The following is a 48,078-nucleotide window of genomic DNA, read 5'->3' as shown; positions in this document are numbered from 1 at the left end:
AACATCATCGACGGCCTGTGCTGGGTCCCCGGCTGCGACCGCGTGCACCTCCCGGACCTCGTCGTGTGCTCCCAGGATCTCGACGCCGAGGTGGGACCGCCCGACGCGCCCAAAGGTCGGGCCGCGCGCATCGCCCAATGGCGCGAGTACGTCGAGCTGGAGCTGAACCTGGCGCAGCAGGAGGTTGCCGCGCTGGACGAGTTCGACGCGCGCTGATCACCGCCGCTATCACCGTGCCCGCCGCGCCGACCAGCGCGGACAGCAGATCCCACATCACGCCTCCCTCGTGGGCCGGGCGGCCCGCGAGGAGAGCGTGGCGGGCGGGCGGGGCTGGGACTTGGGCGGTGGCGGGTCTGTGGACAACCGGGCGGGTTGTGGACAGACGACGAACGCCCCACCCGCGCGAGGCGGATGGGGCGTTTCGTGTACCCCCACTCGCGCGGGGAGTCGTGGTCGTTCGACATCGCGGGCCCGAATTGCGCGGCTCACCCCCACCTGCGTGGGGACATCGGCCGCAACCGATGTCGGGAGGATAGCCGGTCGTCTCTCCACCTCCAACCAGCGGTCAATGCTTGACCGGTCAGGCGTTGACCGCTAGAGTGGTCAACAGTTGACCACCTGCCGAGGGGGAACAGTGACCGCCACCACCGCCACCACCCGCGAAGCCGCCGACCTGGCCGGCGTCCACATCTCCACCGTCGGCACCTGGTGCCGCGTCGGCGCCGTCGCCGCCGTCAAGGTCGGCCGCCGCTGGGCTGTCGACACCGCCTCCCTCGCCCGCCGCATCGCCCTCGGCATCCGCCGCACCAAGCCCGCCGCACCCGCCAAGCCCGCACGGCCGACCCTCACCGTCGAGAACGTCCGCGCCATCGGTGGCCGCGAGTGGAGTCGCGGTTCGGAGCACCGCGTCTACCTCAACGAGGACGTGTGGACCGACCTGATCGGCCTCACCAAGCACGGTCTCGCCGGCCGCGGCCTCGCCACCGATCGCGCCGCCGCCCTCCGCTACAAGATCAACAACGTGTGGTTCGACGCCAACACCGGCGACCTGGTTGTCGACCACTGCGCCGCCCGCAACGTCGTCGTCCGCTACAAGGGCGGCGACTACGACGAAATCGACCTCGTCGCCCTCATCCGCACCGCCGTCCGCGACGCCGTCGCCGAACTCTGAACCCGGAGCCCACAACATGCCCGAACTCCTCTACGACCGCGACGTCCCCGACTCTTACAAGGACCGGCGCGAACACCCCGAGAACTGGTACCTGTTCCGCATCCCGGGGGACGAGGGCATCGCGAGCGGCCACGTCAAACGCACCGCCCACGCCCACGCGATCGGCCGCCTCGTCCTCGCCTCCCGAAGCGACCCCTTCCCCGTCGAGATCCACCTCGCGAACGCCATCCACGGCGTCGGAGTGAACCCGGCACCCCTCGCCGTGGTCACCGAAACCCGCGAACCCGGACCCCTGTGGATCGCCGTCGAGGAAGCCGTCGAGGAGGCCCGCCTCGACTGGTACACCCGCGAGAACACCCGCTTCCGCATGATCCGCGCGCTCGACGCCGCCGTCGGCGAACCCGACCACCCCGACGGCAGCTACCACTCCGCGAACGCCTGCGCCCGCCTCGCCGCGGGCGTCGTCTCCCGCCCCACCCTGCTGAAGGCGTTCTCGATCCCCGACTACCCCGAAGAGGTCGAGGACTCCGAAGTCCCGCCCGACGAGACCTGCCCAATCTGGCGCGCCGCCGAGACCGCCGTCGACCAGGCCCGCGCCGCACAGGACGCGCTCGACACCCACCTCGACACGCTCCGCTCCGCGCTGACCCGGGCGTGGAGCGAGGACCGCGACCGCAGCGCCAACGCCGCCGCCCGCCTGGTCGACGGCCTCATCAGCCGCCCGCCCGTCCTGCGACTGCTTCGCGAGGCCGCGTCGTGATCGTCGTCGAGCACCGCCGGGGCGGCTGCCGCACCCAGGAACTGCGCGCCGCGATCGTCCACGCGGGCTACCCCCTCGCGCCGCTCGTCCTCACCGTCACCCCACGCCAACGCAGCACCGGCTACGGACGGCGCGGCGTCGCCGTCGGGGACCCCTGGTACCGGGCAGTCGCCCGCGACGTCCTCACCGGCCGGGCCGCGATCGAACGCGACCTGCCCGCGCCCGAATTGCTGCCGACCCCGGACGCCCCGTCCTACACCGCCGGCGAGATCGCCGCGGCCGGGGGCGTCTCCGCGATCGGGGAACTGTGGGACTGGCGCGTCGCGACCAACCGGCACCGCCTCCGGACGCTCACCCGCTCCGCAGACCGCGACTGGGAAGCCCTCGCCGACCTCGTCCTCGACCTGTACAACGCGCACGTCCCCACCGCACCGACACGCTGGCACGACGTCGCGACCGCGGCCCGCCGACTGACCCTGGCCACGCGTCACCGCGACCGCGAAACGGGCCAGCTGCACGACCTGCGACGGAGGAGCGACCGCAGGCCCGGCGACGCGATCCTGCGCGAACGGCTGCACGGACAGGCCGCAGTCGCCGAGGATGCGCAGGAGACGGCGGCCATCGCCGCCGCCCGCCTGCACGCCGCAGTCCTCCTGGCCGACGACGGACGCTCCCGGCTCAGCCCCACCGCCCGGCGCCGCATCGCCCGATACGCCGAGACGACACCCGACCTGATCGACGCGTGGCTCGACCACGCCACCACGTGAGGACCACCGTCATGACCATCACCAGCCGCGACGTCACCAACCAGGTCACCCGCAGCCTCGACGGACGCGAAGACGACTACGACGTCGACGCCATCGTCGCCGACATCATCGAAGCCCACGGCGCCGTCGACATCGACACCATCGACTCGGACGCCTACTGGGCGACCGTCGCCGAACACCACACCTGCGGTAACCCGGCCGAACAACAGGCGCTCGCCGCCGAATGCACCGCCAAGCACATCGCCGCGATGAGGCTCCGCGACCGCCTCATGGCCGAGGCCAAGCCCCGCACCGGTTGGAGGCGCTCCGCCCACGCACCCGCCATCAAGGCCCTCAACCTCGCGGCCTCGACATGGGCGCGCGCCGCCACCTACTACGCCGGCACCGACCCCGTGACCCGCTGCCAGGCCCCGGCCGAGTACGAAGCGGCGATCGAACACCAGGCCAAGGCCGACGCGCTCCTCGCCGAAACCCCCGCCTGACCCACGCGTATGAACACCCCCGCATCGACCGACACACCCCCGGACAGGAGCCAAGACATGAGCGACACCCGCTGGAACTTCATGCAAACCGAACTCGTCCCCGACGACCTGATGGTCAAGCCGATGATCGGCCCCGGCGGCCTCACCCGCGAACAGGCCCGAGCCGAGATTCAATCCCTGCTCGACCGCACCGCCGCCCTCGCGCCCATTGCCGCAAAGTGGCGCCAGGGCGCCGCGGACGACACCGTCTACGCCGGCGCCTTCACCTGGACCATCTACTCGCACCCCGCCGGCGAGGACCCCAGGCGGGCAGCCCTGGAGTGGCTGGAGGACTTCGCACGCATTCTGCGCGACGCCGGCATGAAGAACGTGGCGGTCGCCAAAATGCCGGAAGCCTGACCCCGGACAGCACGAAGCCGCCCCCGCCGCAGCCCGAAGGCGCGACGGGGGCGACGGTCGTTCACACTCCAGTTCGGTGGTACTCCTCCACCAGGGGATCAGGCGGCTCCGGGTCGATCCCCGCACGCCGCATCTGCGCACACCACCGATCCGCAGACCGCGAGAACGCCCGCAGAACCGCCTCCAGCCGCGACAACCGCTGCCGCAACTCGCCGTTCTCCCGGTCGACCCGCTCCGTCGTCTCCTTCAGGATCGACAGACTCGCCTGATCCCGAGCCGGCTCCGTCGTGATCTGAGCCACCGCACGCTGAGCCTCGTTGTTCGCCTGCGTCGCCCGCGCCGTCGCCCGCAACGTGAACCAGCCACCCGCAGCCGTGACCCCCGCGCTCCCGATGATCCCCGCCAGGCTCCATATCTCACTCACGAGTCACTCGCTCTCACCTGGTCCGCAGGCGGGACCGAGTGCTCAGGCACCGTGCTCGCCCACAAGATCACCCACACATGGCCGCACATCAGCCACCCCCACAACGCCAGACCGCGAGGGTAGTTGCCGGTCCACCACCCCCACAGCAGCGTCCCCGCCCACGCGACCGGCGGTACCAGCGCCACGAGAAACGCGGGACCATCACGGCCGACAGGCATCCACGCACCCGCGAACACCAACGCCCCCACAACGATCCACAGCCACGCCCACGCCCACACGGGCATCACCGACGTCAGCGGACTCACGGTCGTCAGCGGACCCGTCAGATAGCTGACGCCGAGACACACCTTCCCCAGGCCCGCGCCCAGCAGGTAGATGCCGCGGCGGCCCAGACGCTGCCGCAGCCGGGCCGCCGCCAGCCTCACCGCGTCGCCGCCAGAGCCGGTACCGGAGCCGCCGGATCCAGCGCCCCCGGCAACGTCGCCGCCGACCCCGGATCACCGATCCGACGAGCAACAGCCGCCTTGATCACCGCGAGCGCCGCCGGAATCGCCCCATACAGAGCCACCTGCACCGTCGACAGGTCATAGCGCGCCGACAACATCCAGGCGCCACCCGCAGCCAGGGCATACGTTGCCGCCGTCCGCTGCAGCAGGTCGACGAACCAGGCCGGGCCACTGCGGACCGTCCGGTCGAGCGCGCGGTTGTCCGACCACCCGCGCACCGCGTTGAGCAACACACTCAGCCCGGCCGGGACAGCAGCCAGGGCAGCAGTCTGGGCAACCGACAGATCGAGCGCGTTGGCCGTGGTCAGGCCGCCCAGGAACACCTGCAGGAACGTCCAACCGGCCCGCTCCAGGAGAGCGGCGAGCGCCGCCCGGGTGGTCAGGGTCATGATCAGTCCTTCAGTCGGGCCGCGGCGACATCCGTCATGGCCGTGGCGAGAGCCTTGAGCACAGCGCCGTCATTGGCCTGCAGCGCGGCCGCCAGCGTCGCCGCGTCCACCTGCAGGGAGGCCAGCGTCTTGATCTCCTGGGCCAGGGCGGCCACTTGCTCGGTGAGCGCGCCCACCGCTTCCTTCGCCGCCGCCGCATCCAGGAGGAGCTGGTACGCGTCCTCCGGCGTCAGGTCCGGGTTGTTGTACGACCAGATGTCGAGAGCGGACACATCGTCCTCCAGGGTGGTGGGTCGTGGAGCCCCGGCCTGCACCCACGCGTACAGCGCGGGCCCGGGGCAGTCGGTGCTGTAGCCGTCGCGGTGCCCGCGGATCTCGTCCCCCGCCGGGCCGCGCGCCCGGCAGTACTCGATTGCGTCCCGCAGGCCGTTGAGCTGGTCGCTTGTGGGGGTCGTCGACCCGGACGAGCCGACCAGACCGCAGACGGCGTAGTGGGCTTCGTTCAGCGCGGTGTTGCCGTTCGCCGAGTTGCGTCGTCGCAAGCCACGGCCCTCGAACACGTAGCCGTGCTCACAGACGACGAACGAGTAGCCGATGTCCGACCAGCCGTCGCCGTCCATGTGCGACGCCTGAAGCCGGCGCACGTAGGCCGCGCATCCGGCGTGGTCGCCGAAGGAGTAGGGCGTCCCGAGATAGTGGATCTTCACGCCGCGTGGCGTGCCCGCGTAGGGCGTCGCGCCGTTCGGCGTGAGATACGCCCGAGCACCCCAATCTGCGCGAGACACGAGCTTGAGCCCCGGCCAGGCGGAACCGCCGGACGACGGCTGCGGGCTCGGGGCGTCCGCCCCACCAGCCCAGGCGCGCATCTCCGCGATCGACCCGGCAAACACGTTCGTGTCCAGCGGCGACTCGGTGTACTGGTGCACCCGCCACGCAGCCTGCACCGCCGGCGACCCGGCCGCGCGCTGGTAGTCCGCGATCCACAGGAAATCACCGCAGTTGTCATCCGTGCGATGCCACCAGTCGAGGTTCGCGTACATCCCCACCAGGCGGTCCGGGTAGCGCGCCTTGACCTTGGCCAGCCAGGTGTTCTTCCACCGCGTGCAGGCCGCGTCGCTCTGCCCCTGGTTGTACGGCTCGAAGTCCAGGACCAGGAACTCGCCTGCGGGGACGTCGCCTACGGTGTCGCAGAAGAAGTCGACCTCGGCCTGGACCGGGTTCTCTGCGTGCATGAAGTGGTAGTGGCCCAGGACGAGTCCGCGCCGGCGGGCCTCGGCGACCTTCGCGCGGTAGCCCTTCTGGCTGGTGCGCTGCCCCTCCGTTGCCTTGACGATCACGAACTCGGCGTCGTTGGGGATGCTGCTCTGGTAGTCGGAGACGTCATATCCCCTGGCCAGCGCCATGGTTCGGCCCTCCTCGGGGCATGGAGAAGCGCCCGCCACCGTGCTGGTGAGGGCGCGTCAGATTAGTTGATCATGGTGGATCAGAGCGCGATTCTGACGCCGTCCAGGGAGACCCAGTTCGGGCCGGTGCTGCCGAACGTGATCAGCACGGTGAGGTTGCCGGACGGGTCCACCTCGAGGCGGCCGGTGATGCCGAACGTCCAGGCCGTTGCCACCGGGTAGTACCGGTAGTAGGGCGGCCGGTATCCGGACGGCAGTGTGGCCAGCAGCGTCGTCCCGGACGAGTCGAAGGGTGACGCGTCCGTGTGCGCCAGGGTTCCGCGTAGTTCGACGGCGCTGTTGACCAGTCGATATGCCGGAGAGCCTGAGTTCGCCGTGATGTTCGCGGCATACGGCAGCGAGATCCACGGGCCCGGGGTGACCGGGATCCACGCCGACCCGGACCAGTAGTCGATACGGTCCTCGGCCGTCAGGTAGGTGACCATGCCGACCGTCGGCGCGGACCCGCCGGTGAGGACGGCGCCGCGGTTGCTGGCGTTCGCGAAGACCTTCACGCCGTACTTGGCGGCGCCGTCCGCGAGCGCCTTCGCCAACGCCTGTGCGTCGGGCTTGTCGGAGAGCAGCGCCGCGGCGATGCCCTGCCCGTAGATGTCGGTACCAGGCACAGGGTTCCTCCGGAATCAGGCCCACTTGCCGTGGACGACCTTGTCGCCGTTGGCCATGTACGTGAGCATCACGACGTCGCCGACGGTCGGTGTGAACGGGTCGAGGAATCTCACCCGCGGGTAGTTGCCGGTGGGGACCGACACCGCGAGGGTGCCGTCGCCGTTGTCGGCGGTGATCGTCGCCCACTCGGAGCGGTCACCGACAGGGCCGTCCTGGACAGCGCGGGCGATCGCGCGCGACAGCCTCATGTCGCCTCCTTCGAGTACGTCGTGATCGTGTAGTCGCCGGCCGCCGTCAGCGACATGCTGATCGACTGGACGATGTGGAGTTCGGCGTACCCGTCGGCGTACACCACCCGGATGCAATCCCCCGGCTCCAGCGCCGGGTTGGGTACCGACTTGAGCTCCGGTGACAAGGTCACGCGCAGGCTGTCCCGCAGCAGGGACTCGGCGATCACCAGGCACTGGCCGGACGTCGTCCACAAGGCATCCGACTTGACGCCGAGGACATGCCCGAACGGCCCACCCCACCTGGTGGGACTTGTTGGGTCCGAGTCGACCGCGATCGCGGTGATCGGCGGCACACCGTCCGCGGCGTTGCCCCCGGACACACGCCAACCGTTGCGGACGCGGGCCCGGGACATACCCGTCGTGGCCGACACCATCGACCCGCGCTCGCCCGCGGCGACGTCCCACACGGAGGTCGCCGTGTCCAGGTTCGGCAGATCCTTGATCTTGAACTGGCCTGCGCCGTCGGCATAGACCTCGGCGCCCATCATCGCCGCCAGGCTCTCGATCGCGTCCCAGCGGTTGTCGTCGAGCTGCCACGACCTGGTGCCCGGCGTCGGGTTGTTCGTCGCGGTGTTCGTGACGACCGCCCCCGGGATGGCGTCGGTGATCAGCGTCGTGATGATCGCCGCGCACGGCCCGAGGCCGGTCGTGCTGAACGGCGTCAGGAACGGTTCGTCGGCGACCACCGCCTCGAGACCCTTGGCGGTCAGGGTGATCGGCCCCAGGTCGCGGTCGCCCTGCAGGTCGTCGATGCGGCATACCCCACACGGCACGACCTCCTGCGTGCCGTCCGTGAATTGCACGCCGCGGAACGCCTGGATCGTGTTACCGAACACGGCCAGGGGGTCGTTCTCCGCCTTCGGCATCAGGGCGATATCGGAGACCGTCACCGACATCGACCACCTGACCTTGTTGCCGCGGTCGGCGGTGACCGTCCCGGCGGTGATCGGCAGGTTGCCGCGCAGCAGGGTGGTGCCGAGGAACGCGTCGACGCGTTTGGCCAGGGTGTACGGGCCGTTGAGGGCTGCGACGAAGTTGCTGCTGACGGTTCGCATCAGGTGCCCTCCACTCCGGTGAGCACGCCGAGCCAGGTCTCGTAGGCGTCGAACACGGCCTGCCAGGTGGCGTAGTTGTTGTAGATGTTCTGCCAGGTGCGGCCCGCCGTGCCCTGGATGCCGCCGATGGGGCGGTCCAGTTCGGTGATCGGGAGCGTCCACACCCGCCACGGGTCGGAGCCGTCCGCGTCGACCGGGGCATCCTCGGAGTCGCCGACGCTCACGTACACGGACCCCAAGTTGAGCCCCTGCAACAGGAGAGTCGAGCCGGTGTCGAGGAGCCAGTCGAGCGCGGCTTCCTCGTCGGCGGACCGGGTGTACACCTGCACCGAACCCTCGCGCGAGGTGCGGGTATCCGAGATGATCACCGGCATCCGCGCGCCGCGGACCGGATAGACGCCGCGGTCGACCTTGCGGGACCAGGCGCCCGTCGACCGCGCCATCAGGCAGACGTTGCGGGCCGGCTGGCCGGGATCCTTGAGCCACAGCATGTACGGCTGACTCGGCGGCGGGATCGTCACGGACGTGGTCGAGGTCGAGCTGCCGGGCCACGAGTACTCGTAGTGGACCCCCACGTTCAGCGGGACCTCGTAGTCCTCGAAGATCATCGTCGTGCCAGTGGTGGCGAGGCCGGCGGCATCCCCGCCCATCGCCCGCACCGGGTGACGCGTGCCGTCGGGGTCGACCCGGCTGAGGGTGATCGTCGTCGGATGCGGGATGCTGCCGATCTGGATCGTCACCGACGCCGTCGACGGCACGACCGTCAGGATGTACGGCGGGGCGGTCTGCACCAAGCTGACCTGATCGATAAAGAAGATCTGCCCGGGGGTGGCGGCCTGCGGCAGCAGCACCATCCGGGCGAAGGCGGCGCCGGTCGGGGCCTGCCGGCCGATGAAGTTCGACCGCCACACACCCGCCGTGCCAGCGGCGTCCGTGTCTGGGAACGCGCGCCCCAGATACGTCGTGCCGTCGGCCGCGTACCAGTCGATGTCCGTCCATGCCTGGTGAGCGGCCACACCGTAATGCCACTGCCGGGCCACGTAATACAGCCCGGCAGTCACCGGGACGAGGGCGGCAGCCTGCACGCGAGCCTGGCCCGCGGCCGTGACCGTGACCTTGAGCGAACGACCGCCGTCGAACACCGGGTCCGCCGGCACCGACTGGGCCACCGTGCAGTTCGACGACGCCGTCCAGTTCGAGGCATCGACCTCGAAGGACTGCGCGGCGAAGGACAGCAGGTTCCCGGCGACCAGGCCGGCGGACGTCGGCCGGATTACCATCTGGTCGAAGTACCAGTTCTCGGAAGCCCCGGTCGCCGTCGGCCGCAGCCGCATCTCGACGTGTGTGGCTGTCGCCGGCGCGGTCGCGATCGTCGTCCACCGCTCCCACGACGCCGGATCCTGCGTCGTCACCGTGCGGGTCGTCGTCGACAGCAGCGTTCCGCCGGTGATCGCCGTGTACCAGCGCGCCTCGAACACCAGCGTCCGTCCGGCGGCCGGGCACACCACCCGCGTGGCGATCTCGTACTCCACGCCCGCAGTGACCGGCCACCGGGCGGCGGTCGTCGCCGTGGTCGAACCCGACGCCGTCGACGTCAGGCCCAGGCAGTACGAGCCCTCGGCGGCACCGGCCGCCCGCGCGACGGTGCAGTTCGTCGTGGCCGACCAGCCGGACGCGTCCATCTCGACGGACTCGACCACGTAGGGCAGGACGTTGCCGGTCAGCCCCGCGGGCAGGCCCAGGCCCATCGAGTCGAACACGACCTGCTGGCCGCTGCCGGTGATGCCCGCCGTGACCATGACCGTGAGGGCCGCCTGCGTGGCGGTGGCCGGCGCCGCGCCGATCACCACCACGGTGTTCGACCACGACGTGTTCGCACCCAGCGCCCAAGTGGACGTCGTCGTGGTCGACGAGACGAGCGCGTTCGCCGCCGTGTACCAGTCGATCCTCACGGACAAAACACGGCCAGCCGTGGACGTGGTGTTCGCGCCGAAGCAGAACCCCATGTAGGTCACACCGGTCGTGACCGGCACCTTGCCCGTGCTGGCGGACATGGCGCCCGCGGCGGACGACGTCAGCCGCAGCGATGCCGTACCGGTCAGGGCCTGGGTGGTGACCCGGGCAACGGTCGTGTTGCTGCCCGCCGTCCACGACCCGATCGACCCCTCCAGGCCCGCGTCATCCGCAGGCAGGAGATTGCTGATGATGCCCACGCGTCACCATCCCCTCGGCCCGAGATCCAGGTGACGGGCCGCCCGGTCCTGCCCGGCGTCGACCCGGCCGTCGACATAGGCCCGCACGGTGACGCCGTCCTCGATGACGAGGTTGAGCGAGTCGCCCGACCGGAGCCCACCGCCGGTCATGCCGGCCTCGGCGGCGCGCTGCATCGTTGCCCACTGACCCGATGTCAGCACCGGCTCGGGGGCACCCGTGCGGTTCATCGCCAGGGTGTCGCCGGGCTGGAGCCAGCCGCCCGAGTCGTAGCCCCGCGGCGGCAGGTTCGGGTTGGCCTGCTGGACGCCGCTGATGTTCCCGTACTGAGCCTTGATGTAGTTGATGCTCGCGGCGATGTTCGCCACCGGGTCGAGGATGTCGTTCGCCAGCGATGCCACGCGGTAGGCGGCGAACGTCGGCGGGATGACCTGAGCGAGGCCCTGGCTGGGGATCCCAGCGCGGGCGTTGCTGTCGGTCGTGTTGATTGCCCGCGGGTTGCCGCCGGACTCGCGGCCGATGAGCGTGGCCATGCCCGACCGCCACTGGTCGAGCGTCCCCGGCGGAGGCGTTCCCGTCGCGGACAGGGCGGCGTCGATCCACGCCAGGAGCTGGCCGGTCGGGACCGGGCCACCCGCGCTCTGGAGCGAGGGCATGAAGCCGTAGTTCGCCGTGAACAGGGGGTCGTTCCACCCGCGCGCCCGACTGCCGACCACGATGCCGTCGCCGCCGCGCGACTCGACGTTGACGCCAGCCAGGGTTCCGGCCATGTGGCCGACACCGGCGTTCGTGACGCCCACCCGGAACGGGGCATCCAGGTTCTGCTTCCAGCCCTCCGGCGCCCGGGAGCCCTGGAAGTCGAACGTCGTGAACAGCCGGCTGGGCGCCTTGTTGAGGATGACCTGCTCAATCGCGGCCATGAACCCGGAGCAGTCCCACGACGGATTGCCGCCGCCACCCCACTGGTACGGCTTGCCGTCCTGTGTCTTCGCCCAGTCGAGTGCCTTCGCGACCTGGGCGCCGCCCGTCGCTGCGGCGTCCTCGCCCTTCAGCTTGTCGATCAGGGCGTCGATCCCGGCGAGCGGCAACTTCTTGATCGCGTCGACCCAGTCGGAGCCACCCGGCATCGAGTTGATGAGCGCGCGGATCGGCGACATTCCGATCTCGGCGGCCTTCGCGAGCCCGCCCCGGATGACTTCGCCGATCTTGTCGATGACGCTGCCGACACCCGGGATTGACTTGATGCCGCCCGTGACCTTGTCGACGACCGACCCGACGATGCCGCCGAACCCGAACGCCGGCAGGCTGCCGGTCCGGGCGCGGTAGTTGATCTCGTCCACGCCGTCGCGACCCAGCCACCGGGCCGCCTCCGGCCGCAACCACGCCTCACCCGGCGACACCGCCGCGAGCATCGTGTCCCGGCCCGGCGCATACCCGGGCAGCACACCGTAGGCGCCCGCCGGCACCACACCGCCGAGCGCGAAACCGAGCTGAACAGCGTCGAGTTGCGGCAGGCCCACCTTGCCGGCCACGAAGTTCCAGACCGACCTGATACCGCTGTTGTAGACCTTGTCCACGACGAACCGCACCGGAGCGGCGGCGACCTCCTGGAGGCCGACCCAGATCCGGCCCACCGCGTCCACGGTCGACTGGAACCCCGTCTCGATCCCGTGCAGCGTGTCGGCAACCTTGTTGCCGATCCAGCTGAAAACGGGCCAAATCTTCTCGTCCCACAGCGCTCGCACGCCCGACCCGAACGAGGCGAGCCCGCCCAGGATCGAGCTGATCGCGGGCTGGATCTTGTCCGTCCACAGGCTCGACGCAGCCGCGCCGATCCACTGAAACACCTGCGAGATCGTCCACCACAGGTCGCTCGCCGTCGTGCCCAGGGTCGCGAACCAGTTGACGATCTCCGCAACCGCCGAGATGGCCACACCGACAGCCCACGCCAGGCCCTCGACCAGCCACCCGGCCAGGGTCACCAGCGGCGGCAGGACCGTCGCCAGCACCGTGACCGCGAGGGTGACCGCCAGGCTGATGATCGTCGCCAGCGGCGGGATCAGCGGCAGCAGAGCGACGACCAGGGTCACCGCCGCGTCAATCAGCTGCACCAGCGACGGCATCAACTGAGCAAGGACCTCACCGCCGAGCTGCACCAGCATCCCGGCGAGTTGGCCCACCACCGGCAGAATCGGAATCGCCGCCGTGACCAACTGGACGAACGCCTCCGCCAGGGTCGGCAGGATCTTCGCCAGCCCGGACGCAACCACGCGCGCGACCTCGGTCAGCGTCGGCGTCAAATCCTTGATGATCGGCACCAGGTCGCCAGCGAGCTGCCCGACGATGTCAACCACCGGCGGCAGCAGCGCGATCAGCGCCTGCGCGAGGATGCCCACGGTCTGCGCAACCGTCGGCAGGATCGGCAACAGAGCACCGAGCACCGACGTGACGAGCTGCACCCCCACAGGGATCAGCGGCACGATCGCCTTGACGATCCCAACCAGGGCCTCGGCAATCGCTGTGAACAGCGGGGCAATCGCCGGGAGGATCGGCAAGAGCGCCTGGAGCAGGCCTACTTCGAGCTGCACCAACTGAGGGATCAGCGGCAGCAGTGCGGTCAGCACCGACACGAAGGCGTCGGCGAGCATGCTGACGACCGGCACCACGGTCGGGAGCAGGTCGACCAGGGCGCCGACCACCGAGGTGGCCAGCGTTACCAGCACCGGGATCAGCGGCGTCAGTGCCGCCATGACCTGCTGAAGCGCGCCGATGAAGTGGATCGCGAGCACCGTCACGATCTGGCCCAGCCCCGCAATCAACGGCTGGAGTGACGGCGCCAGGGCCGCAAAGATCTGCCCGAACGCACTACCCAGGAGCTGGATGACCGGGACGACCGCCGTGAGCGCGGTCGTAAGCGGGCCAGCGAACGCCTGGACCAACTGCACGATCACCGTCTGGAGCGGGATGATCAGCGCGCTCGCTGCCTGGACGATCGCCGTAATGATCTGGCCGATCGGGGCAAGCAGAGGCGTCAGGGCCACGAACACCTGGGTGATCGCTGTGCCGAAGCTCAGGAGCACCGGCAGCGCCGCCTGAAGGATCGGCATCAGCGCCTGCCCCAGAGCGGTCGCCACCTGCGCCAGGACCGGGCCCAGGGTCGCGGCGATCTGGCCGATCACCGGGGCGATCGCCGCGAGCAGTGGCAGTACGGCCTGGATGACCGAGCCGATGACCTGAACCGTCGCCGTGGCGACTTGGCCCATCGCCTGGAAGATCTTGGTGAGCGCGGCCTGGACCTGCGGCAGTGCGGTAATCCGCGCAAGCTCCGCGATCCCCTTGCCGATTGCTCCGAGCAGGGAGTTGCCCGTGGCCTGGGCGGCGGAGAAGACGTTGAGGACGACTTTGCCGAGGTCGCCGATGACACCGATGAACTGGCCGATGACCTGGATGCCGGACTCGATGCCGCGCTGCATCGCACCGCTGGCGAACGCCCGGTCCATCGTCTGGGACAACCGGGTCGACGCCTCGCCCGCCTGGGCTGTCAGTCGGCTGAACGCCGGACCGGCCGCCACCGTGAGCTGGGCGAACCCTCGCGTGGCCTCTGCCGGCCACCTCGCGAAGTCGGCCAGCGACTTGTTGGCGTTGTCGAAGATTTGGGTGAGCAGCCCGACCCTGGAGATCTCGGCGACGGCCGACATCCAGTTGCGGGCCATCAGGTTCAGCTCGCCCGCAGCCCCGGCGAGACCGGCCCGGATGTCCGGGATGATCTGGCCCGACATCTCCTTGAACGAAGCGCCGAGCCCGGCGAACAGCGGCTCCTGGGTGGCCTTGCGCACCTCGCCCCAGGCGGGGGCCATCTCCTTGACAGCGAGAACGAACTCCCGCGCCGACGGGGTGAGCTTGGCCATGGCCGTCTCGACCGCGCTCGTCTGCGCGGCAGCCGCAGCCTGGGCGTCGGCGAGCGCGCGAGCAGCGTCCGCGACCGCCTGCTGGGCGTCGCGGATCTGCTTGCTGCCGTCGACCTGAGCATCGGTCAGGCCCTGCTGTGCTGCGGCGACCCGGCGGTCGGCGGCGGACAACCGCTCCTTCGCGGCAAGGACCGTGTCCGAACCCTCGACGCCAGCCCGGTTGGCCTTCTCCGCGTCGACCTGGAGCCGCTGATAGGCGGTCGACTGCTCCGACGCCGACTGCACCGCCCGGTCGGCGGCGAGCTGGGCCCGCTCAATCGCCAACCTGTCGCCGCTCGCCCGCGCGGTCTCCAACTCCCGACGGGTCTCCTCGACCCGCAGCGCCGCCTCGCGCTGGTCCAAGGCGCCGTCCGCAAGGCGGTCGTTCATGTCCTGCAACTGACGGGTCGCATCCCGCCGGGCGGTCGTCAGGTCCTGCTGTGCGGTCAGCTCGTCGCGCTGCGCGTCCCGCAGGGACTGCTCGGCGTCGCGCACCCGGCGGGCAGCGGAAGCCCGCGCGTCGGCCACGCCCTCCTGGGCCTTGGCCAGGGAACGCTGCGCGGACTCCACCGCGCGGGTCGCCGCCGCGGCCTTACCGGCGTCGGCCGCGGCAGAGTCGAATGCCTTGAACGCGGCGCCGACGCCTTTCAGGCCGACGCCGATCGCCGCCCCGGCGGTGCCGATGGTGGCCAGTGCCGGGGCGGCGACGGCGGACGCCGCGACCAGCGCGGTCCCGAGCTGCTGGGCGCCCGCCGCCGCCGTGGCCAAGCCGGCACCAGCGAGCGACGTCTTGACGATGGCGCCCAGCCCGGCCATCCCTTTGCCGAACGCCTTGCTGAAGGCACTCGACGCGTTGGCCCCGGACCGCCCGACCTGGTTGTTGAGGTTGCGGTCCCAGTCGCCCGTGAACTCCGGGCGGATCTCGATGTATCCGCGACCCACAAGCACGCCGGCACCCGGCATCAGGACACCCCCTGACGCCTAGAGATTGGTGATGGTCAATCACTTGACTGGTCAATGCTTTGACTACTACATTGGTGGTCAAGCGGTTGACCACTACTTAGGGGTTGTCATGCAGCACCGATTCGAGATCCGCGTCCCCGCCGTCGCCAACGCAACCGAGAACGGGTGGGCCACTCCGGCGGACTCCGGAAGCGTCGAATGGGCCGGCACCATCCACGACTTCGGACGGATCCTCCTGAGCGAGTGGCTCGAAGGCGCCCACGGCGACTACGCCGGGCTCCCCGCCATCGTCGAGGTCATCCGCGAGGACGGCGTCAGCATCACCATCGACGACCCCACGCCCGCCCCGAACGAGGTGGTCGCGGCCTTGGAGGTTGCCATCGAGGCGAGCGCGGCAGCGGACATTGCCGCAGACCGCGCCCGCGACGAACTCTCCGAGGCCATGCGAGACGCTCACAAGTTCGGCGGCATCAGCGCCAACAACATTGCCCACAGGGTGCGCGGCAACATGTCCCGCCCGCCGGCCCTGAAGATCCTGAAGTCGGTCAAGCCTCGGGCGGCCTAGCCGCCAGCAGGACCGCCGAACACGGCAGCCAACTCCTTGGCCCCGGAACCGTGTCGACCACCGAACCGGATCACGCCGCTCCGCCCCGTATCGGCCTCGGCCTCGGGTCCGATCGGCTTCGGCGGCCGGATCCGCTTGACCTTTTTCGGATCGCCGTTGAGCAGGATCGTGGCGTAGGTGTTCTCACGCACGGCGTTGACCAGCCAAGCCGCCATACGCCGGTCCATCGGGTCGGCCCAGAACTCGTCCTTCGGATCCCGCGGCTGCATGGCGCGTGACGTGGCGGACTCGACCGGCAGGTACCGGATCAGCACCCGCAGCCGGCGCCACGACATCTCGCCGCGGTACAGGTCCAGCAGGTCCACCTGGTAGTAGCGCAGGAGGTCGGCCTCGATGGCCTCGCCGTGCTCCCTCAGGAGGTGGGCGAGGCCTGCGATTCCCCCGGCTCCAGGCCGGACCGGGCCTGCCACTCCTCGTGGATCAGTTCGAGGTCATCGAACGTGTAACCGGCCTTGAACATTTCCTTGATCTTCTCCGCGCCGAGCACGTCCTTCAGGACCGCGTAGCCGTCCTGCATATTGCCGACACGCTCCTGCATCTCGATCGGCAGAAGCTTCATCGGCGGCAGCGTGAACTGCACGCCGGACAGCTCGAAGTCCGACGGCTCGGGCATCGCATCGCGGCGTTGCTTCGCGAGCGCATCGAGCGAAGTGACCTTTCGGGGGGCGTCTTTGGCAGCCATGCTGATCTCCTTACGGGTATGCGGGTTGTGGTCCGCCCGGCGCGGACCCGCGGCCGGGCCGGGCGGACGATCAGGGGTTACGCCCAGGACGGGTCGTTGCTCAGCCAGGTGGCGATCTCCGGCGCCGAGGTGGCGTAGGCCGATGCCGTCATCTGGAGGCCGACGGCGCCGCCGCGGGAGGTGGTGATCGAGCCGCGGTCGGTGATCTCGCAGCGCGCGACGACCAGGCGGTTCGTCACCGCGCCGTCGGTCCACTCCAGGCCGAGCGCGCGCTCGTCCGGGTCCGGCGCCGACGGGATCGCCAGCGTCGACACACCACCCGACGTCGAGATCGACGCCGAGGGGAAGTACAAGGTCACGACGTCCTTCTTCAACTCAAGCGCGGTGAACTGAAGCGTCAGGTCGATGCCGGTCAGGATCTTGCGGACCGGGGACAGCGACTGCCACGCCTTGATGTCATCGGTGCTCGTCGAGTACTGCATTTCGCAGCCGTCGTCCGACAGGTAGCCGAGGTCGACCCAGCCCGCCGCCCACGAGGAGACGAGATCGACGGGCGCGGTCGTGCCCTTGGGAGCAATCAGGATCTTGCCGTCGAGACCAACCCTGACGTTGTCGCCGTTGTTCGCCATTGCGCTGCCTCCTGGGCATGCCGAATGCCCGCTCGACAACCGCCGGCGGGAGAGGAATTGGGGGGTTAGGCGGGGCGGACCCGCAGCGTGCAAGTGAGGACGTACCGCGGCAGCTCGGTCACCGGATCCGGCACCCACACGAGGGCGTCATCGGTGACCAAGTAGATGCGCGCGCCCGGCGTCGGATTCGATGGCGCCGTCAGCAGCAGCGCGCGAACGGACTGCACCAGATCTTGGGCGCCGGCTTTGCTGGCGGCCAGGACGTCGAGGTCAATGGCTACGTCCTCGAGGACGTACCGCAGTTCGGTGGCGCCGCCAACGCGCGAGACGGCCACGACCGGCAGGTGCTCGGCCAGATCCTCCGGCCACTCGGACGCCACCGTCACGCCGGGCAGTCGTGGCGTCAGGAACGCGACGACCAGGGCCTCAACGTCGGGGAACGGGACGATGGGCAGCGGGTCGGTCACTCGGTGGTCTCCGCCTTGCGGCCCCGCTTCGGCGCGGTCACCACTGGCTCAGGAGCGCCTGTCTCGTTGACCGCCTCGACCACCCCTGGTGGCAGGACGCCACCTTCGTCGTACGCTGGCAGCACCTCAGCAACTCGACCGTCCCGCTGCAATGCGCGCAACTGGTCGCTGTCCACTTCGATTTCGTCACCGGGTGCGTGGCCGTCGTGCCAATGTGCCAGTCGGATCCGGGTCATCTCGTCCTCACTCTCATGGACATCAGCGATTTGTAGAGGACGCGGGTCTTGAGGTTGTAGCCGCCCTGGGGCGTGCGGGTCCGCCGCGACGTCGTGATGTAGGTGACGATCCGGCGAGGCCCGCCACCACCGCCCCCGCCTCCACCGCCGCCCGGGCCGCCGGGTCCACCACCGGAGCCGCCGCGCCCTCCGCGGCTCTTGGTCAGGCTGATGCCCTTGGTGAGGTTCACCCGCGACCTCTTCGACAAATCCACGCGGTGGCGCTTGCGCATGTCCAGCCGAGGGCGCTTGCTGAGGTCGATCGTCTCGGTGACAACCCGGCGCCTGGTTCTCTTGATCTTGCCCGTGCCGTACTCGACCTGGAGCGTCCACGGCGCATCCGACCCGTACTGGGCCCGCCAGCCGGTGGCCCCCATGACCGTGTGGCTGAACGACATCGCCGCATACTCGCCCGCTCTCACGTGAGCCGGTGAGAACGTCGGCCCCGTGTAGGTCGGCGCGGTCGCGAGCAGCCGCGTGTGGCCCGTGTCCGCCTTGTCCTTGAGGGCGTCGCGAACGTCGTCCGACCGCGCAAGCTCCAGGAACAGGGCCGGATTTCTGATGAACTGCTGAGGCATCAGTCCACCTCCATCAACTCGGCCTCGACGTGATGCACCCCACCGCCCGGCCGGGGCCATCGGCCCACCTTGCCGTCGACCTCCAGCGTCATCCCGTCGAACTCGACCCGGTCCGTCTCCCGCAGGTCCAGGTCCATCCCGCGCTGCGTGTACAGCCGCCACCCGGTTGCGGTCGTTTGCCGATCGGCGATGTACTCCGTCGACTGCGCCGGCGCCCCGGCCGGCTGCACGTTGACGCCGTCCACGGGCGTGCGGGTCGCCGCGTCCCAGTCACGCTGCTCGGACCCGTACCGGTCCGCCACCAGCGGCGCCCGCACGATCACGATCGACTGCACGTACATGAGGCTCATCGCATCCTCACCGAGTACGCCGACCGGCGATAGCCCTCCAGGATCTCCCGGTGCGACGAGGTCAGCGACCCCGTGCCGAACGTCTCCACCGTGTACACCACCGACTCGCCGCCGACCGTCTCCGACCGCAGCCGGTTCGGGTTGGCGAGAGTTGCCGCAGCCAGGTCGAGCGCGACCCCCGCGATGTCGTCGGGTACCTCGGCGTACCCGTGCGAGTACGTGACCCGCACCCGCGGAGCCCATACGCAACCTCGCCATGAGCCCAGGTACTCGGGGTGTCCGCGGGTGAGTTCGTTGCCGAGCCGCGAATAGCCCAGCTCCTCAACCAGGGTCTGTGACGGCGAGCCCCACTCGGCCAACTCGACCACGGTCAGCGGATGGTCGGTGCCCACCACGAGTGGACGCTGCGGCAGAGACAGGACCCGCTCGCCGCCGCGCAACGTGGCCACGTCGCCGACGACCAGGGTGATGTCCTGGCGGGTCCAGCGGCGGATCGCCGCCGATGCCGTGCGCAGGGCCAGTTCGGCGGCGGCAAGGTCGATGTCCTGCTGCATGTACGTCGCCAGGTCCACGCCGGACGCGAGAAGGGGCAGGCTCATGCGGGACCGCCTCTCAGTCGAGCGAGACGGTAACCGCGCCCGCAGCGAGGCTGAACGTGTCGCCGGCCTGCAAGGTCTTCGAGGACGACAGCGGCAGGTACCACAGCCGCTTCGGCGTTCCGCTGCTGTCCCAGATCTCGACGCCCACCACCGTGCATGCAGGCATCGACGTGAACGACAGGGCGCCGGAGTTGCTGGTGGCGCCCGCCGAGGCCGCGCTGAACGTGATCGTCTGCGACGCGTAGGAGCCGCCGGTCACTTCGGTGCCCGCCGTGCTGTCGCTGCCTGCCGCTGTCATCAACCGGCACTTGAGCGGCCCGGTGACTGTCAGCGTCGCCACACCATGCAGGTGGTCGAGCAGCCCCGCCTCGATTGTGTCGGGCAGATTCCCGGCCATGCCGCCTCCTCAGGGGCGATGGATGATGCCCCGTCGGGGCCTGCGGATCAGCGGGTGGATGGCAGCCTGGCCGGTCGAGAGACCGCCGCCGAGCGCGATGCGCCCGTCGCCGTCAACCAGGCCGGAACCTGACGCGGTGCCGGAGGCGGCGGCAACTGCGGTGCGAATCCCGGCCGCAGATGCCGATGTCGCCGCCGAGCCGCTCGCGCCAGCGACCGCGATACGGCCAGCGTCCGCGTTCGCCGCCGACTCCGCAGAGCCTGATGCGACGGCAATCGCCAGGCGACCGCCGTCGGCCGAAGCGGTCGCGGTCGCACCGCCGGACGCGACCGCAACCGCCGCGCGTCCGCCCGTCGCCGAGCCGGAGGTCGATGCCGAACCGGAGGTTGAACCGACCACGCCCCGAACACCGGACGCGGAACCGGCCGCAGCCGCCGAACCCGACGCCGTAACGCCGGCCGGATCCTCGTCGCTGACGATTGGAGCGATCCAGTAACAGCCGCCCTGATACGTCTGGGTGGGCTCGGCAATCGACGGCCCCTCCAGGAACCGACCCTGCCCGGCGGGCACCGCGCTGTCGGGCGGCGCGTGCAGGATCCCCTCGGTGTGGCCCGACCCGCCGGGCTGACCCGCCAGCCAGTAGCCGCCGGTACCCGGGTAGCGGACCGAGTGATGGGCGACCGCGATGTGCGAGACACCGACCGCCAGGGGGATCGCGGTGATCGGGACCGTGAGCCAACCCGTTCCGCTGTCGGGTACGGAGACGACGCTCCCCGAGAGGGGCACTGCAGTGCCGACCGCGAACGCCGCGGCGGTGACGCCCGTGTCACCGGGCGTCGCCCGCCACACGCGATATCCGACGAGCCACCCGGTGGCGGTGATGTCGAACTGGGTGCCGAGGCTGATGGGGTCGGTGGCCGAGTCCGTCGCCGGACCGTTCGTGGCGGGCCACAGCGTGTACGTCGTCACCGCTCACCCCCGACCGGTCGGCGAGCGGAGGTCAGCCGTGCGATGCCTTGCGTGCGGCGGCCGCCGCATCCGGATCGGTCTCCGGAGTCGGCTCGCCCGCCAGGACGCCCGCCACGGTGTATGCCGAGTTCGGCGTCGGGTCGGTCTCGACCCCGAGGAACCCGCGCTCCGTGGCTTCGTCGGTCGCCTCCTGGAGGGGTGCCACCGCCGGGTCCGGCGGCAGCGTCTTGGTCTCCGGCTCCGGTTCGGGCTTGCGTGTCGCCATGGTGCGCCTCCTCAGCGGCGGGCCACGGTCACGCGGACCAGGCCCCCGGGGTCGGTAATGCCGGTACCCACGTGGACCGACCGCCACTGCAGCGTGTCACCCGCGGCCAGGTCCAGGTTCGCGGCGGTGCCCGAGAGCGTGATCGTGCGCTCGTTGTACGCCGTGGCGTTCACGCCGGATGTGAGCGCCAGGGACGCCACGCTCGTGGAACCCGAGCCGGCGGCGCCCTTGTTGACCAGGGACAGCGTCCGGCTGTTCGTGTCGGCGCCGGTGATCGCCGACTCCGGCACGTACTCGACGGTGGTGACCGTGCAGTTGAACGGCGCCTGGAACAGCACCGTGTCGTCGTCGTTCCCGGCCGTGCTGACTGCGGGGACGTCGGCCTCGATGACCCGCACGAAGGGAGCGGTGTCAGGCATGGGGTCGCCTCTCTACTCGATGGGTCAGGCGCCGACGGTCTTCAGGACGCCCACCGGGTAGCGGGACGCCTCGGTCGGCTGCTCGTTGTTCAGCGTGTTCGCCACCTGCCACCCGACCCGGAACGTGAGGCGAACGGCCGTCATGTCCTGCTGGGCCAGGTTGTAGACAATCGCCCCCGTGTTGTCCTGGATGACCGCCTGGTCGAGCACCTTCAGCGTGATGTCCTGGCGGACACCCACGACGAACTGCGACCAGTCGCCGCCGAAGAGGCGGACCCCGTCCACGCCCACGCCGCCCGCAGCCGGGAACAGGCCCCGCATCGGGTAGGAGATCGGGTAGCCGTCGAGCATGTCGAGTGCGCCCGACACGCGAGCCTCGTCGAGCTTGCGGCCCTGGGTGTCGCGGGCCCGGCGGAGCTTGGACTTCGCTCCGGTCGACGCCACCCAGCCGTTGACCTCGAAACCGTCCGCCTCGACCTTCTCGTACACGTTGTCGATGTCGCCGTAGAACCCGCCCTGCGCGGCGGTGGACCCTTCGTTGACGCTGTTCCCTGCGGCGGTCGCCGCCGACAGGATGTTGGTCGGGAAGCTTCCCGGCGCGTTCGTCCCGAAGAACACGGCGGTGTCCAGGACTCGGCCGAATGCCTCGGTCAGCAGCGGCATCGCCTCGTCCCACACGTTCGCGTCCACGTCTGCGAGGACGTTGTCCGGGATCGGCATGATCGTGGCGATCTCTTCGATGTTGAGGTACTTGTTGGTCCAGTTGACCTCGGTCGTCTGCTTCAGACCGGTGTCACCCGTCACCCAGTACGCCAGCGGCAGCGCCGACAGGACCGGGAACCGGACCTGGGCACGGCCGACCGGCACCCGCTTGAACATGCTCAGGACGGCCGACTGTTCGGTCGCCTTGCCGAGCATCTCCTTCGAGACCTCTTCGGGAATGAGCGCCGCCGCATCCGTGCGGCTGGTGACGTTGTCGTAGGCCACGGCTGGGCCTGCCTTTCGTAGGCCGGCCGGATCAGCCCGGGCCGGAGATGGTTACTGGTGGCCCGCCGCGCGGCGGATCAAGGTGTTCATGTCGGCGGGTGCCGCTGCGGTTGTGCGCACGCCGCCGTCGAAGCTCGGCGCCATCGCCTGCTGCTGCTTGCCGAGGTCGGCCAGGAGCGCGTCGGCATCTGCCGCCAGCTCCTCCCGGGTCGAGCCCTGAAGGCGCGCCGCGAGCGTCGGAGGGAGCCGCTTCTCGGCGGCCACCTCGTACTTCATGAGCCGGCTCTGCGCGGTCGCGGCCGTGGCCTCGGCGGTAGCCGCTCGCTCGGCGAGCCTCTCCGCTTCGGTCTTGTCGCGATCGCGGAACTGCTGCAGCTCGGCGGTCGCCGCGTCGAGCTGCTTCTGGCGCTCGGTCGCGGTCCGCTCGGCTTCGCGCCGCGCTTCCCGCTCCTCCGTGAGCGCCCGCTTGCCCGCATCCCCCAACCCGTCCGGGAAGGTCTCGCGGGCCGGTTGCGTGGTCCCCGTCGCGGGGTCCTGCGCGGTCGTGCCGTCGGTGCTGGTCGTGCCCTGGTCGTCAGCCATCGCGGCCGACTCCTCTCATCAAACGCCCCACCCTCGCGGCGGGGAAACTCACGTGGACGGCGGCCGGCCGCGCGTACTGCCCGGGACGTAGCGGTAGTTCTCGTCCAAGAACCCGGCCTGCCGGGCCGGGCCGACGGCCAGGTAGCCGTGGTTGTAGAGCAGCCGCTGGGCGTGCTCCCGGTCCCCGTCCGCCAGCCGGTAGATCTCCTCCGGCATCAGCCGCGGCGTCATCGTCCGCATCACCCGCTGACCCGGGACCATGACGTCGTTGACCTCGTTGATCAGTCCGACCTGCCGCATCCGGTGGTAGGCGTGACCGCGCCGTGTCGTGCCCTCCGTGGTCGTCTGCACCCGGTGGCCGTAGGCGGTCGCGGTGTTCATGCCGCGGCGGGCGTTGACCACTTGGCCCATGTCGCTGCCCTCGGTGATCGCCTGAGCGCCGCGCGACCCGAACGTCCGGACGCGCTCCCTCTCGCTCATCGCCTCCCACAGGGCGTCCGGGTTCGTGGCCAGGTCGTACTCGTCATCGGTCAACGCCTTGAGCGGGCGTTTCCCGCAGTCGCAGTTCGGGTGGCGTGCGAACTTGGCTTCGAGGATCTTGTAGATCCGGCCCGCCAGGAGGATGCACCGCGAGCACGCAGGCGGCTCCACCACCCGCACATAGGCGACCACCCGGTTGTCGGCGACCATCGCGACCTCGTCGGCCTCCCGGGCGATGTCCGCGATCTGCGTCGACACGATCCGCGTCATCTGTGACAGACCCGCCAGCATCGCGTCCTCGTCGGACTCGCCCGCCGCCCGCCGGTCCGCGACCGTGATCGCCGGGATGTACAGCAGCGACTCCAGCGGCCGGCCGTCGGACGCCGTCCCGGCGAACGTCGCCGGAACCAGCGGCAGCGGCGGCGCCGGAGGCGGACCACCCGCGAGAGCGGCTGCCGCGGCGGCACCCGTCGCCCCCGTGGCACCGGTCGCACCGGCCGTCGCGCCCATGCACGCCTCGACGAACTGCTGCGCACCCTGGGCCACGGTGAGCTGTCCGGCCAAGACCGCGTTGAGGATCGCCCGGCCGGCGTCCCCGCTCATCTCCAGCACAATCCGGGCCGACTGCATCTGGGACCAGATCTCCTGGACCCGCTGCATCACCGCCTGCTGGATCGCCGCCGACTGCGCGGCCCGGGCGGCGGTGATCTCCTCAGGCGTTGGCGGGGCCACCGAGACCACCCGGGTCCTGCGTCGCCGTCGTGAGCGGCGGTTTCGGACCGAGCAGCGACGCCAGGTCCCCGCCCATCACCCTCGCCGCGGCGTCCGCCTGGAGGATGCGCCACCTGGCGATCTCCGTCTGCGACGCACCCCATCGCTCCCATAGCGCCTCGCGCGGTACGCCGAGCGACGACATCTTGACCAGGGCGTCGACCAGTTCACCCTCGGTCCGGAACTCGGGGTTGTGCCAGATGATCTCGGCGCGGTCGGTCGGGCGCGGGTCGCCGGCCGCACGCAGAGCCAGGCGGACGATCTCCTCGACGCCTTCGCCGATCGGCCGCTGCCGCTGCCTGACCTTGCTGACCAGCCCGGATTCCGCCGCTTTCAAGGCGTCGCCGGACACGTTGGCCATCGTGCCGAGCAGGTACTGGCTCGGGGTGCGGGTGCGGGCGGCCATGTGCTGGATGTCCGCCTCGACCGCCGCCAGGTACGGAGCGAGGTCCGTTTGGCTGAACTCGCCGAGCTTGACGCTCTCGTCCTCGATGATCCACAGCCTGTCCACAGCCGCCTTGAACGGCTCGATCGCCTGGCCGTTGTCGTCGACCGGCACCTCGTACCCAGTCATCCACCGCTGCCTGTAGGCGCTGAACTCCTGGGCCATGAGCCTGTCGATCAGCGTCTTGTTGATCCGGTCCTGCACGTCCGTCACGTCGTGCAGCTCCGAGTAGGCGCCGCCGAGCAGTGTCGGCCGGTTGCGTAGCTCGACCAGGGACACCACGCCAAGCGGGTTCGGCGCCGGCCATGCCTCGCCCGGGACCTCGCGGCGTACCCAGCGCGGCCGACCGCCGAGCCCCTTGCGGGGCTCCGGAGCCTCGAATTTGCACAGGCCGGTCGGCAGGTACAGCGTCGCCATGAGCTTCGCCGTCCAGTCGTCCATCCATGTCTTCAGCCCGGCGACCCGTTCGCGCCGGTTGCCCGGCCGGTAGGCGACGATCGCCTGCGTCATGTCCTCGGGCGTCACCAGCGGCATCGCCTGGTCGGCCGGGTTCGGGGCGACGAGCGCGAACGACCGGCCGACCTTGACCGCCTCCGTGATCAGCAGATCGGAGTCCGCGTCCAGGTTGTTGCCCTGCCAGATCCGCCACGCGGCCGGGTCGCCGGTCTCGGCATCACCGAGACGGACACCGTCGATCTGCATGCGCTCGGCCGTGGCGTCAACCACCAAGCCCGCGACGTTCAGCCTGGCCTGGCGAAGGAGCCGACGGAACGCATCCCGCGCCTTCTCCGCGATCAGCGGCAGCGGCGGGTCGCCGTCGTAGTAGCAGCGCATCTTCTCGGCGTACTCACGGCGCTCAAGCAGTTCGTCGTACAGCCGATCAAGCCACCACTCCGGCGACTCCACGGGATGCTCCTTCGCCACGGGCACCCCCTGACTTGGTCAGAAGCCCACCGCACGGCGGGACTTCGGCTTCGGCCGGCGGAGGTAGCCCGACAAGGCCATCACCGTCGCGGGGATGCCGTCGATCCGGCTGCTGCTCTTGGCCCGGTTCGGCTTGGTTGGGCGGACGTTGTCGTTGCCGTCGGCGATCACCTCGACGCAAGAGGCGTGCCAGCGGAGGACCGGGTGACCGCCGTGGCGGACGCCATCCGAGCGGAGGAGTCGCTCCAACTCCTTGCAGCCGGAACCCAGGCCGAGGAAGGTCTGGGCGGTCGGGTCCAGGACCACGCCGCGGCGCGTCTCCCGGTCGACGTTCTGAACCAGCTGACCGGCGAACATGCGGTCGTAGGCCACGCGTTGCACGTCGAAGTGCTTGCAGTCGGCAAGGACTTGACGCTCGATCGCGTCATAGTCGATGGCGTCGCCCTCGGTCAGGGTCAGCCAACCCTCGCGAATCCACCTGGCGAGCGGCACACGCACCAGCCGCTCGACCTCGGCAAGCCGTTCCTCCGGCAGCCAGAACCGGGAGACCAACTCGACCTCCACGCCCGGCTCCGGTGACTCCACCGCCAGCACCCACGCGGACAGGTCGGAGACCGCCGACAGATCCAGACCGCCCCAGGCGCGCTTGCCGCGGAGCTTGGCCTCGTCAACCATGCCAGCGCGCGAGTCCCACAGCGGCATGTCCAGCCACCTGGTCGACGCCCGCTCCCGCAGGTTGAGCGACAGCCGCTTGAACGTCGGCAGAGCCGAGGGCGTGCTCTCGGCCTTCGCCGCCTCGCGCCGCATGTAGGCCAGGGTCGGGCTGGTCCCGAGGCCCGGGTTGGCCTTGCGCCAGGTCGCCTCGGCGAACGGGTCGTCCCCGGCCTCCGCCGCCCACACAACGCCGTAGTGCGCCCGGTCCTCGACCACCCGCTCGGCGACCTTGCGGGTGTAGCCGTGCAGCTCGTCGTAGATCGAGCCCTCACCGCCGTCGTCGGCGGTCGTGATGTACAGCACCAGGGGCTGGTCTCGGGCGCCCGTGCCGGTCGTGATCGCGTCGATCAGGTCACGGCTCTTGTGGACGTGGACCTCGTCGATCACCGCGCCGGACACATTCAGACCGTGGGCGGTCTCGGCAATCCGGCTGAGCGCCCTGAATACCCCGCCGGTCCGCGGGACCCTGATGACGCCGGTCAGCACCTCGGCCCGCCCCTGAACGGCCTTCGACGTCTGCGCCATTCGCCGCGCGTCGTCGAACACGCGCTGTGCCTGGACCAGGCTGCCCGCGGCGGCGTACACCTCGGCCCCGGTCTCCCGGTCGGCCAGCAACAGCGTCAGGCCGACGCCCGAACTCAGCGTGCTCTTGCCGTTCTTGCGTGGCACCTCGACCCAGCAGGCCCGGACGACCCGCACTGCGCGGCCGAGTTCCGGGTCGTGCACCAGCCAGCCGAACACCGGGGCAATCACCCAGGCGAGCTGCCACGGTGCCAACTTCAGCGGCGAGTTGCCCCACCGGCCCTTGGTGTGCTTGAACGACTCGATCGCCCGGATCGCCCTCGCCGCGGCGGCAACGTCGAACCGGGCGCCCGGCTCCTCGTGCGCCTGGCACGCCACCACCAGCGGCCGTGAAGCGACCGCTTCGGCGATGTCCTCGTCCGACATGCCCAGGGCCGCCAGCGCCGCCCGCGGCACCACCAGGCCGTCGGCGACGTCCTGCTCGGTGAGCCGGTCAGTCGAACACGTCGTCGTCATCGGGCCCGCCCTCCGGCGGCGTCAACCGGCCGCGGGCCGACGGCGACAACCCCAACTCGCCGATGTACCTGGCCAACTGCTGCCGGTACTGGCCGGCGATCGTGGTCGAGCCGTTCTTCATCCAGCCGCGCTCGCCCTGGATGACCATGCCGCGGGTCGACAGGTCCCGCTCGCACTGGTCGATGCGGGCCACGCAAATGCAGTAGTCCTGCACCGTCTGCGTGTCCACCGCCGCCAGGCCGGCGGACAGCGTGAGGACCGGCACGACGCGCCGCCATTCCCGGCGGGCGATTTCTCGGCACCTGGTATTCGCCGCGCGCTGGTCCGGGTCCTCGACCGTGGGAAAGGTGTCGAGCCAATTCGGTTCGACCAGGGGCGAGGGCGGCAGGCGGACGCCTTCGCGGATGACTCCCTTTCCCGGGTTGCCTTCGCGGACCACCTGGAGGGGTGGGCGGCGGCGGTGGGGGTCGGCCATAGGCCCTACACCCCCTTGAGTTAAATGTCCGAATTAGGTTGATCCGCGCAAAGGGGCCCAGCCCCGGGGCTGGCTCTTTCCCTCCCCGGCGGTCGACCTCCGTGCGCGCCCGCGGGTGCGCCCCCGCCCGGGTGCGCGTGCGTGCGCGTGTGTGGATCTTGAAGAAAAACCGAGACGAAAAATCGCGAAGGAAAAAGTCGAAGCGATAAAAAATGACCGGAAGAAAAAAGAGAGACGAAAAAAAGCGAGTCGAAGAAAAAATAATCCGTGACAAAAAATGTCGACGGATAAAAAGTGGCGAGGTTAAAACGGCGGTCGATCCGCAGGCCGTTCGGCGTGCCAGCCGCCTGGCTGGTGGCGGGCAGTCTCGGTGCCGTGGCACCTGGTGCAGAGGGGCCGGAGTCGGTGGTCGGCGTCGGGGTCGCGGACGCCTGCGGCGACCAGGTCGCGGCGGCTGGTCGGCCAGTGGTCGGCGACGGTAGCGCCGCTGCCGCAGAGGCAGCACCAGGGTCGGGCGGTGAGGTAGTCGGCTCGCCGCTTGGCCCAGGTGCCGTCGTAGCCGCGGGCCGCCGCCGAGCCTCGCTGTCGGTCGGCTTGGTTGGCGTGGTCGGGGCAGGGCTTGGTGTTGGCGCATCCTGGTCGGCTGCATGGTGGTCGGAGTCGCCGGGGCATCCGATCCTCCATCCGGTTGGTTCATGCCGTCCCGGTTGTGCGTGGGTTGTGTCGGCCTGGTTGCGGGTTGATCACGTGCCCGCGGCGTCCGCCGACCGGCCGGCACGCTGGCCTCCCGCCGCCAGGGTGGCCGCGGAGCTGGGGGTGTGTGATGGCCGGGTGTCGGGACTGCAAGAGCTGTACGGCGACTGTGGGCGCCAAGCTGACGATGAAGGCGTTGTCGCTCGGTACGTTCTTCTGGTTGATCCGGCCCTTGGTGATGCGGACGTGTCCGCAGTGCAAGCACAAGTTGGGCCGTCACCAGCGCCGTGCGGACGGGTCGTTCAGGGACTGACCCGCCGCTCCGCCGCCAGGGCCTGCTCGGCGAGCTGCCGCCGCCGGGCGGGTATGCCGGTGTCGCAGCACGCCTCTCGACCCCAGCCCTGGGTGTGGGGTTCGGTATCGGTGCCGTGGTAGCGGCACTGGTCGGGGAGGCTGGAGAGCGCAGCCCGGACGACCCGGATGGTGTGGTCGTCCATCACAGGCGCACGGCCTGGATGGTGACCTCGGCGTGGGCAACGTCGATGCGGAGCGTGTCGCCGTAGTCGGCGCTGTCGAAGCCGCTGAACAGCTGGGTCTCGCCCGCCGCCAGGGTCTCGATACGACCCGCCGTGGACTGCCCGTCCACCAACCGGGTGGGCAGGAAGGTGATGGTCCGGCTGGTGACGCCGGTGTTCTTCGCGAGGATCGCGGTGCGGCTGTCGTAGGCGACCTGGTGGCCGTTGGTGGCGTCGCCGGTGGTGGCGGCGATCATCGTGGTGCCTGCTCGGCTGCCCTGGGTGGGGGTGATGGTGCCGCGCGCCATGGCGTCTCCCTGGTTGGTTGTAGTGGTGCCGCGGGCCGGATTCGAACCGGCGTCCTCCGACTGATGGTTGCGCCGGCGAGCTGACCTGGCTGCTCTACCGCGGGTTGCTGGTGGGGCCGGAGCGGTGCTCGACGGCCCCACCTGCGTCCCGACGCCGCCCGAGCGTCGGGGTATGACCGAGGCCCCGAACTGGGGGTGCCGGGGCCTCGGGGTTGTCAGGGATCGCCGCGGTTCCGGAGTCGCACCGGTGCCGGCCGGCGGCGGGCGACAGCTCTCGCCTGCCCGCGGCGTCCCCGTCTTTGGGGTGTGTCAGGTGGTCCAGGTGCCGGTGTCGGCGGCGAGGCCGAGGCCCGGCGAGTACTGCACCTTGGTGATCTTGGCCGTTGTGGGCACGGCGTAGACGACCCACCCGGTGCGGCTGTCGCCCGCGGCGATGCTGACGCTGAGCGGCATGGCCGGGCCCGCCGTGATGTCCCGGGTGAGGACCGGGTATTGCTGGCCTTGGTCGTCGATGACGGTGGAGCCCATGGCGGGTGAGCTGCTGATGGCCTGGGTGCCGGATGCCTGGATGCGCCATTGGACGGCGTAGAGCCGGCTGCCTGCCGGGGCGGCACCGGAGGGTTCTGTGCCGGTGGCGACGTCGAGGGCCTGGGCGGCGGTCATGGTGATGCCGCTGCCGCCGTCGCGGAGGAGGGTGACAGGTTGGCCGATGGGAACGGGCGCGGGCGGGCCTGCCGGTGTCGCCGTTGCGCCTCCCACGGTGGCCTGGGGCGCGCTCGCCGCCGGGGCGGCGGTGCCGGGTGGCTGGGCGGCGGGCTTGCTGCTGCTGTCGCTGTCGGAGCATCCGGCGAGTGCGAGCAGGGCGGCTGTCGCCAGGGCTGCGGTGGTGTGGTGTCTCATGGTCCCCCCATGGGTCGAGTGCGGGGGACGCTACGCCGGACGGTCGCCTTGGGTGGCTGAGTTCACAGATCCGTGACGGGGCGTTCGATCACGCCGTCCGGTTGGTCAGCCGTCGCCCTCGCGTTCCTGCATGCACCGGCGGATGTCGTCGGCCGCGCTCGTGTGCATGCCCAGCGCCTCCCAGGCGTTCAGGTCGTGGGTGCGGTAGTTGATCAGGCAGACGTCGCCGTGCTCGTCCAGGGCTTTGATCGAGACGGCGTATCCGAGGGCGATGTGTCCTTCGGGCAGGACGTTGGCGATGCTGTCGTCGCTCATGCCGCCGCCTTCCGCTCGGCCCGCTTCATCCGCTGCCAGCCTGCGATCGCCGGGTTGCTGCTCTCGACCGACCGGAGCCTGGTGGCCAGTTCGGCGGCCTCGAGGTCGGCGGTGAGGTAGATGGGTCGGCGGGTGCCTTCGCCTGCGATGGGCCGGACGTAGACGCGCTTGCCTGCCTGGTTGATGTAGCCGTTGTCGCGCCAGTGGTTGACGACGGTGCGGCAGCGGCCGGCTTGGCGGGCGAACTCGGCGGCGGTGGTGATGTCGCCGGGGCGGAGGTCGTGGGGGTCGATGTCGTCGCGGTGCACGGTCACCCCCTGGACGCAGCGAACCCCCTCGCTGGGAGGGGGTTCGGTGTCTGTGGGCACACGTGTGGTGCTGCATGCATGTTCCACCCTTGTGGATCACCATGCAAGTCCGGCGCGCTACGACCTCCACGCCTCCTGGTAGTCGGGGTGGTCGGAGTACACGGCGGCGAGGTGACGGAGGGCGTCCTCGACCGTATAGGTGCCGGTGATGTAGGCGCCGTGAGGATCGGCGCCGGCGAGCGCAGCGACCAGGGCCCGCCGGGCTGCCACGTCGCGGAGGACGCGCGCGGGGTGGTGGCGGGCGATGTGCCGCGTGGTGGCCCGGAGTTGCCTGCCGGACAGTGCGAACGCGTCGGCAACGCGTTCGCCGTCGGCCGCCAGGACCTCGTCTTCCTCGGCGGTGGTGCTCCAGGGGCCGGGGCTCGCCGCCAGTGTCTCGGCCTCGTCCTCGTCGAGCCGCGCCGTCAGGAACGCCACCAGGTCGTCGGTCACTTGTGCTCCTCAGCCTGCGTCGCCGCCCACGCCGCCGCGACCGCCGCGACGGCGGGCTCCAGCTCCGCCCACAGGTCCCGGATCGCCTGCTCGACCCTGGGCGCCGGTTGCCCGGCTGCGGCCCGCGCGACCTCCCGCTGTGCGCGTGCCCATCCGAGGGTCGGTGTGAGGCGGCCGACCAGGGCGTCGCGGAGGTCGGGGCTCAGCGGGACGGCGATGGTGTCGGTCATGGTCCACTCACGGGGTCGAGTTGGCGTGCGGGCCTGGCGGGTCGGGTCGCGGCCCAGTGCGCGTAGGAGCCGAAGACGCCGAGCGCGATGGTGAGGACCGCCCCGACGACGGCGCCCTGCATGTCGGGCCCGGTCGGCGCGAGTTCGCCTGCGGTCATGCCGCCGGTGAACAGCACCGACACGACGGCGGCGCCGCCCACGGTGATGAGGAGGTCGTATGCGGCTGCGGCTCGCGCCCAGGCGGGCCGCTCGACGAGGACTTCGTCTGCGCAGGCGAGGCTGTCCTCCTCGACCATGCCGGTGATGGTCGTGCCGCGCGTGAGGGCTGTGACGCCCATGGCGATGAAGCCGAGGGCGAGGAGGATCGCGGCGACGATGATCGACTGGACGAGGATTTGGGTGAGGGCGACGACGCCGAGGGCGGTGCAGCCGATGTGGAGCGGGCGGCACCAGCGGTGGGGGCAGGTGCGGGTGGGGGTGTGATGTCCCATGGGACGGATCCTCTCGTATCGGACTGTCAGGCGGGGGCTGTTCCGGGCCACACGGGCTCGTCGTCCAGGGTGTAGTGCTGCCCTGGGGCGGCGTGTAGCTCGGCGTGTAGCGGCGGGTGTAGCGCGTCGTGACCTGCGGCTACACCGGCCGGAGAGGGGTCGGGGTCGGGTCGGGGGGAGGGGTTGAGCGCGGCTTCCAGGTCGTCGACGTGGACCCCGGCGTTGACCTTCCCGGCCTTGCCGCCGACCCGGACCTTGGGCCGGATCGGGACGCCGTGGCCGGTGATCCAGGCCCGGACGTCGGCCGTGTCCCAGTCGATGCCGGCGGCCTGGACGCGGGTGGTGATCTCGGCGAGGTGGATGCCGCGCCGGTCGCCGATGGCTCGGCGGATGGCGGTGAGGTCGCGGTGGCGGGCGGCGGCCGGGTCGAGCGGCGGTGGCATCGGTGCCGCCGCTGGCATCGGGTCGTCGGTCGCTTCGGTCGCTTCGGTCGCTTCGGTCGCTTCGGTCGCTTCGGTCGCTTTGGTTGCCTCGGTCGCTGCGGCCGGGCCGTGCCACCAGGCGGCGGCGACCCAGGCCGGGGTGGCGACCGCGAGCACTGCCGGGCCGAGGTGCCAGCCGGCCCAGGCGCCGCCGAGGAGGATGCCGCCGCGAGCGGCGATCGTTCCGCGCCGCTCCTCGGCTCCCTCGGTCTCGGCGGCGATCCACGTAGTGACCCGGTCGAGGAGAGCGTGGTGGCCGTCGACCGCCCGGTCCACCCCGCGCCGGGCGAGCAGCACGGGGCGGACGGGGAGGCGTCCGGTCACCGGCCGGTGGTGGTCTGGGTAACCGAGTTGCCGACGCTGTTGCCGGTCTGGTTGATGGTGACCCGGAGGACGCCGAAGAGGCCGGCGGTGGTGGCGGTGAGGCACATGACGATGATGGTCATGATCGTCCAGGTCTTGGCCTGCTTGTGCGCGGTCTTCCAGCCCTTGACGCCCATGCCGAGGATGAAGACGGCGATGATCAGCGAGCCGGTGCCGGTGACTCCGCTGTTGACGTCCAGGCCCTGGGGCGAGGCGGGGGGTTGCTGTTGGGGTGCGGTGCCGGCGGTGGTCTGGGCGAGCATCTGGCCGGCGAGGTCGTGGACGTTGGGGTACTCGTGCATGGCGGGTCCTCAGTGGGTGTAGAGCGCGGCGGCGGCTGCGATGGCCGCCCAGATGCACGCGAGTTCGAGGGCGATGCGGTGGACGGTGCGCGGGGGCAGGCTCGGTGAGACGGCCAGGAGGCCGATGAGGGCGAGCATGGCCAGGAGCACGCCCGCGAGGGCGGCGGGCATCAGCCGGTGGCGACGGTGAGCTTGGGGGTTGCATCGGGCGCGAACAGGTAGCCGCCGTTCGCGTCCCGTTCCGGCAGCGGCACGAGGGTGCCTCGGGCAACCCACTGGCGAACGGTGTTCGGCTTGACCTTGAACCGCTCGGCGATCATGGCCGTCGTGAGCTCCCTCTGAGGGGCGGCCGCCGTGACGCGGGGCGTGACGACCACCGGGACGGACAGCGGGATCGCAGCAGGACCGTGGATGGCCGGCCGGTGCGCCGGGGCGGCCGGTGGCGGGGGTGTGACGGCGGCGGTGGCGTCGGCCGTCACGGCTGTCACGCGCCGCTCCACTTGCCGCTGGACGGGCGTGGCGGCGAGGTGGAGGAGGTGGCCCAGGACGAGCGGCGGGATGCACGAGACGACCCAGACGAGCCACACCGGGGCAGCGGGCGTAGCGGTCCAGTGGCCGGTGACGAACATGTGTGACACGGGCTGGGCGCTCATGGCGAGGCCGAGTGACAGGGCGGCGCCGGCGACGGCGGAGCGGTGTCCGGGGGCGCCGCGGGGGCGGGTGCCGGCGACGACGGCGGCGATGCCCGCGTAGGCGGCGAGGACGGCGGCCATGCCCCAGGCGAGGCGGGTGTCCCATCCGGCGAGGACGGCCAGGTGGTGCTCGCCGGGGGCGCACATGACGAGGACGGTGACGGCGACGGCGGGGCGGCCGGCGGCGGTGAACGCGCGAACCCACAGCGGCGGCCGGGGCGTGACGGTGTCACGCGGGGGTGATGCGGGCGGGACACGCCGGGGCGGACTGCCCCGGGTGATCAACCGCAGGATACGGTTTTGCGAAGCCACGAAGGATCTCCCGAGATCTGTAGTGGTAGCCGCGGCGGGGTTCGCTCCCTGCCGTGGTCAGGCCCTCGTCTGGCGTTACCAGCGCCAGGTGGGGGCCGTTTTGCTATCGTGCTCGGCCTTTATATCACGGTCTGTTATGGATTGTGTCGGATTCGAGGGTGTGACGTGACACCCGTCCTGGCGTGTCCTGTACGGGAGTTGGTGATCTCTAGGGGTGTGACGGGGTGGCCGCCGGGTCAGCCCCGGCGCATGCGGTCGACGCGTTCGCCGAGCCCGGGGCGTGACGGCTCGTCACGGGGCTGGGAGCGGCGGTACATGGGCGTCTCGACCTTGCGCTCGACGCGGCTGTAGTCCTCGCCGCGGATGGGCTCGACGGCGGCCCGCGGGACGGACATGACGTCGCCCATGGCCTGGGTGACGACGGGTCCGGCGCGGTCGGCGGGGTGGGTGGCTGCCCACCGGTTCCATGCCACAACGGCTTCCCAGCCGCCGTGCTCGCGCTGGATCCACCACATGAGGCGGGCGACGATGACGCCCTGGTCGTCGGGGAGGGTGACGCGGAGGCGTGGGCGGTGGTCGGGCTGCGCGGGCGGCATGGGGCCAGTGTCCCGGAGGCCGTCAGCGTTCGACGACCGGTCGAGCGAGGTCGCGGTGGACGAGGGTGACGTCGTGGCCGCGGGTGCGGAGGGCGGTGTCGAGCATCATGCCTACGGAGGCTGCGCGGTGTCGGCCGCCGGCGCATCCGACGGCGATGGTGGTCGGTGCCGGGCTGGGTCCGGCGAGGTAGGCGGTGACGGTCGCCAGGGTGGCGTCGACGAGTGCGGGGATGCCGGGCGTGGAGGCGACTGCGGTGCGGACCTGGGCGTCGTCGGCGGTGAGGTGCCGGAGTTCCGGGGAGACGTACGGGTCGCGGTAGTGGTGGCGGAGGTCGAGCGTGATGGTGGCGTCCGGTGCCGGTCCGTGGAGGTAGCCGAACGTGGTGATGGTGATCATGAAGCTCCCGTCTTCGCGCCGGCTGGTCCGGCGAACTCCCCGGTCCCGGCTCGTGTCCGGGGCCGGGGAGCCCGCCGGCGTCAGGCCGGGATGATCCACGCTTCGGTGACCAGGGCGGCGGCGCGGTGGGTGCGCTGCTCGATGCGGGCCTTCTTCTCGGCCCAGCCCTTGACCCAGGCGGCGGTCTTGGTGGCGGGGACGGTGACGGCGAGGGTCTGGATGGTGACGGGCTGGCCTTCGATCTTGGTGGTGACGATGGTCTGGTAGGTGGTGGTGGCGGCCATGGTGTGCTCCCCGGTGTCGGTGTTCCCTGCTGACGTCTACGACTGTACATGGCCCATGTACGTCATGCAACCCCCCATGTACAGTGGATCCATGACCACCCCAGCCGACGCCGTAGCCGCCGCCCTCGCCCGGGTCGAGCAGGTCGCCGACCCGACCGCCCGGGCCATTGCCGCCGGTGAACTGCTGACCGCCCTCGCCGACGGCCAGGCCCAGGCCCGGGCCCTCCGCCAGGCCGCCGTCCTCGACCTGCGGGCCCGGGGCTACAGCCACGGCGACGTCGCCGCCGCCATCGGCACCAGCCGCTCCCGGGCCCAGCAGATCGCCGAGGGCAAGACCCGCACGCCGGCCGCCAGGCCCGCCGCCGACTGACCCTCACGCCGCCCGGCGCTGCTCGATCAGCCAGACGAGCCAGCCCTGGTACTCGGTCCACGTCATGGTGCGCGGGCAGCCGCGGCAGGTGACGCGGTCGGTGCCGTCCTCGCGCTGGAGGCCGCGCCCGCAGCCGCCGCAGGGGGTGCCGAGCGGGATGTGCTCGACGTCGCCGCTGCCGCCGAGGAGCCGCCGTGCTCGGCCGGCGAGAATGCGGACGGCCCGCCCGAGGCCCTCGGCGTCGTGCCAGGCCCAGGCGTCGCGCCCGCCGCGGGTGTCGCCGAGGACGCGGGCGGCCCAGCCGGTGGTGCGTCCGCGGACCTCGGTGCTGCCGAGGTGGTCGAGCCAGGCGGCCGCCCATTCGGCGAGGGTGGTGTCCATCTCGTCGGCCTGGTCGAACTCGGGTGAGGGGCTGGCGGGGTCGATGCGGGTGCCGCCGCGGGTGAGGGCGGTGTGGGTGGCCTGGCCGTCGGCCGCGGCGATGAGTCGGTCGCGGAGCGAGGGCAGCCGCCAGAGGATGGTGGCGAGGTCGTTGCGGCAGTCCGCGCACCAGACCGGTTCGCCGGTGCGGGTCGGGTGGCTGGGGCAGGTGCTGGCCGGGGTGGTGTCGGTGTCGTGCTGCATGGTCGGCTCCCTGGGCGGTACGGTCCGGGGTGAGTGGTGGACCGTGGCCCCCGGGTGACCGGGGGCTCTCGCCGTGTCAGCGCTTGAGGGCGTAGACCTTCTCGCCGCCGATGAGTGGCGCGTCCTCGGGGCCTTTGATGTGCGGGGCGATCCACAGGGGGCGGTGGACTTCGCGGGTGGGGTACCACTGCTGGCGCCAGTGGCCGCGCACGATCCACGAGTGGTGGTACTCGCGAACTCCGTCACCCTGGCCCTCGGTCCGCTTGGGGCGGCGTAGTTCGATTACGCGAACCGGCTTGGCCACCTGACCCGCCCGCCGCAGCCTCTTCTGTGCAGCTCGATCGGGCTGCACGTCGGAGAGTGCAGCCAGGGGTTGTTGCATCAGCAACATCGCGGCGCGCAGGACCGGCAAGGCACTGTTGGCGACGCCGGATTCTGCCGCCATCAGGCCGATTTCATGGTCGCTGACGCCCGCGTTGAACCCTGCGTAGAGGCGCACGATGTCGTTGAACCACAGGCCGCCGGGGGTTGCTCCCAGGATGCGCAGTTGCTGTTCGACGACCGCACTGTCCAACTCGTCCAACACGGATTGCAGGTCGATGAAGAAGGCGATCATCGCCCCCGTGCCGAGTACTTGCCATGACGCAGCGTGTACGCGGCACGGCATCTTGCCCCAGGTGACCGGGATGCCGCCGTCGAAAAACATGAAGCCGATCGAGGACGGGTAGTCGAGCGCGTCCGATGCGAACGGTGGCAGTGACCCGGCTGCCACGGTGGCCAGTTGCGTCATGCCCTCGGAGACGTGGAAGAGATCGGCAAGGACGAGTTTCGTGGTCTCTCGTGCTGCGACATCAATGCTGCCGAGGCCAGGGGCGACGCGACTCAGGTTCTGCTCGGTGTGTAGCGAGGCAATACCCGCCGGCCCCACGGCATCGCGCTGCCGCACGATCTCGGCTCGGAGTTCGGGTAGGTCGACAGGGCGGATGTGCATGTCGCTCCTTGGTGTCGCTCTGGTCTCGAATGGATCAAGGTGTGGCAGTTTGTGCAGGTCGGGCGTAGCGTCCCTGGACCGGCGCGTCCCCCCTCGCCGGTGTAGGGCCCGTGCTCTCGGTGCCGCCGGTCGAGCGCGGGCCCTCGGCCGTGTCAGGCGGGCGTCCAGCGCAGCCCGCAGGCTTGGCAGTGCGGCCAGCCGGCGTACCCGGAGACGGTGCCGTTGCTGCGGAGGGTCAGCGCGCCGTGCTCGGGGCAGCGTTCGTGGTTGGACCGCAGAACCCAGTACCAGGAGCCGCAGGGGCAGATGGCGGGTTCGTCGCCGGCGGGGGGCCGGCGGTCGGCGAGGTTGATCACGGGGCCGCTCACGCCCGCTCCTGGTTGTCGAGTGCGGCGAGGATGCGGTCGGCGCATCCGGCCGCGGTCAGGCCGTGCGGGATCGTCCCGGCCTTGAGGCCGGTGGCGTAGTCGCGGACGCGCTGGTCGGCTTCTTCGGCTCTCTCGGCGCGCTGGTAGTGGTGGTCGTATCCGCGCCGCCAGCGATCGCGCTCCTTGACGAGCCGGTCCCGCTCGGCGATGAGCGCGTGGATCGGCGCCACGATGTCCGGCCAGGCGTCGCCGTGCCCGCCGTGCGCCTCGAGGGCGTCGCGCGCCTCGGTGAGGAGCATTTCGCGCTGCGAGGCGCCGGCCTGGCTGAGGGCGAGCTGCTGCCGTAGTGCGTCGAGTCCGGCGCGGATGCGGTCGACTTCGGCCGGGCCGAGGCGGCGTTTGTGGGCGTGGTCGAGGAGGTTGTCGAGCTGCTCGCGGGTGGGCTCGGTCATGTCGGGTCGGCCTCCTCGTGGTCGGCGCGCATGTCGTGGTCGTGGACGACCTGGTAGCGGTCGCAGCCGAGGCGGATGATCCAGTCGCCGGCGCGGGCGACGGTCGTGTGGTGGCGGCCGGCGGAGTCGACGTGGTCGAGGATCACTTTCGGGTCGCGGTAGAGGCCGGAGAGGTCGCCGTGGCACCAGGCGGCGATGGCTCGGGCGGTGTCGCCGGTGTCGTCGCCCTGGACCTGGACGGCCTCGACCTCGACGGGGCGGCGGCGGAAGCGGCGGACGGTGGGCTCGGTCATCGCTGCGGCTCCGAGGCGTGGGTGGCGAGGTGGGCGAGGCCGGCCGTGAGCGCGGCGGGCTGGGTGGGGGCGCAGTCGATGGCGATGCACGGCCGGCAGGCCCAGGACCAGCGGGCGGAGGGGCGTGGGTGCTCGGGGTCTCGGGTGCGGTAGACGCGGATTGGCGGGGGGCGGCGGTCCACGGTGGTCTCCGGTGGTGGGGCCGGGGCGCGTGGCCCCGGCCGGGCGGGTGGGTCAGGCGTGCTCTCGGTAGGCCCGGTACGGCCGTTCCTGGTCGTCGTCGGACGTGCACATGTGGATGCCGGCCGCCCGCTGCCGCTCGAACATCACGGCGATCCACATCTGGTCGGGTGCGTGGACGGCGAGGTCGGCCCAGGCGTGCGGCGTCATCTGCATGGAGTCGTCGGCGAGGCCGCACGGGCAGGGGCAGTCGGGGATGGGGTCGAGGAGCGGGTTGACGCCGTGGCAGCGGTGGTGCCAGTGGTGTTCGCACGCCTCGCAGGAGCCCTTGGGGACGATGTACGTGGTCGTCCACTTGGGCGGGCCGGCGACGGGTGTGGTGGCGATGAGGCGGCGGGTTCCGGTGGTGGTGCGGGCAGTTCGCTGTTGTGCTCTGGTGCTGATGTCGGTGACGTCGGCCACGTGGACTCCTGTCGCTGTGGGTCTGGTCGGTGGCTTGCCGTTGCCTCACGGCGGGCCGTGGCGGGGGCTAGGAGTGGTCGGAGGCGGGCGCCGGTCCCTCACTGGGGGTCGATGCGCCGGAGGGGCTCTCGGGGGCGCCTGTGGCGTCGCGGGTCACCACTGGGCCCACTCGCCGCTGTCGCTGCGACCGGAGTGCAGCCCCGGGTGGTCGCCGGGCCGATCGCAGATCCGGCCGAGGACGGCATGCGCGGCCACGCACAGCAGGGGCTCGGTGTCGCGGTCCTCGACGGCGGCGACCGACCACACGTCCTGCCGCCGCCAAACCCGCATCTCCGCCCACTCCGGGTGGTGCCAGCGTCGGGTCGCCATCTGCTCGACGGCCCGGTCGAGCGTCGGTTCGGTCGACCCGACGCGTTGCCAGCCACCGGTCGGGCTGTCGGCGTCGGCCTCGTCGCGGAGGACGACCCGGTAGTCCTCGGTCGTCGGCAGCGGCGGGTCGTACCGCCGAGGGCCGGCCACCGTCGCCGTCGTGCAGTCGGGGTCGGGTTCAGGGTCCTCGCGCTCGGCCCGCAGCCGCTCGATCTCGGCCCGCGCCTCCACCAGCTCGGCCTCCAGGCGCTCGGCCTCGTGCTCGGCCGCCCACGTCCGGTCCCGCGCCAGCCGCCAGTCGCCCCGCGAGGGCATGCCGCGCCCGGGGTCGGCCTCCGCCTCGTCCCGCCGCTGGATCTCCGCCGCCGTCCGCCCGGCGAGGTCCGCCGCCAGGGCGCCCAGACCGGGGCCGATCGCCACGGCCGTGGTGCGCTGCCGCTCGACCGTGGCGGCCTGCTCGGCGACCAGGGCCAGCAGCGCCGGCACGTGCTGCTCGATGCAGCGAATGAGCGCCTTGTTCCAGGCAACGAGGTGCTCAAAGGTCGGCCCGCCGGGGCGGACCGGCGACGTGGTTGCGGTGGCCTGGTCGGCCCGGATCGCGTCGAGGTCGAGCGGCGCGGCCGAGGTCTCGTCGGCGGCGGTCACCGGGCGGCCGCCTCGTCCAGCACCGCCGTGTACGACACCGGCCGGCCCAGCGACTCGGCGTAGGCGACCTCCGCCCGGGTGTGCTCGCCCGGCTCGCCGACGACCACGACCCGGTCGCAGCGGCGGATCCGCGCCAGGTGGAGCGGCCCGGCGATGTCGTGGCCGACGTCGGGGATGGGCATGTCGACGAGCCAGCCGGCGCGGCTCTGGCGGGCGGCCTCGGCGAGGATGGCGGGCCAGTGGCGGAGGCTGCCGCAGAGGCAGACGGTGGGCGGGTCGAGGCTGGTCATCGCGGGGGCTCCGTCTGGTGTCGGCCCTGGTCGGGGCGGCGTGTGGTGGGCTTCGTCCGTCGGCCGGGCTTGGGCGTGGGCCAGTGCGGCGGCAGGTGGTCGAGGGCGTCGCGCAGCCAGCCCGGGAGGTCGGCCCGGGCGTCGTCCTCCAGGACGGCGACGGCGCGCAGGACGGTGAGGATGTCGCCGCGGGTGCGGTGGATCTCGGCGTGGAGGTCGGCGTCGGTGGCTGGCCGCTCGCCGTCCTGGGTGACGGTGACGAGGGGTTCGCCGTCGATGTGGCGGGTGATGGTGATCGTGGTGGTGGGTCCGGCGGTGGCGAGGGCTCGGCGGACGGCGGCGAGGGCGTCGTCGGTCACGTGGCGCTCCGGGTGGTGTCGTCGACCGGCAGCCACTGCAGGACCGTGACGGGCCGCTGCTCGACCTCGGTGACCTCGATCTCCGGCCCGCCGAAGAACATCGGCGGGATGTCGGGGCCGTGGTCGGCCCAGATGACTCGGTAGTGCCGGCCGTCGGCCTTGACGACGGTGATCTTGTACGTGCAGTGGTCGTCTTCGTCGGTGGTCTCGGTGTGGATGGTGTGGTCGTCGAGGAGGGCGGCGAGTTCGGCCTGGGTGAACGTGCGGGTGGGCATCAGGAGGTCTCCGTGGTGGGGTCGGCGGGTCGTCCGGTCGTGGCGGGTCGTCCGCCGCCGCTGCAGGGCTGGCGCATCGCGTTGCGGTGCTGGCGAAGGTGGCCGGCGATGGTGATGGCCCAGTCGCGTCCGCATTCGGGGCAGGTGGCGCGGGGGCCGGAGCCGGGCCGGGTGGCGGGTTTGACGTCGTAGTCGGCGAGCGCGGCAGCCACCGCGGCGGACAGGGGGCCTTCGTTGGGGTGGGCGAGCCAGGTGTCGCCGGCGGTGTCGATGGCGGAGAGGGCGGCGGGCGGGATCATGCGGCGCCCTGCTCGCGGAGCCGGGTCTCCAGGGCGACGACGCCTTCGATGCGGCGGCGGATTTGGCCGACGACGAGGTGGATGTGTCGGGCGGGGGCCTGGATGTTGATGCTGGCGGCGTCCCACAGGACGGCGCCGATGCGGTCGACGAGGCCGGTGTCGCAGCAGGCGCGGTCGTCGAGGACGACGATGACGTGGGCGCCGACGGGGATGCGGTTGTCGAGGGTGTCGAGGTGGGCGCCGTGGGTGAGGTCGAGGACGTAGGTGGTGGTGATCACGGGCATGGGCACGGTCATTGCGGTCACTTCCCGAGGTTGGCGAGGCGGGCGTAGTGGCCCTGCCACGACAGCGGCACGGTGATCTGGTTGGGGCCCTGGCGGTTCTTCGCGACGATCAGGTCGACTTCGCCGAGCCAGTCGCGGTCGCCGGGTTCCTTCGGCTGGTCGGGGTGGGGGACCTCGCGGTGGAGGAGCATCACGATGTCGGCGTCGTTCTCGATCGAGCCGGACTCGCGGAGGTCGGAGAGCTGCGGGATCTTGACGGTGCGCAGTTCGGACGCCCGGTTGAGTTGGGTGAGGGCGACGACGGGGATGCCGAACTCGATGGCGAGGAGTTTCAACCCGCGGGAGAGGGCGCCGAGTTGCTGGACGCGGCTTTCGCCGGCGCGGGTGTCGACCTTCATGAGCTGGAGGTAGTCGATGACGACGACTTCGGCGGGGTGGCCTTGGCCGTGCATCCAGCGCAGGCGGGTGCGGATGTGCGGCAGGGACAGGTTCGCGGTGTCGTCGATCAGCAATGGGGCGTTGCGCAGCGCGGGGCTGTGCTTGGCGAGTTTGGGCCAGTCCCAGTCGCCGAACTCGCGGGCCTCGAACGCGTTGAGGCTGACGCCGGCCAGGCCGGCGAGTGCGCGGTCCATGACCTGGCGCCGCGGCATCTCCATGGAGAACAGGGCGGCGGGCCGGCCGCGTTTGACGGCGGTGTGGACGGCGAGGTTGAGGCCGACGATGGACTTCCCGCCGCCGGGTCGGGCGCCGACGATGACGAGTTGGCCGCCGCGGAGTTTGACAACGCGGTCGACGTCGGGCCAGGGGGTGGGGATGACCGGGTTGAGGTCGGGCTGTTCGAGGGTGTCGAGGTAGGCGTCGAAGTCGTCGGCGACCATCAGGGCCTGGCCGGCGGTGTTGCCGGTGGCGACGGCCTGGACGTCGGCGATGACCTTCTCGATGTCGGTGTCGGGGTCGAACCCGGCGGATCCGGCGGTCTGTACGCCGCGGGCGCATGCCTGGTGGAGGCGGCGGCGTCGGGCGTCGTCGGCGACGGTCTGGGCGTGGTAGCGGACGCTGGCGGGGCTGACGGCGCCCATCTGGCCGAGTTCGAAGAGTTTGGTGACGTCGCCGCGGAAGGCGGCCATGTCGCCGGTTTGTTCGAGGCGGCGGGCGACGGAGGTGATGTCGACCCAGGCTCCGGCGCCGGCGAGGTGGACGGCGGCGGCGAAGGCGAGGCCGCGGGAGGGCTGGTGGAAGTCGCCTTCGGTGAGGGTTTCGGCGGCGGCTTCGGCGAGGTGTCGGCCGTGGATGGCGGCGCCGGCGACGGCGTCCTCGGCGAGGAGGACGTCGGGGTGGGGGGTGTAGCCGGGGGCGCCGAGGACGGGTGTGTCGAGGGTGTCGGTCATGTGGGGGCTCCGGGGTTGCAGTCGGGGCAGCGGTACCAGCGGCCCTCGGTCTCGACGAAGCGGTAGCCGGGGTTGTCGCAAGTGCCGCACCAGTCGGGTTCGGGGTCCGACCGGTGGGTGGGTGCGGTGGCCGCGGGGGCGCTGGGGAGTCCGGACCATCCGCGCATGAGGGCGGTGATGTAGGTCGGGGGGTTGTCCCTGCGCCAGGAGCGGCGGGCGTGTTCGATGAGGGCGGGGACACCGACGCGGTTGATCAGGTCGACGAGTTCGCCGACTTGTTCGGCGCGCATGGTCCAGGAGGCGGTCATGCCTTCGGCGGTCATGCGGTCCTGGAGGGGGCCGAGGGCGGCGAAGGCGTCGCGGCTCGGCCGCTCGGCCGCTTGCTTGCTTGCATTACCTGCTTGTTTGTTAGGGCGGGACGAGATTCCCGCCTTTGGCCCGGCATTTGTGGTCGATTCGGACTCAAAGGTGGGACTGTCGTCCCGGCTTTGGGCCTCAAAGGTGGGAACCTCGTCCCGCCTTTGAGCGCTAAGGCGGGAATCTGGTCCCGCCTTTGGGCCTTCAAAGGTGGGAATCTCGTCCCGCCTTTGTTCCGGGGCGAACCGGGGCAACCGGTACAGCGTCTTGCGGCCCTTGTGAGCGAACACCGGGCGGCCGTTGCGGTCTTTGTCGATCACGACCCGGACCTCGAGGTCGCGCGCGGCCAGCCGCTGGAACGTCTTGCGCAGGCTGTCCGCCTTGAGGCCGGACTGCCGGGCGATCAGGTCCGGTGGCGGCCAGCACTCGCGGGTCTTGAGGTCGGCGTACCGGGCGAGGACGACCAACACCATCCGCTCGGCCGGCGTGAGGTCGGCCGGAGCATGGTCGAGAACTTCCTCAACCAGGCGCTTATCCACAGGTGCGGGCCTTTCGATGGTGCGGTCGGAGGGATGGGCGCGGTGGGATCAACCCCTTCAGGGCGGCTTCCGATCAACCTGATAGCCATCATATACTTGGCCACCTACATGTTGGCTATTGCTACCCACGGTGGAGTGGCCACACGCATGTGGGATCATGTCGACATGCCTACGGAGGACGCCGTGACCCAACTTCGAACCGCCGTGCGCACGTTCAAGCGAGCCGACAAGGCCGTGAAGGACGCGCGCACGCACCGAGACGAAGCCATCGCCGCCGCCCTGCGGGCAGGGATAAAGCCGAAGGCGGTCGTCGACGAGACCGGCCTCACAGCCGAGCAGATCCGCCGCATCGCCCGCGAACACGACGTCCCCCGGCTGCGAGAACCGACCGTGACGAGCCGGCGGAAGCAGGAATCCGACGAGACCTGACACCTGCTTCACCTCCCTTCGTGGCCCGGCTTCGGTCGGGCCTTCGTCATGTCCGCGTGCTCCCGGGGCGGGGGTGTGGACGCCCCGCCCCGGGGGTGTGGTGGGCCTACTCCGGGTCGGTCGGCCAGCCGACGGCAACGGCCGGGGCCTGCTTGGCGGCGAGCCCGGAGAGGGTGACGGTGGCCGTCGCGATCTCGGCGACGATGCGCGCGAGCAGCTCGTCGGTCAGGTCGGGACAGTCCGGTTCGCCCATCAGGCCCATCGACACCTCGTAGGTGGCGACGCTGGCGTCGAGCGGGCCGAGGGCGGCGTGTTCGCGGATGGCCCGTGCGGCGAACTCGCGGATCTCGGCCTGGGTGTATGTGGCCGGCGGGACGATCTGGTCCCAATCGCAGGTCTGTTGACCCTTCTGCTTCACGTCGCGGTGGTCACCGAGGTGGCCGGGGCTGCGAGCGCAGGTGTGGTCGTGGTCCTCGCGCGGGCAAGGGGTGCCGCACGTCTTGGCGGTGGTCTGGTCGGTCATGTCGGTCCCGTCTCGTGGTGGTTGGTGCGGGGTCCGGCGGGCTGGTACCGCCGCCGGACCCCGCGGTCAGGCGGACCGCTTCGAACGGCGGCTGGCGCGGCGCTTGGCGGCGACCCGTTCGGCCTCGGTCGTCCCGCCCCACACGCCGCTGTCGTAGCTGTGCTCCATGGCCCACGAGCCGCACGCGCCGGCGACCGGACAGGCCCGGCAGACCTTCTTGGCCAGGGCCGTCTGGACCTTCGCCTCGGGGCTGGTGCCGATCGGGAAGAACAGCTCCGGGTCCTCGCCGCGACAGGCCGCCCGGTGACGCCAGTCGACGCGGCTGTCGTGCTCGGCTCGCCCGCTGCCTGCGCTGGCGGCGAGGGCAAGCCGGGAGGACATGCGCCCGGGTTTGTCCGCGGTCGGCTGGACCTGTACCCGGGTGCCCTGTGGGACGGCCCGCAGGTGGTCGGGGCGGACGCACATGCGGGTGCCGCACGTGTGGGCGATGTCGTGGCGGTCGGGGATGGCGTCGACGAAGTGGTTGTAGACGGCGTGGTGGGCGGCCCAACGCCGGCCGGAGATGCTGATGGCCCCGTAGCCGCCGCTGGGTGCTCCGGTCCACAGCCAGCAGTCGCCGGTGCGGTCGATGCGGGCGAGGAGGCGTTCGGTGACGGTCCCGGCGGGTCGTCCGCTCACGAGGCACCTCCGATGTGGGTGAGCAGGTCGAGTTGGTCGAGTGCGACGATCGGCGTGGGCGGCCCGGGTGGCGCCGGGTCGGGCCTGCGTTCGGGCCACGTCTCGGGTCCGGTGGGTTCGGGTTCGACGTGCGGCCGGTAGGGGTGCCCGAGGGCGGGCGGCCGGTCGTGGCAGGGGCAGGTGCAGACGTTCAGGTCCCACACGTCGGCGGTGCGGCCGGGCCAGACGGCGGCGCGGCCATCGGAGTACATGAGCCAGGTCGCCGGCCCGCCGTGTTCCGGCGCGGGAGCGTGTGCCGTCTGGTGGCGAACGGCCGCGGTGAGGACGGTGGTTGTGGTGGTGAGGCGTTCGGTGCCGTCGGGCATCACGCGGCGGCTCTCCGTCCCTGGATGGCCCGCTCCATGGCGAGCGCGGCCCATTCGTCGGCGATCACGGCGGCTTCGATGCGGGCGTTGACGTCGGTGTCGTTGCGCAGCTTGATCACGTAGGCGGCGGTGCTCTCGGCCTTGCGGGCGACGTGCGCGTCGCCCATCCCTTCGGCGCGGTGGCGGATGCCCGCGCGGATCTGGGCCAGGGTCCGCAGGTCGGCGGTCGTGGCGGTCACAGCGCCTCCGGTCGTGCTGCCCAGTCGGCCATCGCCTCACCGGCGCGGCATGCGGCTTCGGGGTCGGTCTCGGCGAGGGCGCGCAGGTCCGCCGCGGCCTTCTTGCGTGCGGCGATGTCGGCGAGCACCGCGCGGACGGCGGCCCGGTAGTCGTCGGGGTCGAGGCCGGCCACGACCGGGATGTCGGCCGCTTCGGCGGCGGCCTGCATGGTGTCGGCGAGGGCGGCCATGCGGTCGCGCTGGTCCCGGACCTCCCGGATCATGGCGGCCATGTAGTCCTCGCCGGCGAGGCTGGCTTGCGCTTCGGCGAGCTCCTGCTCCAGGTCGACGGCGATCGCCCGGGCCTGGTCGCGCTCGGCGATGGTCTGCTCGTACAGTCCGGCCCACTTGGCGGCGTCGCATCCGCGCTGCCGGCTCTCGGCTGCGTGGGCGTCGCGCTCCTTGGTGACCTCCTCCAAGTCCGCGAGGAGGTTGTTGTTGAGGGTGGCCTCGCGGTCGAGGTCGCCGGTCAGGTCGGCGAGGCGGCCGGTGGTGATCAGGCGGATCATCGGGTCCTCCGGTGCTGGTCACGGTGGTTGGCGGTGCGGGCGTCGGCCTCGCGCTCGGCCCGGCCGCGGACCTTGGCGGCGCGCAGGAGCACAACGAGGCAGGCCAGGCCCGCGAGGTAGCAGGCGGCGGCGAGGAGGTACACGGTCACGGCGTCCTCCGGTGGCGGCCGGGGTGGTGTCCGCTCCACGGGCCGAGGTCGATGTACAGGTCGTCGTCGGCCTCGCGGTACGGCCGCCAGCGGGTGTCGTCCGCGACGTAGGCCAACTCGGCCAGGACACGCGGGTGCGGGGGCGGCGGGGCGGTCGTGATGACGTGGACGCCGCCGGTCGCGGGGGCCGGGGTGCGGGGGCCCCGCCCGGCCGGGATGACCCGGCCGAGCAGGGAACGCAGGGAGGCGGCCATCAGTTGGGCACCGCCGCCGACTCGCCGGGCAACGTGAGCCCGAGGTGACGGCGGCTCTCCAGGTCCAGGCCCTGGGAGATGACGTGCTCACGTGTGCCGACCGCCCAGTCGACTCCGGACTGGCAGTCCCAGCCGGATGTGTCGCACCAGGCGGCGACCGCCGCCCACGAGCCGTCCGTCAATCGCATCAGGGCGGCCAGGTTCAGTTCGGCGTAGTCGCCCTGACGGGCCCACGCGTGGGTGACCTCGGCAACATCGTCGGGGGCAATCGAGCAGACGACATCGGTGCTGAACTCGTTGAGGCCGAAGACGTACTCCAGGTTGTACGCCCAGTCGGTGTCGGCCAGGTCGACGTCCCGGTCGAGGAGTGCGGTGAACTGCTCTGCGATGTACGGGATCGAGTTCATGCCGCGCCACCAGCAGGCCAGTTCGGGTCGGGCTCGTTCGGCCAGCCGCCCTCGGGCTCGATCTCCGCGTCGACCGGGCCCTCGTCGAACACGGGCTGCGGCAACGGGGCGGCGGGTGCCATCTCGGCGGCGACTTCGGCCTTCGCCCGCAGTTCCT

The 48,078-nt window shown here is 71.1% G+C and carries 74 protein-coding genes; 9 read left to right on the top strand and 65 right to left on the bottom strand.

Annotated elements, in window-relative coordinates:
- The 6 genes from ACFRCG_RS40025 to ACFRCG_RS40000 all read left to right on the top strand — a co-directional run.
- A partial coding sequence (locus ACFRCG_RS40025; RefSeq protein WP_380040839.1) for a hypothetical protein occupies positions 1-216 on the top strand: 216 nt, incomplete at its 5' end.
- A 418-nt stretch (positions 217-634) separates the two neighbouring features.
- Positions 635-1,171, top strand: coding sequence for a hypothetical protein (locus tag ACFRCG_RS40020; protein WP_380040838.1), 537 nt, complete (start codon positions 635-637; stop codon positions 1,169-1,171).
- A 16-nt stretch (positions 1,172-1,187) separates the two neighbouring features.
- The gene (locus ACFRCG_RS40015) at positions 1,188-1,931 is read left to right on the top strand and encodes a hypothetical protein (RefSeq protein WP_380040836.1); all 744 of its coding nucleotides are present in this window, start codon (positions 1,188-1,190) and stop codon (positions 1,929-1,931) included.
- The gene (locus ACFRCG_RS40010; RefSeq protein ID WP_380040834.1) at positions 1,928-2,698 is read left to right on the top strand and encodes a hypothetical protein; all 771 of its coding nucleotides are present in this window, start codon (positions 1,928-1,930) and stop codon (positions 2,696-2,698) included. Before ACFRCG_RS40015 ends, ACFRCG_RS40010 begins: the two co-directional genes overlap by 4 nt.
- A gap of 11 nt (positions 2,699-2,709) precedes the next feature.
- Entirely contained in the window at positions 2,710-3,180 is a 471-nt protein-coding gene (locus ACFRCG_RS40005) for a hypothetical protein (protein ID WP_380040832.1), read from the top strand.
- A 57-nt stretch (positions 3,181-3,237) separates the two neighbouring features.
- A complete protein-coding gene (locus ACFRCG_RS40000; RefSeq protein ID WP_380040830.1) occupies positions 3,238-3,579 on the top strand; it encodes a hypothetical protein in 342 nt (113 codons plus the stop codon).
- Between the two features lie 61 nt (positions 3,580-3,640).
- On the opposite strand, the gene ACFRCG_RS39995 is transcribed toward ACFRCG_RS40000, so the two are convergent.
- The 9 genes from ACFRCG_RS39995 to ACFRCG_RS39955 all read right to left on the bottom strand — a co-directional run bounded on the left by ACFRCG_RS39995 (position 3,641) and on the right by ACFRCG_RS39955 (position 15,433).
- Complete coding sequence (locus tag ACFRCG_RS39995; protein WP_380040828.1) at positions 3,641-4,003, bottom strand: hypothetical protein; 363 nt, start codon at positions 4,001-4,003, stop codon at positions 3,641-3,643.
- Positions 4,000-4,428: a hypothetical protein gene (locus ACFRCG_RS39990; RefSeq protein WP_380040826.1), complete on the bottom strand. Its 429-nt coding sequence runs from the start codon at positions 4,426-4,428 to the stop codon at positions 4,000-4,002. The genes ACFRCG_RS39995 and ACFRCG_RS39990 overlap by 4 nt, the downstream gene beginning before the upstream one ends.
- Positions 4,425-4,898 (bottom strand): hypothetical protein, encoded by a 474-nt coding sequence (locus tag ACFRCG_RS39985; RefSeq protein WP_380040824.1) that lies wholly within the window; start codon positions 4,896-4,898, stop codon positions 4,425-4,427. The genes ACFRCG_RS39990 and ACFRCG_RS39985 overlap by 4 nt, the downstream gene beginning before the upstream one ends.
- A gap of 2 nt (positions 4,899-4,900) precedes the next feature.
- Positions 4,901-6,301, bottom strand: a complete 1,401-nt coding sequence (locus ACFRCG_RS39980) for a GH25 family lysozyme (protein ID WP_380040822.1) — start codon at positions 6,299-6,301, stop codon at positions 4,901-4,903.
- An 80-nt stretch (positions 6,302-6,381) separates the two neighbouring features.
- Positions 6,382-6,966 (bottom strand): hypothetical protein, encoded by a 585-nt coding sequence (locus ACFRCG_RS39975; RefSeq protein WP_380040820.1) that lies wholly within the window; start codon positions 6,964-6,966, stop codon positions 6,382-6,384.
- A gap of 15 nt (positions 6,967-6,981) precedes the next feature.
- Entirely contained in the window at positions 6,982-7,215 is a 234-nt protein-coding gene (locus tag ACFRCG_RS39970) for a hypothetical protein (RefSeq protein ID WP_380040818.1), read from the bottom strand.
- Positions 7,212-8,312: a DUF5047 domain-containing protein gene (locus tag ACFRCG_RS39965; protein ID WP_380040816.1), complete on the bottom strand. Its 1,101-nt coding sequence runs from the start codon at positions 8,310-8,312 to the stop codon at positions 7,212-7,214. Before ACFRCG_RS39965 ends, ACFRCG_RS39970 begins: the two co-directional genes overlap by 4 nt.
- The gene (locus ACFRCG_RS39960) at positions 8,312-10,525 is read right to left on the bottom strand and encodes a hypothetical protein (RefSeq protein ID WP_380040814.1); all 2,214 of its coding nucleotides are present in this window, start codon (positions 10,523-10,525) and stop codon (positions 8,312-8,314) included. The genes ACFRCG_RS39965 and ACFRCG_RS39960 overlap by 1 nt, the downstream gene beginning before the upstream one ends.
- A 3-nt stretch (positions 10,526-10,528) precedes the next feature.
- Positions 10,529-15,433 (bottom strand): transglycosylase SLT domain-containing protein, encoded by a 4,905-nt coding sequence (locus tag ACFRCG_RS39955; protein WP_380040812.1) that lies wholly within the window; start codon positions 15,431-15,433, stop codon positions 10,529-10,531.
- 31 nt (positions 15,434-15,464) lie between these two features.
- Here ACFRCG_RS39955 and ACFRCG_RS39950 point away from each other — a divergent pair, with 31 nt between their 5' ends.
- Positions 15,465-15,998, top strand: coding sequence for a hypothetical protein (locus tag ACFRCG_RS39950; RefSeq protein WP_380040810.1), 534 nt, complete (start codon positions 15,465-15,467; stop codon positions 15,996-15,998).
- Here ACFRCG_RS39950 and ACFRCG_RS39945 read toward each other — a convergent pair.
- The 33 genes from ACFRCG_RS39945 to ACFRCG_RS39785 all read right to left on the bottom strand — a co-directional run bounded on the left by ACFRCG_RS39945 (position 15,995) and on the right by ACFRCG_RS39785 (position 35,784).
- Entirely contained in the window at positions 15,995-16,468 is a 474-nt protein-coding gene (locus ACFRCG_RS39945; RefSeq protein WP_380040808.1) for a hypothetical protein, read from the bottom strand. The genes ACFRCG_RS39950 and ACFRCG_RS39945 overlap by 4 nt on opposite strands.
- Positions 16,411-16,740 (bottom strand): hypothetical protein, encoded by a 330-nt coding sequence (locus ACFRCG_RS39940; protein ID WP_380040806.1) that lies wholly within the window; start codon positions 16,738-16,740, stop codon positions 16,411-16,413. The genes ACFRCG_RS39945 and ACFRCG_RS39940 overlap by 58 nt, the downstream gene beginning before the upstream one ends.
- A 77-nt stretch (positions 16,741-16,817) precedes the next feature.
- On the bottom strand, positions 16,818-17,369 hold the full coding sequence (locus ACFRCG_RS39935; protein ID WP_380040804.1) for a hypothetical protein: 552 nt from the start codon (positions 17,367-17,369) through the stop codon (positions 16,818-16,820).
- A 65-nt stretch (positions 17,370-17,434) separates the two neighbouring features.
- Entirely contained in the window at positions 17,435-17,836 is a 402-nt protein-coding gene (locus ACFRCG_RS39930) for a hypothetical protein (protein WP_380040802.1), read from the bottom strand.
- The gene (locus ACFRCG_RS39925; protein ID WP_380040800.1) at positions 17,833-18,072 is read right to left on the bottom strand and encodes a hypothetical protein; all 240 of its coding nucleotides are present in this window, start codon (positions 18,070-18,072) and stop codon (positions 17,833-17,835) included. The genes ACFRCG_RS39930 and ACFRCG_RS39925 overlap by 4 nt, the downstream gene beginning before the upstream one ends.
- On the bottom strand, positions 18,069-18,689 hold the full coding sequence (locus tag ACFRCG_RS39920; protein ID WP_380040798.1) for a hypothetical protein: 621 nt from the start codon (positions 18,687-18,689) through the stop codon (positions 18,069-18,071). The genes ACFRCG_RS39925 and ACFRCG_RS39920 overlap by 4 nt, the downstream gene beginning before the upstream one ends.
- Positions 18,689-19,039, bottom strand: a complete 351-nt coding sequence (locus ACFRCG_RS39915) for a hypothetical protein (RefSeq protein ID WP_380040796.1) — start codon at positions 19,037-19,039, stop codon at positions 18,689-18,691. Before ACFRCG_RS39915 ends, ACFRCG_RS39920 begins: the two co-directional genes overlap by 1 nt.
- Entirely contained in the window at positions 19,036-19,638 is a 603-nt protein-coding gene (locus ACFRCG_RS39910) for a hypothetical protein (protein ID WP_380040794.1), read from the bottom strand. The genes ACFRCG_RS39915 and ACFRCG_RS39910 overlap by 4 nt, the downstream gene beginning before the upstream one ends.
- Positions 19,639-19,651: 13 nt before the next feature.
- Positions 19,652-20,035, bottom strand: coding sequence for a hypothetical protein (locus ACFRCG_RS39905; protein ID WP_380040792.1), 384 nt, complete (start codon positions 20,033-20,035; stop codon positions 19,652-19,654).
- Between the two features lie 9 nt (positions 20,036-20,044).
- A complete protein-coding gene (locus ACFRCG_RS39900) occupies positions 20,045-21,004 on the bottom strand; it encodes a DUF4082 domain-containing protein (RefSeq protein ID WP_380040790.1) in 960 nt (319 codons plus the stop codon).
- Between the two features lie 31 nt (positions 21,005-21,035).
- The gene (locus ACFRCG_RS39895) at positions 21,036-21,269 is read right to left on the bottom strand and encodes a hypothetical protein (RefSeq protein ID WP_380040788.1); all 234 of its coding nucleotides are present in this window, start codon (positions 21,267-21,269) and stop codon (positions 21,036-21,038) included.
- Positions 21,270-21,280: 11 nt separating this feature from the next.
- Entirely contained in the window at positions 21,281-21,688 is a 408-nt protein-coding gene (locus tag ACFRCG_RS39890) for a hypothetical protein (RefSeq protein WP_380040786.1), read from the bottom strand.
- A gap of 24 nt (positions 21,689-21,712) precedes the next feature.
- Entirely contained in the window at positions 21,713-22,675 is a 963-nt protein-coding gene (locus ACFRCG_RS39885; RefSeq protein WP_380040784.1) for a phage major capsid protein, read from the bottom strand.
- 51 nt (positions 22,676-22,726) lie between these two features.
- Complete coding sequence (locus tag ACFRCG_RS39880) at positions 22,727-23,257, bottom strand: hypothetical protein (RefSeq protein WP_380040782.1); 531 nt, start codon at positions 23,255-23,257, stop codon at positions 22,727-22,729.
- 48 nt (positions 23,258-23,305) lie between these two features.
- Positions 23,306-24,469, bottom strand: a complete 1,164-nt coding sequence (locus ACFRCG_RS39875; protein WP_380040780.1) for a hypothetical protein — start codon at positions 24,467-24,469, stop codon at positions 23,306-23,308.
- Positions 24,450-25,859: a phage portal protein gene (locus ACFRCG_RS39870; RefSeq protein ID WP_380040778.1), complete on the bottom strand. Its 1,410-nt coding sequence runs from the start codon at positions 25,857-25,859 to the stop codon at positions 24,450-24,452. The genes ACFRCG_RS39875 and ACFRCG_RS39870 overlap by 20 nt, the downstream gene beginning before the upstream one ends.
- Before the next feature lie 36 nt (positions 25,860-25,895).
- A complete protein-coding gene (locus tag ACFRCG_RS39865) occupies positions 25,896-27,629 on the bottom strand; it encodes a terminase large subunit (protein WP_380040776.1) in 1,734 nt (577 codons plus the stop codon).
- Positions 27,607-28,104: a phage terminase small subunit P27 family gene (locus ACFRCG_RS39860; protein ID WP_380040774.1), complete on the bottom strand. Its 498-nt coding sequence runs from the start codon at positions 28,102-28,104 to the stop codon at positions 27,607-27,609. Before ACFRCG_RS39860 ends, ACFRCG_RS39865 begins: the two co-directional genes overlap by 23 nt.
- 995 nt (positions 28,105-29,099) lie before the next feature.
- Positions 29,100-29,294 (bottom strand): hypothetical protein, encoded by a 195-nt coding sequence (locus ACFRCG_RS39855; protein WP_380040772.1) that lies wholly within the window; start codon positions 29,292-29,294, stop codon positions 29,100-29,102.
- The gene (locus ACFRCG_RS39850) at positions 29,294-29,620 is read right to left on the bottom strand and encodes a hypothetical protein (RefSeq protein ID WP_380040770.1); all 327 of its coding nucleotides are present in this window, start codon (positions 29,618-29,620) and stop codon (positions 29,294-29,296) included. The genes ACFRCG_RS39855 and ACFRCG_RS39850 overlap by 1 nt, the downstream gene beginning before the upstream one ends.
- 309 nt (positions 29,621-29,929) lie before the next feature.
- Positions 29,930-30,520, bottom strand: coding sequence for a hypothetical protein (locus tag ACFRCG_RS39845; protein WP_380040768.1), 591 nt, complete (start codon positions 30,518-30,520; stop codon positions 29,930-29,932).
- 105 nt (positions 30,521-30,625) lie between these two features.
- On the bottom strand, positions 30,626-30,835 hold the full coding sequence (locus ACFRCG_RS39840) for a hypothetical protein (RefSeq protein WP_380040766.1): 210 nt from the start codon (positions 30,833-30,835) through the stop codon (positions 30,626-30,628).
- The gene (locus tag ACFRCG_RS39835) at positions 30,832-31,203 is read right to left on the bottom strand and encodes a hypothetical protein (protein ID WP_380040765.1); all 372 of its coding nucleotides are present in this window, start codon (positions 31,201-31,203) and stop codon (positions 30,832-30,834) included. Before ACFRCG_RS39835 ends, ACFRCG_RS39840 begins: the two co-directional genes overlap by 4 nt.
- A 57-nt stretch (positions 31,204-31,260) precedes the next feature.
- Positions 31,261-31,635: a DUF6221 family protein gene (locus tag ACFRCG_RS39830; protein WP_380040763.1), complete on the bottom strand. Its 375-nt coding sequence runs from the start codon at positions 31,633-31,635 to the stop codon at positions 31,261-31,263.
- Entirely contained in the window at positions 31,632-31,865 is a 234-nt protein-coding gene (locus ACFRCG_RS39825) for a hypothetical protein (RefSeq protein ID WP_380040761.1), read from the bottom strand. Before ACFRCG_RS39825 ends, ACFRCG_RS39830 begins: the two co-directional genes overlap by 4 nt.
- Positions 31,862-32,356, bottom strand: a complete 495-nt coding sequence (locus ACFRCG_RS39820; protein ID WP_380040759.1) for a hypothetical protein — start codon at positions 32,354-32,356, stop codon at positions 31,862-31,864. Before ACFRCG_RS39820 ends, ACFRCG_RS39825 begins: the two co-directional genes overlap by 4 nt.
- A 26-nt stretch (positions 32,357-32,382) precedes the next feature.
- Entirely contained in the window at positions 32,383-33,162 is a 780-nt protein-coding gene (locus ACFRCG_RS39815; RefSeq protein ID WP_380040757.1) for a hypothetical protein, read from the bottom strand.
- Positions 33,159-33,503: a hypothetical protein gene (locus ACFRCG_RS39810; protein ID WP_380040755.1), complete on the bottom strand. Its 345-nt coding sequence runs from the start codon at positions 33,501-33,503 to the stop codon at positions 33,159-33,161. The genes ACFRCG_RS39815 and ACFRCG_RS39810 overlap by 4 nt, the downstream gene beginning before the upstream one ends.
- A gap of 9 nt (positions 33,504-33,512) precedes the next feature.
- A complete protein-coding gene (locus ACFRCG_RS39805; protein WP_380040753.1) occupies positions 33,513-33,674 on the bottom strand; it encodes a hypothetical protein in 162 nt (53 codons plus the stop codon).
- Entirely contained in the window at positions 33,674-34,507 is an 834-nt protein-coding gene (locus ACFRCG_RS39800; RefSeq protein WP_380040751.1) for a hypothetical protein, read from the bottom strand. Before ACFRCG_RS39800 ends, ACFRCG_RS39805 begins: the two co-directional genes overlap by 1 nt.
- A 236-nt stretch (positions 34,508-34,743) precedes the next feature.
- Positions 34,744-35,103: a hypothetical protein gene (locus tag ACFRCG_RS39795; RefSeq protein ID WP_380040749.1), complete on the bottom strand. Its 360-nt coding sequence runs from the start codon at positions 35,101-35,103 to the stop codon at positions 34,744-34,746.
- Between the two features lie 22 nt (positions 35,104-35,125).
- Positions 35,126-35,500, bottom strand: coding sequence for an ATPase (locus ACFRCG_RS39790; RefSeq protein WP_380040747.1), 375 nt, complete (start codon positions 35,498-35,500; stop codon positions 35,126-35,128).
- A gap of 80 nt (positions 35,501-35,580) precedes the next feature.
- Positions 35,581-35,784 carry a hypothetical protein gene (locus tag ACFRCG_RS39785; protein WP_380040745.1) on the bottom strand — a complete coding sequence of 68 codons (204 nt, stop codon included), beginning with the start codon at positions 35,782-35,784 and terminating at the stop codon, positions 35,581-35,583.
- 91 nt (positions 35,785-35,875) lie between these two features.
- Here ACFRCG_RS39785 and ACFRCG_RS39780 point away from each other — a divergent pair, with 91 nt between their 5' ends.
- Entirely contained in the window at positions 35,876-36,154 is a 279-nt protein-coding gene (locus tag ACFRCG_RS39780) for a hypothetical protein (protein ID WP_380040743.1), read from the top strand.
- Positions 36,155-36,157: 3 nt separating this feature from the next.
- Here the strand turns inward: ACFRCG_RS39780 and ACFRCG_RS39775 are convergent, their stop codons facing one another.
- From ACFRCG_RS39775 to ACFRCG_RS39705, 15 genes are all read right to left on the bottom strand, one after another.
- The gene (locus ACFRCG_RS39775) at positions 36,158-36,778 is read right to left on the bottom strand and encodes a hypothetical protein (RefSeq protein ID WP_380040741.1); all 621 of its coding nucleotides are present in this window, start codon (positions 36,776-36,778) and stop codon (positions 36,158-36,160) included.
- A gap of 76 nt (positions 36,779-36,854) precedes the next feature.
- Positions 36,855-37,769, bottom strand: coding sequence for a hypothetical protein (locus ACFRCG_RS39770; RefSeq protein WP_380040739.1), 915 nt, complete (start codon positions 37,767-37,769; stop codon positions 36,855-36,857).
- Positions 37,770-37,921: 152 nt separating this feature from the next.
- The gene (locus tag ACFRCG_RS39765) at positions 37,922-38,137 is read right to left on the bottom strand and encodes a hypothetical protein (RefSeq protein WP_380040737.1); all 216 of its coding nucleotides are present in this window, start codon (positions 38,135-38,137) and stop codon (positions 37,922-37,924) included.
- Positions 38,134-38,589 carry a hypothetical protein gene (locus ACFRCG_RS39760; RefSeq protein WP_380040735.1) on the bottom strand — a complete coding sequence of 152 codons (456 nt, stop codon included), beginning with the start codon at positions 38,587-38,589 and terminating at the stop codon, positions 38,134-38,136. The genes ACFRCG_RS39765 and ACFRCG_RS39760 overlap by 4 nt, the downstream gene beginning before the upstream one ends.
- On the bottom strand, positions 38,586-38,882 hold the full coding sequence (locus tag ACFRCG_RS39755) for a hypothetical protein (protein ID WP_380040733.1): 297 nt from the start codon (positions 38,880-38,882) through the stop codon (positions 38,586-38,588). The genes ACFRCG_RS39760 and ACFRCG_RS39755 overlap by 4 nt, the downstream gene beginning before the upstream one ends.
- The gene (locus ACFRCG_RS39750) at positions 38,879-39,064 is read right to left on the bottom strand and encodes a hypothetical protein (RefSeq protein WP_380040731.1); all 186 of its coding nucleotides are present in this window, start codon (positions 39,062-39,064) and stop codon (positions 38,879-38,881) included. The genes ACFRCG_RS39755 and ACFRCG_RS39750 overlap by 4 nt, the downstream gene beginning before the upstream one ends.
- Before the next feature lie 52 nt (positions 39,065-39,116).
- On the bottom strand, positions 39,117-39,524 hold the full coding sequence (locus ACFRCG_RS39745) for a hypothetical protein (protein WP_380040729.1): 408 nt from the start codon (positions 39,522-39,524) through the stop codon (positions 39,117-39,119).
- A gap of 153 nt (positions 39,525-39,677) precedes the next feature.
- Complete coding sequence (locus ACFRCG_RS39740; protein ID WP_380040727.1) at positions 39,678-40,538, bottom strand: hypothetical protein; 861 nt, start codon at positions 40,536-40,538, stop codon at positions 39,678-39,680.
- Complete coding sequence (locus tag ACFRCG_RS39735; protein ID WP_380040725.1) at positions 40,535-40,828, bottom strand: hypothetical protein; 294 nt, start codon at positions 40,826-40,828, stop codon at positions 40,535-40,537. Before ACFRCG_RS39735 ends, ACFRCG_RS39740 begins: the two co-directional genes overlap by 4 nt.
- Positions 40,825-41,187, bottom strand: a complete 363-nt coding sequence (locus ACFRCG_RS39730; protein WP_380040723.1) for a hypothetical protein — start codon at positions 41,185-41,187, stop codon at positions 40,825-40,827. Before ACFRCG_RS39730 ends, ACFRCG_RS39735 begins: the two co-directional genes overlap by 4 nt.
- Positions 41,184-41,462, bottom strand: coding sequence for a hypothetical protein (locus ACFRCG_RS39725; protein WP_380040721.1), 279 nt, complete (start codon positions 41,460-41,462; stop codon positions 41,184-41,186). Before ACFRCG_RS39725 ends, ACFRCG_RS39730 begins: the two co-directional genes overlap by 4 nt.
- Positions 41,462-41,761 carry a hypothetical protein gene (locus ACFRCG_RS39720; RefSeq protein ID WP_380040719.1) on the bottom strand — a complete coding sequence of 100 codons (300 nt, stop codon included), beginning with the start codon at positions 41,759-41,761 and terminating at the stop codon, positions 41,462-41,464. Before ACFRCG_RS39720 ends, ACFRCG_RS39725 begins: the two co-directional genes overlap by 1 nt.
- The gene (locus tag ACFRCG_RS39715; RefSeq protein WP_380040717.1) at positions 41,758-42,057 is read right to left on the bottom strand and encodes a hypothetical protein; all 300 of its coding nucleotides are present in this window, start codon (positions 42,055-42,057) and stop codon (positions 41,758-41,760) included. The genes ACFRCG_RS39720 and ACFRCG_RS39715 overlap by 4 nt, the downstream gene beginning before the upstream one ends.
- A gap of 5 nt (positions 42,058-42,062) precedes the next feature.
- Positions 42,063-43,433, bottom strand: a complete 1,371-nt coding sequence (locus ACFRCG_RS39710; protein WP_380040715.1) for a replicative DNA helicase — start codon at positions 43,431-43,433, stop codon at positions 42,063-42,065.
- The gene (locus ACFRCG_RS39705) at positions 43,430-44,329 is read right to left on the bottom strand and encodes a helix-turn-helix domain-containing protein (protein WP_380040713.1); all 900 of its coding nucleotides are present in this window, start codon (positions 44,327-44,329) and stop codon (positions 43,430-43,432) included. The genes ACFRCG_RS39710 and ACFRCG_RS39705 overlap by 4 nt, the downstream gene beginning before the upstream one ends.
- A 135-nt stretch (positions 44,330-44,464) precedes the next feature.
- Here ACFRCG_RS39705 and ACFRCG_RS39700 point away from each other — a divergent pair, with 135 nt between their 5' ends.
- Positions 44,465-44,758 (top strand): hypothetical protein, encoded by a 294-nt coding sequence (locus ACFRCG_RS39700; RefSeq protein WP_380040711.1) that lies wholly within the window; start codon positions 44,465-44,467, stop codon positions 44,756-44,758.
- 106 nt (positions 44,759-44,864) lie between these two features.
- Here ACFRCG_RS39700 and ACFRCG_RS39695 read toward each other — a convergent pair whose 3' ends face one another.
- From ACFRCG_RS39695 to ACFRCG_RS39660, 8 genes are all read right to left on the bottom strand, one after another.
- Positions 44,865-45,281 (bottom strand): hypothetical protein, encoded by a 417-nt coding sequence (locus tag ACFRCG_RS39695; protein ID WP_380040709.1) that lies wholly within the window; start codon positions 45,279-45,281, stop codon positions 44,865-44,867.
- Between the two features lie 66 nt (positions 45,282-45,347).
- Positions 45,348-45,959 (bottom strand): WhiB family transcriptional regulator, encoded by a 612-nt coding sequence (locus ACFRCG_RS39690; protein ID WP_380040707.1) that lies wholly within the window; start codon positions 45,957-45,959, stop codon positions 45,348-45,350.
- Complete coding sequence (locus ACFRCG_RS39685) at positions 45,956-46,324, bottom strand: hypothetical protein (RefSeq protein ID WP_380040705.1); 369 nt, start codon at positions 46,322-46,324, stop codon at positions 45,956-45,958. Before ACFRCG_RS39685 ends, ACFRCG_RS39690 begins: the two co-directional genes overlap by 4 nt.
- Positions 46,324-46,563 (bottom strand): hypothetical protein, encoded by a 240-nt coding sequence (locus ACFRCG_RS39680; RefSeq protein ID WP_380040703.1) that lies wholly within the window; start codon positions 46,561-46,563, stop codon positions 46,324-46,326. The genes ACFRCG_RS39685 and ACFRCG_RS39680 overlap by 1 nt, the downstream gene beginning before the upstream one ends.
- The gene (locus ACFRCG_RS39675) at positions 46,560-47,111 is read right to left on the bottom strand and encodes a hypothetical protein (RefSeq protein WP_380040701.1); all 552 of its coding nucleotides are present in this window, start codon (positions 47,109-47,111) and stop codon (positions 46,560-46,562) included. Before ACFRCG_RS39675 ends, ACFRCG_RS39680 begins: the two co-directional genes overlap by 4 nt.
- Complete coding sequence (locus tag ACFRCG_RS39670) at positions 47,108-47,260, bottom strand: hypothetical protein (RefSeq protein ID WP_380040699.1); 153 nt, start codon at positions 47,258-47,260, stop codon at positions 47,108-47,110. The genes ACFRCG_RS39675 and ACFRCG_RS39670 overlap by 4 nt, the downstream gene beginning before the upstream one ends.
- On the bottom strand, positions 47,257-47,514 hold the full coding sequence (locus ACFRCG_RS39665) for a hypothetical protein (RefSeq protein ID WP_380040697.1): 258 nt from the start codon (positions 47,512-47,514) through the stop codon (positions 47,257-47,259). Before ACFRCG_RS39665 ends, ACFRCG_RS39670 begins: the two co-directional genes overlap by 4 nt.
- The gene (locus ACFRCG_RS39660; protein WP_380040695.1) at positions 47,514-47,921 is read right to left on the bottom strand and encodes a hypothetical protein; all 408 of its coding nucleotides are present in this window, start codon (positions 47,919-47,921) and stop codon (positions 47,514-47,516) included. Before ACFRCG_RS39660 ends, ACFRCG_RS39665 begins: the two co-directional genes overlap by 1 nt.
- Between the last annotated feature and the right edge of the window lie 157 nt (positions 47,922-48,078).

It is taken from the genome of Embleya sp. NPDC056575, assembly GCF_042793325.1.
Lineage (GTDB): Bacteria > Actinomycetota > Actinomycetes > Streptomycetales > Streptomycetaceae > Embleya.
This window is presented reverse-complemented; position numbering and strand designations above follow the sequence as displayed.

Coding starts and splice junctions, on each gene's coding strand:
- ACFRCG_RS39905 (WP_380040792.1), bottom strand. CDS start 20,035: ATGGCCGGGAATCTGCCCGACACAATCGAGGCGGGGCTGCTCGACCAC.
- ACFRCG_RS39820 (WP_380040759.1), bottom strand. CDS start 32,356: ATGGGACATCACACCCCCACCCGCACCTGCCCCCACCGCTGGTGCCGC.
- ACFRCG_RS39790 (WP_380040747.1), bottom strand. CDS start 35,500: ATGATCACCATCACCACGTTCGGCTACCTCCACGGACCGGCACCGGAC.
- ACFRCG_RS39760 (WP_380040735.1), bottom strand. CDS start 38,589: ATGACCGAGCCCACCCGCGAGCAGCTCGACAACCTCCTCGACCACGCC.
- ACFRCG_RS39915 (WP_380040796.1), bottom strand. CDS start 19,039: ATGAGCCTCATGTACGTGCAGTCGATCGTGATCGTGCGGGCGCCGCTG.
- ACFRCG_RS39735 (WP_380040725.1), bottom strand. CDS start 40,828: ATGACCAGCCTCGACCCGCCCACCGTCTGCCTCTGCGGCAGCCTCCGC.
- ACFRCG_RS39665 (WP_380040697.1), bottom strand. CDS start 47,514: ATGGCCGCCTCCCTGCGTTCCCTGCTCGGCCGGGTCATCCCGGCCGGG.
- ACFRCG_RS39825 (WP_380040761.1), bottom strand. CDS start 31,865: ATGACCGACACCATCGCCGTCCCGCTGAGCCCCGACCTCCGCGACGCC.
- ACFRCG_RS39720 (WP_380040719.1), bottom strand. CDS start 41,761: ATGATCCCGCCCGCCGCCCTCTCCGCCATCGACACCGCCGGCGACACC.
- ACFRCG_RS39935 (WP_380040804.1), bottom strand. CDS start 17,369: ATGGCGAACAACGGCGACAACGTCAGGGTTGGTCTCGACGGCAAGATC.
- ACFRCG_RS39985 (WP_380040824.1), bottom strand. CDS start 4,898: ATGACCCTGACCACCCGGGCGGCGCTCGCCGCTCTCCTGGAGCGGGCC.
- ACFRCG_RS39675 (WP_380040701.1), bottom strand. CDS start 47,111: ATGATCCGCCTGATCACCACCGGCCGCCTCGCCGACCTGACCGGCGAC.
- ACFRCG_RS39895 (WP_380040788.1), bottom strand. CDS start 21,269: ATGGCGACACGCAAGCCCGAACCGGAGCCGGAGACCAAGACGCTGCCG.
- ACFRCG_RS39910 (WP_380040794.1), bottom strand. CDS start 19,638: ATGAGCCTGCCCCTTCTCGCGTCCGGCGTGGACCTGGCGACGTACATG.
- ACFRCG_RS39685 (WP_380040705.1), bottom strand. CDS start 46,324: ATGCCCGACGGCACCGAACGCCTCACCACCACAACCACCGTCCTCACC.
- ACFRCG_RS39860 (WP_380040774.1), bottom strand. CDS start 28,104: ATGGCCGACCCCCACCGCCGCCGCCCACCCCTCCAGGTGGTCCGCGAA.
- ACFRCG_RS39965 (WP_380040816.1), bottom strand. CDS start 8,312: ATGCGAACCGTCAGCAGCAACTTCGTCGCAGCCCTCAACGGCCCGTAC.
- ACFRCG_RS39770 (WP_380040739.1), bottom strand. CDS start 37,769: ATGCACATCCGCCCTGTCGACCTACCCGAACTCCGAGCCGAGATCGTG.
- ACFRCG_RS39970 (WP_380040818.1), bottom strand. CDS start 7,215: ATGAGGCTGTCGCGCGCGATCGCCCGCGCTGTCCAGGACGGCCCTGTC.
- ACFRCG_RS39715 (WP_380040717.1), bottom strand. CDS start 42,057: ATGACCGTGCCCATGCCCGTGATCACCACCACCTACGTCCTCGACCTC.
- ACFRCG_RS39920 (WP_380040798.1), bottom strand. CDS start 18,689: ATGCCTCAGCAGTTCATCAGAAATCCGGCCCTGTTCCTGGAGCTTGCG.
- ACFRCG_RS39780 (WP_380040743.1), top strand. CDS start 35,876: ATGACCACCCCAGCCGACGCCGTAGCCGCCGCCCTCGCCCGGGTCGAG.
- ACFRCG_RS39710 (WP_380040715.1), bottom strand. CDS start 43,433: ATGACCGACACCCTCGACACACCCGTCCTCGGCGCCCCCGGCTACACC.
- ACFRCG_RS39865 (WP_380040776.1), bottom strand. CDS start 27,629: ATGACGACGACGTGTTCGACTGACCGGCTCACCGAGCAGGACGTCGCC.
- ACFRCG_RS39880 (WP_380040782.1), bottom strand. CDS start 23,257: ATGGCTGACGACCAGGGCACGACCAGCACCGACGGCACGACCGCGCAG.
- ACFRCG_RS39840 (WP_380040766.1), bottom strand. CDS start 30,835: ATGAGCGACGACAGCATCGCCAACGTCCTGCCCGAAGGACACATCGCC.
- ACFRCG_RS39785 (WP_380040745.1), bottom strand. CDS start 35,784: ATGGCCGCCACCACCACCTACCAGACCATCGTCACCACCAAGATCGAA.
- ACFRCG_RS39955 (WP_380040812.1), bottom strand. CDS start 15,433: ATGCCGGGTGCCGGCGTGCTTGTGGGTCGCGGATACATCGAGATCCGC.
- ACFRCG_RS39810 (WP_380040755.1), bottom strand. CDS start 33,503: ATGCACGAGTACCCCAACGTCCACGACCTCGCCGGCCAGATGCTCGCC.
- ACFRCG_RS39795 (WP_380040749.1), bottom strand. CDS start 35,103: ATGCCGCCCGCGCAGCCCGACCACCGCCCACGCCTCCGCGTCACCCTC.
- ACFRCG_RS40015 (WP_380040836.1), top strand. CDS start 1,188: ATGCCCGAACTCCTCTACGACCGCGACGTCCCCGACTCTTACAAGGAC.
- ACFRCG_RS39695 (WP_380040709.1), bottom strand. CDS start 45,281: ATGACCGACCAGACCACCGCCAAGACGTGCGGCACCCCTTGCCCGCGC.
- ACFRCG_RS39805 (WP_380040753.1), bottom strand. CDS start 33,674: ATGCCCGCCGCCCTCGCGGGCGTGCTCCTGGCCATGCTCGCCCTCATC.
- ACFRCG_RS39855 (WP_380040772.1), bottom strand. CDS start 29,294: ATGGACGACCACACCATCCGGGTCGTCCGGGCTGCGCTCTCCAGCCTC.
- ACFRCG_RS39980 (WP_380040822.1), bottom strand. CDS start 6,301: ATGGCGCTGGCCAGGGGATATGACGTCTCCGACTACCAGAGCAGCATC.
- ACFRCG_RS39845 (WP_380040768.1), bottom strand. CDS start 30,520: ATGAGACACCACACCACCGCAGCCCTGGCGACAGCCGCCCTGCTCGCA.
- ACFRCG_RS39755 (WP_380040733.1), bottom strand. CDS start 38,882: ATGACCGAGCCCACCGTCCGCCGCTTCCGCCGCCGCCCCGTCGAGGTC.
- ACFRCG_RS39725 (WP_380040721.1), bottom strand. CDS start 41,462: ATGCCCACCCGCACGTTCACCCAGGCCGAACTCGCCGCCCTCCTCGAC.
- ACFRCG_RS39950 (WP_380040810.1), top strand. CDS start 15,465: ATGGTCAATCACTTGACTGGTCAATGCTTTGACTACTACATTGGTGGT.
- ACFRCG_RS39925 (WP_380040800.1), bottom strand. CDS start 18,072: ATGACCCGGATCCGACTGGCACATTGGCACGACGGCCACGCACCCGGT.
- ACFRCG_RS39940 (WP_380040806.1), bottom strand. CDS start 16,740: ATGGCTGCCAAAGACGCCCCCCGAAAGGTCACTTCGCTCGATGCGCTC.
- ACFRCG_RS39775 (WP_380040741.1), bottom strand. CDS start 36,778: ATGCAGCACGACACCGACACCACCCCGGCCAGCACCTGCCCCAGCCAC.
- ACFRCG_RS40005 (WP_380040832.1), top strand. CDS start 2,710: ATGACCATCACCAGCCGCGACGTCACCAACCAGGTCACCCGCAGCCTC.
- ACFRCG_RS40000 (WP_380040830.1), top strand. CDS start 3,238: ATGAGCGACACCCGCTGGAACTTCATGCAAACCGAACTCGTCCCCGAC.
- ACFRCG_RS39890 (WP_380040786.1), bottom strand. CDS start 21,688: ATGCCTGACACCGCTCCCTTCGTGCGGGTCATCGAGGCCGACGTCCCC.
- ACFRCG_RS39850 (WP_380040770.1), bottom strand. CDS start 29,620: ATGGCGCGCGGCACCATCACCCCCACCCAGGGCAGCCGAGCAGGCACC.
- ACFRCG_RS39660 (WP_380040695.1), bottom strand. CDS start 47,921: ATGAACTCGATCCCGTACATCGCAGAGCAGTTCACCGCACTCCTCGAC.